Genomic DNA, 56881 nt, shown 5'->3' on the forward strand with positions numbered 1-56881 from the left:
CTGCCGTGGGGTTCGCAGCTGGAGGAGACCCACCGGGCGTGGGAGGTGGGTTACTGGATCAAGTCGTTCGTGTGGGACGGCCTGATCGTGGACGGTATCTGGGGCACGATCCGCGGGCTGGGCACGCTGGTGGGTGTGGACGGTGCGGACGCGGCGGGGCAGGCGTGGCTGGGCTTGGCGAAGCTGGCGACGGGTCTTGCGATCACGGTCACGCCGGGTGTGGGTACGGCGTTCTGGATGGCGGACGAGAAGGATCTGCCGGGCTGGCTGCGGGATTCGCGGACGGCGGTGAAGGAGACCGGCAAGGCGCTGGTGGCGTGGGACGAGTGGGGCAAGAACCCGGCGCGTGCGGCGGGTGCGGTCACCTTCAACGTCCTGACCACGGTGTTCACCGGTGGTGCGGGGACGGCGGCGAAGACCGGTGCGGTCGCGAAGGTGCTGTCGGTGGCGGGCAAGACGGGCCGGCTGATCGACCCGATCACCTACATCGGCAAGGCCGGCTCCCTGGCGAAGCTGAAGATCGGCGACCTGTTCGCCAACCTCGGCAAGGTCGACGGGGCGTTCCCCAAGCTGGACGACGTGGTGTGGAAGGACCTGCCCAAGGCGGACGCGCCGGGGGTGAAGTTCCCGCACCCGGACGACACCGTCCGTCTCCCGGACGACGCGCTCGGACGTCCGCAGTACTACGACAAGACGACCAACCAGCTCCTGGACCACAAGGGCCTGCCCAAGCAGGACCTCACCACCGTCCCCAAGGGCCCCGACCACCCCCTGGCCGAAATCCCCAAGCGCGAGGAAGTCCCCGCAGGCGTAGGCGGCCGCCCCACGGACATCACCACCCACACCCCCGGCGGAGTCACCACCCACACCCCGGGCGGGGTCACCACCCACACCCCGGGCGGCATCGCGGACAACACCCCGCACAACAGCCACACCGAACCCGGCGGCACCGGAGGCACAGGGGGCCACGGCAACACCGACACCACCCCCACCACCGGCGGCCACACGGACACCCCGTCCACGGGCGGCCACGGCGACGGCCCCTCCACGGGCGGCGGCGGCCACGGCGACGGCCCGACCGTCCCGCACCAGGGCGGCGGCTCGGGCGGCGGCTCCCTCCCCGACGGTCCCGCGGGCGCCGGCGATGACGGGGTGCTGCCCGGCGGCTCCGAGCCCAGGCCGGACGGGGCGCGGTACATCGAGGAGCCCACCCCCGAGCACGTCCCGGCGGCCCGGTTCTACGACGGCGTCCGGGCCAACCCGGAGAGCCTGAACATCGGGGCGATTTCAGACAACACAGGCATCAGCCCTCAGGTGCTGGACCGTGTCCGCACCCACTTCTTCCTCACCCAGCACGTGGTGCCCGAGGGTCCCGGTCTTTCGCGCCACGGGTACTTCACACCGCGGAGCGACATCGCGGAGATCTGGGAAGCGGCGAGCCAGCGCACCCTCACGCCCGAGGAAGCGACCAAGTTCGAGCGCTACATCGGACACGAATACGTCGAGAGCCAGCTGATGGAGGCGGGTCTGCCCTATACCGTCGACGCACCGCACCTGTGGGATTCGTTCCAGAACGACGGCGGCCCGGTGGAGTACTACCGTGAATTCCCCCGGGACCCCCGTGACGCAGGCGCGCACGATCTCGCGGTGAACGAAGGAAGGGGCGGATTCGGACACTGGAGGGCGGTAGGGTTCGACGTTCCGAAGATCGAGCTGGCGTCCGATCTGTCCAACATCGACGAAGTGGTGGCGGCTCTGAAGGACGAGCTGCGCTCGAAGGGAATTGAGCTCAAGTGACCGATCGGACGGCGTCCGCCGTGCTCCACCGCCTGAGCGCGGTCGGGTGGATGAGCGACTGGGACTTCGCGTTCGGGCACGCCAAGTCGCGTCGAGTCCTGTTCCGGGAATACCTGCGCCGAGCGGCCCTGTGGTCGCAGGCGTATGCGGCGGAGGAGGCCTGGCCCTTCTTCGACGTGACCCCGTACGTGGACCCCGACTTCCGGCTCTCCGCCGAAATCGCTTCCGAGCTCGCGGAATTCCTGCTGCGGCTACCCAACGGGGAGGTGCGGAACACCTGCTCGGGAGCGGTCCGCCTGGCCGAGCTCCGTGCGCAGAACCCGGACGGGTTCTCGGGCCTGCCCGATCTGTACGAGCCGCTGGTCCTCTTCTACGAGCGGGGCGGGGAATTCGCCCGGGACAACTCCGGGGCCCTCGACCTGACGGGTGTGCGGTTCCGGCTCAGCGCCCTGACGGCCTACCTCGGCAATCCGCCCGTCACCCTGCTCGGTGACACCGTGCTCGACGCGCTCGATGCCGACGGCCAGGTCGCGCACTTCACGGCGGAGGACGGGCAGGGCCCCCTGCTGCGGCGCCGGGTGCTGAGGGACGAGCAGACGGACGAGGTCTTCGGCCGGGACCTGCGGTGGCAGCCGACGGACCTGATTCCCGGCTCCGAGACGGAGCTCAAGGAGGCGGGTCTGATCCAGCTCGAAGAGCTCAAGGCAGCCAAGCTCATCGGGGAGATCGTCGCCGCCGTCTCCCGGTGAAGTGACGACGGTGGGGGAGGTCGCCTGGATGGATGTCGCGGGGCTCGACCTCTCCATGAGCGACCTGTCCGGTGCGGGCTTGGCGAACGGGCTCCTCACGGAGACGGTTCTGCGTGGAGCCCGCATGTCAGGCGCGGATCTGTACCGTGCGCACCTCGAAGGTGCCGTTCTCGACGAAGCCGATCTCGCCGGTGCCTCCTTGGTGAAGGCCGAGCTGGACCGTGCCTCGCTGCGCGGTGCCATGCTCGACGGTGCGGACTTCGGGAGCGTCGAGATGTACGACGTGGACGCACGGGCGGCTTCGTTCCGAGGGGCAGTGTTCCATGGCGCGTCGCTGGACGATGTGGATCTGCGCGGTGCCGATCTCAGCGATGCGTCGGTGTCGCGGACCTTCATGCAGGTTGTCTTCGACGATCGGACGGTGGCGGACGGCCTCACGGGCACGGTTTTCGGGCCGGCCGTCGTCGTGGACGCCGAAGGCCGACGGGAACTTTCCGGTGCCGACTTGGAGTCGTGGCTGAACGGCCGGGGCGCGAAGGTGCGGGTGCTGCCGTGTTGAGCGAGGCGCTGGACGTGCTCCAGGAGTTGTCGGGGAGGGGATGAGGGTGACGGCGTCGCTGGTGCTGGCGCGGCTGCGGGCCGTGGACTGGGACATGCGGTGGGACCTGGCGTTCGAGCGCAGCGGGTCCCGGCGGGTGCTGATGTGGGAGTACCTGCGGCGGGCCGCCGTGTGGGCCAAGGCCTGCGGGGCCGAGGGGGCGTGGCCGTTCTACGACGTCACGGCGTACGTGGACCCCGGGTTCGAGCTCCCCGCCGGGCAGGCGGCCGAGCTGGAGGAACTGCTCGCCCGGGTGCCCGGCGCGGAGCTGCGGCGGACCTGCGCCGGGGCCGTGCGGCTGGCGGCGCTGCGGGAGCGGAACCCGGCCGTGGTGGACGGGCTGCCGGACCCGTACGAGCCGCTCGTGCTGTTCTACGAGCGCGGCGGGTCGTTCACCCGGGACTGCTCGGGCGTCTTCCTCGACCTCGTCGGCGTGATGTACCGCCCCGGCAAGCCGGAGGGCTACCTCGGCAGCTGGCCCGTCGGCGTGCTCGACGACGCCGTGCTCGACGCGCTGGAGGGCGAGGGGCGGCTCACCTACTACGGAGCGGAGGACGGCCGGGGGACGGTCCAGCGGCGGCGAGAGGTCGGGGAGGTACCCACGGACGAGGTGTTCGGGTGGGACCTGCGCTGGCGGCCGACGGACCTCCCGGCCGAGCGGGCGGGGCTGGTCGCGATCGACCGGCTGGAGGCGGCCCGGCGGCTCGGAGGGATCGTGTCCGCCGCCACCGCCGGATGATCCGCGCGGGCGAGCTGGTCGCGCGGGTCACCGCGATCGACTGGCGAGTGAGGGAGGCCGACTTCGGGCAGGGCGCCGCGTGCGCCCGGCTGATGCGGGAGTACCTGCGGCGTGCGGCGCTCTGATCGAGAACGGGTTCGTGGACTTCGCCGAGGGCCGGGTGCGTTGGGCGACGTGGCAGGTGTACGCGCGGGAGGGGGTCGGGCCGTGGGCGGGTTGATGCGGGCGCCGTTGGAGTGCGGGGCCTGGTATTGGGAGCTCGACGGGACCGGTGAGGCCGGTGTCGATGCCGCGCTGCGCACGGCCGCCGCCATGGCCGGCGTACTGGAGCGGCACGGGTTGCTGGAGCCCGTGGCGCTGGAGTGGTTCTGGGTGTTCGGGGACGGTGACGCCCGGCTCGGGCTCGACGGCGTGCGGCTGGACGACGCCCGCCTGCCCGGGCGGGTGGCGGCGCTGCGGCCGGCCGGGCAGGAGCGCGCCGAGCCGTCGTCCTTCCACGTGGTGGGCGACGGGGTCTGGTTCGACGCCGCCGGGCGGGAACGGCGGGAGCACCGCCTGGTCGAGCTGAGCGTGTGTCCCGACACCGTCATGGGGCTGTCGGCCGAGCTGGCCGTGCACCATGACGTGTGGGGGGCATGTGACTTCCGGGGTGTTCCGCACCCCCGGGTGTACGCGTACAACGCACCGCGCCTCGCGGCCGCGTTGCGGGAGCTCGACGGGCTGCTCGGGGTCGCGGCGGAGCCGGGGGAGCCCACGTACTTCGGGACGGCGGTGGGCCACGGGCTCCGGGAGCCGGACATCATCGACGGGCTGGGGCCGGACCTCACCGACCTGTTGGAGCGGTGGAGCCGGTGAACGAGCGGCTGGAGGGGGTTGCGGGGTTCGAGAGGGGCCTGCGAGGCGCCGAAACCGGCGCCGCCGGTTTCGGCGTCGTGAGGGGGCGTACTAGCGTGCGGGGCGACAGGGAGAAGGGAGGCCGGGGTGGCGGCTGAGGATTACGACAGCCAGTTGCTGGAGTCCGTCGCGGTGCGGCGGCGCAGGATGCGCGATGCCGTGCTGTTCGGGGCGCAGCGCGGGCGGCGGATGGCCGACGAGCGGATCGGGAAGGCCGTCGCCGGGCTGGTGATCGCGGCGGTGCTGTGCGCCGGCTGCGTCGGCTGGTCGTTCATCTCCCACCGCCTCATGGGCAAGACGGGGACGCCAGGGCAGGTCAGTACTCGGTGATAGGTTCGAGCGTGTGGTGAGCATGGGGGCAATCAGCGGTACGGCCTTGAGCCGGGTCACCCTGGTCGGCGAGCGGCGGCGGATGGATCTCGTACTGCCCTCCCAGGAGCCGGTCGGGCGGCTTTTGCCCGACGTCATACGGATGCTGGACGACCGGGTGGCCGCGCAGCCGATGCTGCGTCACCTGGTCACGGCCGACGGGTCGGTGATCGAGCACGGGGTCTCCCTGGAGGAGGCCGGCGTGGCCGACGGGGCCGTGCTGCGGCTCGTACGGGTGCAGGACGTGCCGTCCGCGCCCGTGGTGCACGACGTCACCGACGAGGCCGCCGAGGACCTTGACGTACGGGCCTGGCGCTGGCGTCCTGCCGCGCGGCGGGTCACCGCCGGGGCCGGGATGGTGCTGTGGGCGCTGGTGGCGGGATGGTTCGCCCGGCGGGAGTTCGCGCCGGGTGCCGTGGCGGGCGCACTGCTCACGGCGGCCGCCGTCGCCGGGATCGTGGGGGCGCTGGCCGGGCGGCTGAAGCGGTCCGGGCTGGCGGCCGCGCTGCTGGCCGGCGCCGCCGCCGTGGGGGTGCTCGGGGCGTGGACCCTGGGCGACGCGCAGCACTGGGGCGCCATGGGCCGGCTCGCCGCCGTGGCCGGTGCGCTGGCTGTGGGGCTCGCGCTGCTGGGGTGGTTCACGGCGCTCGGGCGGGGCGGGCTGGTGGGCGCCGCCGCCGTGGTCGGTCTGACGGTGGCCTGGGAGGCCGTGGCCCTGTCGCAGGGGCAGGCGGGCGCCCGGACCGGGTCGGTGCTCGCCGTGTTCTCGGTGGTCCTGCTCGGGCTGCTGCCGCGTCTCGCGCTGGCGGCGGCCGGTCTGACCGGTCTGGACGACCAGCGGGCGCGCGGGGTTTCGGTCAGCCGGTACAAGGTCGCCACCGCCCTCGGTGCCACCCACCGGGGCATGGCGCTGGCCACCCTCGCCACCGCCGTCTCGGCGGGCGCGGCCGGGGTGCTCGCGCTGCGGGAGCCCGACGTCTGGACGGTGTCCCTCGCCTCGGCGGTCGCCGTCGTGCTGTGGCTGCGCGCGCGGGCGTTCCCGCTCGTCGCGGAGGTGGTCGCGCTGCTGCTGGCCGGGGCTGCCGTCACCGTGGCGGCCCTGCTGGTGTGGGCCGGCCGGGCCGGCGCGGCCGGGCCGCTGGCGGTGCTGCTGGCGCTGGCCCTGGCGGCACTCGGCGTCCTCGCCGTGCAGCCGCCCGAGCACGTACGGGTCCGGCTGCGGCGGTTCGGGGACACCGCCGAGTCCATCGGCGTCATCGTGCTGTTCCCGCTGCTCATCGGGGTGTTCGGTGTGTACGGGCGGCTGCTCGGCACCTTCGCGTAAGGGTTGCTACTCAGACATGTCAGACATGAGCATGAACGAGCGTGACGGACACCTGCCCGGTCCCGGACACGGCCACGGCCCCGGGCCCGCAGGCGCCACCGGCCACGGCCCCGCCGGTGCGCACGGCGACTGGCAGGCCGGAGCCGGACAAGGCCCCGCCGCCGGCCACGGCCCCGCCACCGGACAAGGCCCCGCCGCCGGCCACGCCCCCGCAGCCTCGCACGGCGACTGGCAGGCCGGAGTACTCGGAGACCTGACGGGCGCCGGCCCCGCCGCGGCCGCGGGAACTCCCGCCGCCGCACCCCAGGGCCCGCTGCCGGTGCAGCCGCACGCCCCCCTCCCGCAGCAGCCGGCCCCGGCGCCGCCGCGGCAGGCGTACGCCCAGCAGCCCTACACCCCGCAGGCGCCGCAGGCCCGGGCCCCCCAGACCGTCCCGGTCCCCGGCTCCGGGGCCGCCGCCGGCCGGCCCCGCCACGGCGACCCCCTGATGCGCCGCACCCTGCGCACCCTGCGCGGAGTGCTCGGCTCCTCCGTCGCCAAGGCCGTCGCCGCCGAGACGGAACTCGCCACGCAGGTGCAGCAGCCCGTCACCACCGGACGCCAGATCGTCGTCACCAGCATCCGCGGCGGATCCGGCAAGACCACCGTCACCGCCCTCCTCAGCCGCACCTACAACCACTTCCGCCACGACCCGGTGCTCACCCTGGAGGCGGACGCCGCCCTCGGCACCCTGCCCGTGCGGCTCGGCGTCCAGTCCCTGCGCTGGACCTGCGCGGACCTCGCGCAGATCGTCCGCCCCTCCATGCAGCTCACCGACATCACCGGCTACCTCGTCCCGCTCGCCGACGGCGGCTGGCTGCTGCCCGGCAGCCAGGGCCGGATCGGCGCCCAGGTCGACGTCGCCACCTACCGGACCGTGATGGTCGCGCTGCGCCGCTACTTCGGGGTCACCGTCGTCGACTGCGAGACCCTCCCGGGCGAGGTGGCCCGTACCGCCCTCGACACCGCGCACGCCCGCGTGCTCACCGCCCCCGCCACCGCCGAGGGCCTGGTCTCCACCCACGCCGTGCTCGACTGGCTGGCCTCCCTGCCGGTGCCCGTGCTGCCCCGCACCGTCGTCGTGCTGACCGTGCAGTCCCCGCACCCCGCCGTCGACCTCGGCAAGGCCGCCGAGAAGCTGCGCGCGACCGGCGCGGGGGTCGTCGTACTGCCCTACGACCGCCACCTCGCCTCCGGCGGCGCCATCACCTCCGAACTCCTCGGCGCAGGCACCCGGGAGGCGGCCGTACGGCTCGCCGCCGAGGTGCTCCAGCGGGCCGTGGCCCTCCCGGCGTCGGGTGCCGCCCGGTGACCCAGCAGCTGATCCACCGGCCGGCCCGCGGCACCCTGCCGCCCGCGCCCGCGCACCCGCACGCCGTCGAGGCCCCACCCAACCTGCCCGAGGGCAAGATCGGCAGCCCGGCGACCGCGCTGCTGCCCATGGCGGGCGTGATGGGCTCGGTCGTGATGATGACCGTCATCCGCAACAGCCAGTTCGCCGCCGTCGGCGCGATCGTGCTGGTCTTCGCCCTCGTTGGCGCCGTCGCCCTGTTCTGGTCCCAGCGCGGCAAGGCCCAGCGCACCCGCCGCGCCCAGCGCGAGCGCTACCTGGAGTACCTGGAGGAACAGCGCGAGGAACTCGGCGCCCGCGAGAAGGCGCTGCGTGACGAGGCGCGCCGCCTCAACCCGCCGCCGGAGGCCCTGTACGACCTGGTGCGCGACCCCGCGCGGCTGTGGGAGCGGCGCCGCACCGACCCCGACTTCCTGCGGCCGCGCCTGGGCACCGGCGCCGTCGCCGTCCAGGAGCTCAGCCTCGCGGCGGGCGCCGGGGGCGTGCTCACCCCGCCCGACCGGTTCATGCTCAACGAAGCGGGCGCCCTCATGGCCCGCTTCGGCCGGGCCAGCGACTTCCCGCTGACCGTCCCCCTCGACCGGGCCGGCAACGTCAGCATCGTCGGCGACCGCGAGGGCGTCCTGCGGGTCGCCCGCGCCCTGCTCACGCACACCGCCGTCCTGCACGCCCCGGACGACGTGGCCGTGGCCCTCGGCGTGCCCGGGGACCGGCTCGCGGACTGGGAGTGGGCCAAGTGGCTGCCCCACGTCCTCGACCAGCAGGAGCACGACGGGCCCGTCGCCGCCCGCCGGATCGCCCCCAGCCTGCCCCAGCTCGCCGCCGGGGTCCTCGCCCCGGACCTGCGCCGCAGGGCGTCGTACGCGGCCGAGGTGCGCCGCGGCCTGTCCGACAAGCGCGCCCTGCGCCTGGCCGGTCGGCTCCTCGTCGTCAGCGACGAGTACGGGGAGAACGCCGTCGAACTGCCCCGCCCCGACACCGCGGTCGGCCTGGCCGACATGAACACCACCGTGCTGCACCTGCTCGCCGAGCAGGTCCACGAGCCCGACGAGGTGTCCGTACGGATCACCGTGGACGGCAGCCACGTCACCGTCCGGGACCTGCGCACCCCGCAGGCCCCCGCCGCCGAGGGCATCAGCGACGCCCTCGGCCCGGCCACCGCCGAGGGCCTGGCCCGCATGCTCGCCCCGCTGCGGCTGTCCGCCGAGTCCGTCGCCGAGGGCACCCCCGTCTCCGGGCCGGTCGACTTCATGGGCCTGCTCGGCATCTCCGACCCGGCCGCCCTCGACGTGGGCCGGATGTGGGCGCCGCGCGGGGAGCGGGACTTCCTGCGCGTGCCGATCGGCATCGACGACCGGCACGGCCCGGTGCTGCTGGACCTCAAGGAGTCCTCGCAGCTCGGCATGGGCCCGCACGGGCTGTGCGTCGGCGCGACCGGCTCAGGCAAGAGCGAGCTGCTCCGTACGCTCGTCCTCGCGCTGGTCGCCACCCACTCGCCCGAGGACCTCGCGATGGTCCTCGTCGACTACAAGGGCGGCGCCACCTTCGCGCCCTTCGAGAAGCTCCCGCACGTCGCCGGCGTCATCACCAACCTGGAGAACCAGGCCGGGCTCGTCGAACGCGTCCACACCAGCCTCGCCGGCGAGGTCAAGCGCCGCCAGCAGGTCCTCAAGGACGCCGGGAACGTCGCCGACATCGGCCACTACGCGGTGCTGCGCGCCGAGAAGCCCGAACTGGAGCCGCTGCCGCACCTGTTCGTCGTCATCGACGAGTTCGGCGAACTCCTCACCGCCAAGCCCGACTTCATCGACCTGTTCCTGTCCATCGGCCGCATCGGCCGATCCATCGGCGTGCACCTGCTGCTGTCCAGCCAGCGCATCGAGGGCGGCAAGCTCAAGGGCCTGGACACCTACCTGTCCTACCGGCTCGGGCTGCGCACCTTCTCCGCCGACGAGTCGCGCACCGTCCTCGACACCACCGACGCCTTCCAGCTGCCCCCGCTGCCCGGGTTCGGCTACCTCAAGGTGGACACCTCCACCTACACCCGTTTCAAGGCCGGGTACGTCTCCGGCCGCTACCGGGGCCCGGCCGCCGAGCGCGAAGGCGGCGAGAGCGGACCGCTCGCCCTGCCCTACCCCACCTTCAACACCCTCCAGGACAGCGCCGGTCCGGCCGAGGACACCGAGGAGAAGCCCACCGCCACCGCCCGCGAGACCGGGCCCAGCGTGCTCTCCGTCATCGTCGACCAGCTCGCCGGCGCCGCCCCGCCCGTACGCCGCATCTGGCTGCCGCCGCTGCCCGACGCGGTGCCCCTCGACGCCGCCGCCGGACCGCTGTCCGTCACCGAGCGCGGCCTCCAGCTGGGCACCGTCCGGCGGGCCCCGCTCAAGGTGCCGCTCGGCGTCCTCGACGACCCGGCGCGTCAGTGGCGCGGCCCCTGGGAGCTCGACCTGACCGTCGCCGGCGGGCACACCGCCGTCACCGGCGGCCCCCAGTCCGGCAAGACCACCCTGCTGCGCACCCTGGCCCTCTCGCTGGCGCTGACCCACACCCCGCAGGAGGTCGCCGTCTACGGCCTCGACCTCGCCGGGGGCGGCCTCGCCGCGCTCGCCGGTCTCCCGCACGTCGGCGGGATCGCCGGACGCGCCGACCGCGAACGGGCCGCCCGTACGGTCGCCGAGGTACGGGCCATGCTCGCCACCCGCGAGGCCCTCTTCCGCGAGCACTCCATCGACTCCGTCGACCAGTTGCGCATGCTGCGCTCCCAGGGCCGGCTCACCGAGCTCGCCTCCACCGACATCGTGCTGCTCGTCGACGGGTACGGGGCCCTGCGCGAGGAATTCTCGGAGCTCGACGACGCCGTTACCGACCTGCTCAAGCGGGGCGGCGGCTACGGCATCCACGTCGTCGCGGGCATGCTCCGCTGGAACGACGTGCGCATCGCCAACCAGTCCCTCTTCGGCGGCCGGGTCGAGCTGCGCCTGGGCGACCCCTCCGACTCGGCCATCGACCGCAAGCTGTCCGAGACGATCTCCCCGGACACCCCGGGCCGGGTCCTCACCGACGGCAAGCTCTTCGCGCAGACGGCCCTGCCGCGCATCGACTCCCAGGCCGGCAACACCGACCTGGCGGCCGCCCTGGAGGAGGCCGCGGGCACCGTCCGCGCCACCTGGCACGGCGAACTGGCCTCGCCGGTACGGGTGCTGCCCGCGCGGCTGCCGGCCGACCGGCTGCCGACCGTCGACGAGGAGCCGTACCGGATCCCCGTCGGCGTGGACCAGGACGTCCTCGCCCCGGTGCTGCTGGACCTCTTCGGCCAGGACCAGCACCTGCTGATCCTCGGCGACAACGAGTGCGGCAAGACCAACCTGCTCGCCCTGGTCGCCCGCCAGCTCATCGCCCGCTACGGCGAGGAGGAACTGGTCTTCGCCGTCTACGACCCCCGGCGCGGGCTGCGCGGCGTCGTCCCCGAGCCCTACCGGGGCGGGTACGCGCACAACGCGAAGATCGCCGCCGCGCTGTCGGCGGGGATCGCCAAGGAGCTCGACAAGCGGCTCCCGGACGACGGCATCGACCCGGACGCCGAGCCGGGCGAGGGCCCGGGCTTCGCCGGACCGCGCATCGTGGTCCTCGTCGACGACTACGACATCCTCACCACCGCCGGGCAGCAGCCGCTCCAGGCGTTCGTCCCCTACCTGCCCTCCGCCCAGGACATCGGCCTGCACTTCGTGATCGCCCGGCGCGTCGCCGGCTCTTCGAGGGCCCTGTACGAGCCGCTGCTCACCACCCTGCGCGAGTCCGGCACGACGGCCCTCGTGATGAACGGCGAACGCTCCGAGGGACAGCTGTTCCCGCAGCTGTACGCGAGCGCCCAGCCGCCCGGCCGCGGCACGCTGGTCCGGCGCGGCCGCCCGCACCAGATCGTGCAGACCGCCCTCGCCGACTCCCCGAAACAGGAAGCACCCTGACACCGTGACCAAGGACGTCATCGCCCTCACCGCCAAGATGCCCGACACCACCGCGCTGATGGTGGCCCTGACGGCGGGCGGCGCGGACCTCGACGCCCAGGCCGTCGGGGACGGTGCCGTGATCCAGCTGCTGGGCGCGGGCGGCCGGCCGCTGGTCTCCGTCGAGGCGCCCGTGCTCGTGCAGGTGCCCGGCGAGGTGGAACGGCTCCTCGGGACGCCCTCGCCCACCCCGGTCTGGTGGACGGAGACCCGCGCCTCCACCGCCGTGCCCGAGGCGGCCCCCCTCGCCGGGGCCGTCGCCGGACGCCTCGCCGAGGTGCTCGGCGGCGCCGTCTGGCCCGAGGGCGCCGGGCACGTGGCCGTGGTGCCGGTGACCTCCGAGGCCTCGGCGGCGCCCGCGCCCGTCGGAGCGCTGCCGACCGTGGACGTGGTCACCGAATCCACCGCGGTGGTGCTCGCGGACCGCCCGGTGATCGGGCTGACGGCCTGGCTGTCGGACGTCCTGCGGACCACCGCCGGCTTCGGCGCGGCCCTGCACATCGTCACCCCGGACCACTGCCGGCTCAGCCTGCCGCTGCGCACCGCGCTGACCGGGGCGCCGAACCGCTGGGTGGTCCAGGACCCCGAGTGCGGGTACTACGACGGCCTGTCCGGCGCGGTGCTGAGCTGGCAGGACGGCACCTTCGCCCCGGTCCGCGACGAGGCGGGCCGGCCGCGGGCCGCCGCCGCGTTCGGGCAGGCCGGGGCGTCGGGCGAGCGCCGGCTGACCGTGCAGTTCCGTACGGAGCACCCCGCCGAGGAGGGGCTGCTGGTGGGCCGCTCGCTGGAGGCCGCCTGGCGCACCCTGACCGGGGAGCCGCCCGCGGGCTGGGGCACCGCCGAGCCGGTGAACCTGCCGTGGTCCCCGCGCCAGTTCACCGACCTGGCCCGCGGCCGGGCGCCCGAGCCGACCCTGGTCACCGCCGTCGGATCGCCGGGGCGGCCCGCGCTGGCCACCGTACGCGTGACCCGTACGGCCGCCGGGGTCGAGGAGGACATCACGCTGTCCCTCGGGTACGGGCCCGCCGAGGAGGTGCCGCTGGCGGCGCTCGAGGCGCTGGCGGAGGAACTGGTGTCCGGGCACGGCCTGATCAGCATGCTGGCCTCCCTCGGCCCCGGGCGGCGGGACCTGAGCCTGACCCCGCGGGCCCTCGCGCCGGCGGTGCCGGTGTCGTTCACCCTCGGCGGGGCCGGGGTGGCCGAGGTGACGCTGACCCGGGCGCGGCGGCCCCCGCTGGAGGTCAGGCCCGTCCAGGTGGGCCCGCAGCGCCGGCCCGGGCTGCACTACCCGCTGGGCGACGGCGGCGACCCGGCGGCGTGGGAGTCCCTCTCCACGTTGCTGGGCCACCTCCGTACGGCGGTACCGCCGCTGCCGTAGGCGGGGGGCGGCGGCCGGACGCGGCGGCGGGGCGGGTCAGCCCGCGCCGCCGCCTGCGCGCACCAGGCCCGTCTCGTAGGCCAGCACCACCACCTGGACCCGGTCGCGCAGGTTCAGCTTCGTCAGGATGCGGCCCACGTGCGTCTTGACCGTCGCCTCCGACAGCACCAGCCGGGCCGCGATCTCCCCGTTCGACAGGCCCTGCGCCACCAGCAGCATGACCTCGCGTTCGCGGTCCGTCAGCCGCTCGATCTCCTTGTTCTCCGGCTCGGCCGTCGTGCTCGGCAGCATCGGCGCGAACCGGTCCAGCAGGCGGCGCGTCGTCGAGGGGGCCACCACCGCGTCCCCGCTGTGCACCGACCGGATCGCGGCCAGCAGCTCGGCCGGGGGCACGTCCTTCAGCATGAAGCCGCTCGCGCCCGCCTTGAGGCCCGAGAAGGCGTACTCGTCCAGGTCGAAGGTGGTCAGGATGATCACCTTGGGGTGTTCCTCCGGCTCGCAGATGCGCCGCGTCGCCTCCACCCCGTCGAGCTTGGGCATGCGCACGTCCATCAGCACCACGTCGACCGCCGTGGCCCGCAGCACCTCCAGCGCCTCCAGGCCGTTGCCCGCCTCCGCGACGACCTCCATGTCGGGCTGGGCGGCCAGCACCATGCGGAAGCCGGTGCGCAGCAGCACCTGGTCGTCGACCAGCATCACTCGGATGGACATGCGTGACTACCTCAACCTCTTCTTGAGCGGGGGCTAACTCTTTTTGAGCGGGAGCAGGGCACTGATCCGGAAACCACCGCCGGGACGCGGGCCCGCGTCCAGGGTTCCCCCGACCATACCGATGCGCTCCCGCATGCCGATCAGACCGTGTCCGGCGCCGTCCGCGCCGCCGTCCTCGTACAGTTCGTGCGCGGCGCCCCGCCCGTCGTCCTCGACGAGCAGGCCCAGCCCGTCGTCGAAGTAGACCAGCCGCACGGTCGCCTTCGCGTCGGGGCCCCCGTGCTTGCGCGTGTTCGTCAGCGCCTCCTGCACGATCCGGTACGCCGTCAGCTCCACGCCGCTCGGCAGCTTGCGGGGTGCGCCCTCCACCTCGAAGCCGACCGTCAGCCCGGCCGCCCGCACCTGCTCGACCAGCACCTCGATCTGCTCCACGTCGGGCTGCGGGACGTAGTCCTCGGACTCCTGCGGCTCGCCCGTGCGCAGGACGCCCAGCAGCCGGCGCATCTCGGCCAGCGCCTGGCGGCCCGTGCCGGAGATGGTCTGGAGGGCCTCCTTGGCCTGGTCGGGGGCGACGTCCAGGACGTACGCGGCCCCGTCGGCCTGCACCACCATCACCGACACGTTGTGCGCGACGACGTCGTGCAGCTCGCGGGCGATCCGGGCGCGCTCGGCGGCCACCGCCACCTTGGCCTGGGCCTCGCGCTCCTTCTCCAGCCGCTGGTTGCGCTCCACGAGCTGGGCGTAATAGGCGCGGCGGGTGCGCAGCGAGTCGCCCGTCACCCAGGCCAGGGCGAAGGGCACCATCATGAACAGGGCGAAGAGGATCTCCTCGACGGTACTGGCGCTCTTGTCGATGCCGAAGCGCAGGAAGTACAGCGGTGAGGCCAGCAGTCCGCAGGCCAGGGCGGTGCGCGACACCCAGCGCGGGACGTCGGCGGCCGCCACCGTGTACAGGACGACGAGCATGGCGACGTCGCAGAACTGCATCTCCTGGCCGATGGCGAGCTGGTAGAGGCCCGCGCCCACCGTCAGCCAGAACATCGCCACGGTCCACTTGCGGCGCAGGGCGAGGGCGGCGGTCAGCGCGGCGACGACGGGGACGGTGGCCAGCCGCAGGGCGGTGCTCTGCCCCTCGGCCCCGGCCACGTTCATCATCGACATCCCGAAGAAGAGGACAGCCCAGAAGCTGTCGACGCCCGTCGGGTGTCTGCGGATGAAGTCGTAGAGGCGCTGCACGTAACCCAGAGTAGGGAAAGGAGATAGGTGCTGGAGTCAACCACAGGTGCGATCCCGGCGACAGGGGCGTACTCCGCAAGGTGGAGGGTCGGCTTAACCTGTGGGGGATGAGCGCTCAAGGTGAGGTCAGGGGGCCGGTCCGGTGGCGGGCCGCGATGGAGGCCGCGCTGTACGGACCGGAGGGTTTCTACGTCCGGCCGGGCGGGCCGGGGCCCGCGGGACACTTCCGGACCTCCGTGCACGCCTCCGCCCTGTACGCGGGGGCCGTGGCCCGGCTGCTGGCGTGGGTGGACGGGGAGCTCGGCCGGCCGGAGCGGCTCGACCTGGTCGACATGGGGGCCGGGCGGGGAGAGCTGCTGGCCGGGGTCCTCGCCGCGCTGCCGCCGGAGACGGCGGCGCGGGTGCGCCCGTACGCGGTGGAGCGCGCGGCGGAGCCCGGGGGGCTGGACCCCCGCATCCGCTGGGTGGCCGAGCCCCCGGAGGGGACCACCGGGCTGCTGTTCGCCAACGAATGGCTGGACAACGTACCGCTGGAGATCGCCGAGGACGGCCGCTACGTCCTGGTCGCCCCCGACGGTACGGAGACCCCCGGCGGTCCCCTCGACGACGCCGACCGGCTCTGGCTGGAGCGCTGGTGGCCCGGGGCGGCCGGACCGGACGGCGGCCGGGCGGAGATCGGCCGTGCCCGCGACGAGGCCTGGGCGGCGGCGGTCGCCACCCTGGACCGGGGCCTGGCGGTGGCCGTGGACTACGCCCACACCCGCGACGCCCGCCCCCCGTACGGGACCCTCACCGGCTTCCGCGCGGGCCGCGAGACCGCCCCCGTCCCGGACGGCGGCTGCGACGTCACCGCGCACGTCGCGCTCGACGCCTGCGCGGGACCGGGCGCGGCCCTGCTCACCCAGCGCGAAGCCCTGACAGCGCTCGGGGTCGGCGGCGGCCGTCCCCCGCTGGCCCTGGCCTCCACCGACCCGGCGGGCTACGTCCGTGCCCTGTCGGCGGCGGGCGAGGCGGCGGAACTCACCGCGCGCGGGGGCCTCGGCGACTTCGGCTGGCTGGTCCAGCCGGTCGGCATCGGCCCCTGGCCGCGGTAGCGGGGCCGGGGCACGCCGGTCGCGGGGCACGGCCGGGGGGCCGGGCGTCGCGGGGCACGGCCGAGGGGCCGGGGTTCCTGGCGGAACCCCGGCCCCTCGTGCGTATGACGGCTATTCCTGGTGTTCCTGCTGTTCCTACTGCTCGACGTCGTGGTCGTGGCCCGGGCGCAGACCGCCGCCGTTGCCGGAGCCGGTGGACGGCTGCGAGACGACCGGCTGCGTCAGCGGGGCCAGGTCCCAGGCGTAGTGGCCCACCGCGTTCGCGATGACGTCGACGTTGATGTCGAGCGCCTTCTGGTCGATGTTGGTGATGTCGTCACCCTTGCCGTGGTAGTTCGGGTCGTAGGCGATACCCGCCGTACCGCCGAACTTCGCGGCCTGCTCAGGGGTCTTGATGCCCTCGGCGCCCGTGTCCGTACCGCCCGACGGGATGCCGGCCTCGATGAACGGGCCGTAGTCCGAGCGGCCGGTGAAGTCACTGCCCTCGTGCGGGATGTTCTGCGCGTCGAGGAAGTCGGTGATCTGCCGCTCCAGCTGCGCCGAACCCTCCGGGCCGGGGCCCGAGCCGACCTTGTCGGAGTCGTCGCCGTCGTAGACGAAGTACGCGGCGTTCGGCGAGGCGATCATGTCGAAGTTGAGGTAGAGCTTGATCTGCTTCTTCTGCTCCGGCGTCAGCGAGGCCACGTAGGCCTCGGAGCCGAGCAGGCCGAACTCCTCCGCCGACCACCAGGCGAACTTGACCTTGTTCTTGATCTTCGACTGGCTGCTCGCGAGGCGCTGCGCGACCTGGAGGATGCCCGCCGAGCCGGAGCCGTTGTCGTTGATGCCGGGACCGGCCGCGACCGAGTCCAGGTGCGCGCCGAGGAAGACGGTGTTGTTCTCGTCCCCGCCCCGGGTCTCCGCGACGACGTTGTACGTCTTGCGGTTCTCGCGCAGCTCGCGGATGTCCAGGGTGACCGAGACCGGCCCGGCGGCCGCCTCGGCGGCGAGCTTCTCGCCCTCCTCCTGGCTGATTCCGCCCGTGGGGACCTTGCCGGCGTTCGCGTCGCCGAGGGTGCCGTTGAGGGCGCCCGCGGTGTTGTTGTAGATGATCGCGCCGACCGCGCCGGCCGCGGCCGCGTTCGCCTGCTTCGCCGCGAAGGTGCAGCCGCCGCGCTTGACCAGGGCGATCTTGCCGGTGAAGGCGCCGGCCGCGAAGTCGGTGGCCTCGCAGCCGTTGGTGCCGTCGGCGTCGACGGGGGCGACGGCGACGGGCGCGGTGATGCCGCCCTCCGGGCCGCTGGCCGTGTACGTCATCAGCTTGAGCGGGACGTCGCGGCCGTTCGCGCCGTTGACCTTCAGCTTCTCGGAGAGCGTCTCGACGTACACGAAGTCGAACTCGTGGCGCGAGACCTCGTACCCGGCGCCCTTCAGCACGGCTTCGACGTACTGGGCGGACTGGACGTGCCCCTTGGAGCCGGCCACGCGGGTGCCGCCGTTGTAGTCGGCGATCGACTGGAAGACCTTCAGGTGGTTGTTGGCCCCCTTGCCCGTCGAGTCCTTGACCAGCTTCCTGGCCAGCGCGTCACCCCGGGCGGCATCGCTCTGCGGGCTCGTCGCACCGGCCGGGCCGGCGAGGAGCAGAGGGGAGACGAGGGCAGCGGCCGCGAGGGCCGCGGTCGCTGTGGCTATACGGCGAGAGGGCATGAAGGTCCTTTCACTGCGGAAGAGCCTGTGGGGGAGTGGTGGACGCACGTTAGACACCAAGAGGCGCCCGTCGCCAGAGTTTTCACTGCTTCCGGTTTGTGAAATCCGGATATCGGCGTCTCTGGAAAGGGCGAAATCCGGCCACTGTCCGATGCCCGGGTGGATCGGCTCAGCGCAGGACGCCCTCGATGAAATCGGAACCTATTCGGGCGACCGCGGACAGATCCAACTGATGCTGGACGTAACGACCCTGGCGTCTGGTCTGCATCAGCCCGGCCTTCTTCAGCACGGCCAGGTGCCGGGACACCTCCGGCGCGGATATCCCGTAGACGCGCGCCAGCTCACTGGTCGTGTACGGGGCCCGCGCCAGACTCCGGCACAGCCGCATCCGCATGGGGTGCGCCAGGGCTTCCATCCGCCGCTGGAGCAGCTCCACCGAGCCCGGCGCGGAGGCCAGTTCCGGCGAGTCCAGCGGATAGTGCACCACCGGCCGCCAGCCCGGCGCGTGCAGCACCAGCAGGTGCGGCCAGCCGAAGTTCGTCGGTACGAAGACCAGTCCCGCCCCGATCCGCGGATCGGTCGCGGTGGCCTGCCCGTTGACCATCTTGTCGGCGGTGATCGTCGTCAGGCCCTCGTCCACGCTCAGCGCCGCCGAGACCTCCCGCAGCGCCGCCGGCAGCCCCTTGCGGCGCAGCACCTCCGCCTTGTGCCGGGCGTCCGCGGTCTGCCGGGGCTCCACCCGCCGCCAGGTCTGCGCGAAGAACGCCTCGTCGCAGTCCTCCAGCAGCCGCCGCATCCACACCCGCACCCCCGCCGGGTCGTCCAGCAGCCGGACCGAGAACTGCAGCTGCCGCGGCCCGCGCGCGGCCGCCGTCTCCAGCGCCTTCGCCCGCGCGGCCCCGTCCTTGAGCGGGTGCGGCCCGCCGCCCTCGTTGTAGAGCGCCAGCCAGCAGTGCTCCAGCGCCGCCATCACGAAGCGCTCGTCATCCATCCGGTCGAGCACGTCCAGCTCCTCGGCCAGTGTCGGCGCGGGCAGACCGGTACCGCCCGGGATCCCGGCGAACGCCATGAAGATGTCGGAGAAGGAGCTGCGCCACAGGAATTCGGCCTCGAGGAGCCGGTCCGCCAGGCAGGGGTCGAGCGAGGCTGTGGTGGACCTGGCCCACGACTGGAGCCCCGGGTGATGGGCCGGCTGCGAGAGCGCGTGCAGGGCCATGCAGAGCTCGGCGAGCGGTGACGGCGCGAAGCCGATCCGCTCCTCGGGGAGCCCGGCGATGTCGATGGTGACGCTCATCGCCCCATTTTCTCCTTCCCCGCGCGCCCCGCACCGCCCGGCCCCGGCGGCCTTCCCGGGCTCGGGGGCGGGGGCCGGGCGGGAGCGCGCGGGGCTGCGGGCGTCCGTGCGTCCGTACGAGGGTTCACGAGGCGCCCGCGGGGGCGTCGCCGCAGGTGGGAGGCGTCGATTGACGGGGAGCGTCAATCGGCGAGCGCTCTGCGCCCAAGGGGGTGAGGGTGGATCCATGACAGCGATCGAGCAGTATCTCGTGGACACCTACCGCGCGACCCAGCACGGCACCCCGATGCCCCCGCCCCCGGGCCGCCACGACCTCGCCGTCCTGCGCGCCATCCGCACCGAAGCCCAGTTCAACGCCGTCCTGGCCGGCCGCCCGGTCACCCACCCCTGGCTCCATGCCCTGACCCGCCTGCTCCGTGGGGGGAGGGTGTGTTGAGGGGGTGGGGGTGGCGGGAACCCCCCAAACCAGTCCTGACGCCGCCCCGCAGCACCCCGCCCCTCCCCCCGCAGTCCCCCTACACCCGCGCCAGGAACTCCGCCGCCGCCTCGCGGACGTCCTCTGGGGTCCACGTCAGGCCCGGCCGCGTGATCTCCAGCTCCGTCACCGACAGCCCCGGCGGGCCCTCCGCCGACCAGCGGCGGAACAGGGCCGTGCCGGTGTCCTCCGCCAGGCGGGCGCCCGCCTCCGTGAGGCGGTCCGCCTCGTACGGGAGCCACACCTGGAACTGGTGCGTGTGCGGTACCTCCGGGTGGATCCGGGACCACGGCACGCCCGCCTCCGCGAAGGCCTCCGCCAGCGCGGCGGCGACGGTCCGGGCCTGCTCCACGTACGCGGGGAGGCGCGGCAGCTCCCGTTCCAGCCCGGCCAGGGCCGCCAGGGCCTGGGGGAACTGACGGAAGACCTGGCCCCCGTACCGGTGGCGCCACACCCGGGTCTCCTCCACGAAGTCCCGGGACCCGGCCAGGCAGGCTCCGCTCAGCCCGCGCAGCGACTTGTAGAAGGAGACGTACACCGAGTCCGCGAGCCCCGCGATCTCCGGCAGGGGCCGGCCGAAGTGGACGGTGGTCTCCCACAGCCGGGCCCCGTCGAAGTGGACGACGGCGTCCCGCTCCCGGGAGGCCTCCACCAGCCCCTCCAGCTCCTCCCACGCGGGCAGCAGGAACCCGGCGTCGCGCAGCGGCAGCTCCAGCATCAGCGTGCCGAAGGGCTCGGGGTGCTCCCGGACCTCCTCCGGCGTCGGCTGGCGCGGCTCCGTCACCGGGTGGGTGGTCCGCAGCCCGGCCAGCGCGGTCAGGGCTCCGCCTTCCCACCGCTCCGGGTGGCTCATGGGGTGCAGGGCCACGACCGGGTTCCCGGTACGTCCCGCCCAGCAGCGCAGCGCGATCTGCTGGGCCATCGTCCCCGAGGGGAAGAACGCGGCGTCCTCGGTGCCGAGCAGACCGGCGACCCGCCGCTCCAGGTCGGCGACGACCCCGTCGCCGTAGACGTCCGCCGGGGCGTCCAGGTCGTACGGGGCGTCGGCGAGCCCGGCCAGCAGCTCCCGGACGGTGTCCCCCCGGCCGCCGTGCGTCAGGGCCCGGCGGGCGCCCTTCCAGGCGGCCGTGAGCCGCTCCGTCCGCTCCGCGTCATCGGTCATGCCCCTGATCATCGCCGAAGGCCCGGCCGCCCCGCCCCGCCCCGGGCGGGCCTGACCGGCACCGGCGTGCCGAAAGGGCCTAGCATGGCGACGTATCGTCCGGTACCCCCCGCGGACTGGAACGGAAGGCCCTCCCCGCGTGAACTCATCCCAGGAACCGCGTCCCGCCCGGCTCACCGTCGGAGTCGTCGGCGCGGGCCGTGTCGGCCCCGCGCTGGCCCGTGCCCTCCAGCAGGCGGGCCACCGTCCCGTCGCCGTCTCCGGGGTCTCCGACGCCTCCCGGCGCAGGGCCGAGCGGATGCTGCCCGACGTGCCGCTGGTGTCCCCGGCGCAGGTGCTGGAGCGGGCCGAGCTGGTGCTGCTCACCGTCCCCGACGACGCCCTGCCGGGCCTGGTCGAGGGCCTCGCCGGGACCGGCGCCGTGCGCCCCGGCCAGCTCCTCGTGCACACCTCGGGGCGTTACGGGACCGCCGTCCTGGACCCGGCGCGCCGTGCGGGCGCGCTGCCGCTGGCCCTGCACCCCGCGATGACCTTCACCGGTACCGAGGTGGACGTGCAGCGCCTGGCCGGGTGCTCCTTCGGCGTGACCGCCCCCGAAGAGCTGCGGCTCGCCGCGGAGGCCCTGGTCATCGAGATGGGCGGGGAGCCCGAGTGGATCGCGGAGGAGAGCCGTCCGCTCTACCACGCGGCCCTCGCCCTGGGTGCGAACCACCTGGTCACCCTGGTCGCCCAGGCGCTGGAGCTGCTGCGCGCGGCCGGTGTCGAGCACCCCGACCGGATGCTCGGCCCGTTGCTCGGAGCGGCCCTGGACAACGCCCTGCGCTCCGGTGACGCCGCGCTGACCGGCCCCGTCGCCCGTGGCGACGCCGGCACCGTCGCCGCGCACGTCTCCGAGCTGCGCAAGCACGCCCCCGCCACCGTCGCCGGGTACCTGGCGATGGCCCGTACGACCGCCGACCGCGCCCTCGCGCACGGCCTGCTCAAGCCCGAACTGGCCGAGGACCTCCTCGGCGTGCTCTCGGACGACGCCGACCCGAAGGATGCCGAGCGATGACCGGCCCGCTCCAGCTGCTGAACACCGCCGAAGAGCTCCACGCGCTGCCGCGCGGCGGCCGCCGCGCCGTCGTGATGACGATGGGCGCCCTGCACGAGGGCCACGCCACGCTCATCCGCACCGCCCGCGAGGAGGTGGGGCCGCAGGGGCAGGTAGTGGTCACCGTCTTCGTCAACCCCCTCCAGTTCGGAGCCGGCGAGGACCTGGACCGCTACCCGCGCACCCTCGACGCCGATCTGCTGGTCTGCGAAGGGGCGGGCGCCGACGCCGTGTTCGCGCCCGCCGTGGACGAGGTGTACCCCGGCGGGGACCCCCAGGTGCGGATCGCCGCCGGCCCGATGGGCGAGCGCCTGGAGGGTGCCACCCGCCCCGGCCACTTCGACGGCATGCTGACCGTCGTCGCCAAGCTGCTCCACCTCACCCGCCCCGGCCTGGCCCTCTTCGGCCAGAAGGACGCCCAGCAACTGGCCCTGATCCGGCGCATGGTGACCGACCTGAACTTCCCCGTGGAGGTGGTCGGCGTACCGACGGTCCGCGAGGACGACGGGCTCGCCCTGTCCTCCCGCAACCGTTACCTCGGCCCGGCCGAGCGCCGTACCGCCCTGGCCCTGTCCCGCGCCCTGTTCGCGGGCCGCGACCGGCTCGCCGCGCAGGCCGCGCTGTGCGCCCGCGCCGAGGCCGCTCCCGCCGGCGGCGGACGCGCCACCGGGCTGGCGCGGCTGGGCGAGATCCGCGCCTCCGCCGACGCCCACGCCGTGTCGGCGGCGGCCACCGGCGGCACCGGCCTGCCCGACGCCGTACGGGCCGCCGCGCGGCACGTGCTGGAGGAGGCGGCCCGGTACGAGCCGCCGCTGGTCCTGGACTACCTGGCCCTGGTGGACCCGCAGGACTTCACCGACGTCGGCCCCGACTTCACCGGACGGGCCGTGCTGGCCGTCGCGGCGAAGGTCGGCACGACCCGGCTGATCGACAACATCCCATTGGAGTTCGGAGCACACGCGTGAGCACCACAGGCAACCCGGGCACCGCCGGTACCGGCATACGGCTGCACGCCCCCGCCCCCGGCTGGGCCCTCGACGCGGACGTCGTGGTCGTCGGTTCCGGCGTCGCGGGGCTGACCGCCGCGCTGCGCTGCGCCGCAGCGGGCCGCCGTACGGTCGTGGTCACCAAGGCGCGGCTCGACGACGGCTCCACCCGCTGGGCGCAGGGCGGCATCGCGGCCGCCCTCGGCGAGGGCGACACCCCGGAGCAGCACCTGGACGACACCCTGGTCGCGGGCGCGGGCCTGTGCGACGAGGCGGCCGTGCGGCTGCTGGTCACCGAGGGTCCCGACGCGGTGCGCCGGCTCATCGCGGCCGGTGCCGTCTTCGACACCTCCGCCGAGACGGGGGAGATCGAGCTGACCCGCGAGGGCGGCCACCACCGCCGGCGCATCGCGCACGCGGGCGGCGACGCCACCGGTGCGGAGATCTCCCGCGCGCTGGTCGAGGCGGTGCACGCGGCGGGCATCCGTACCGTCGAGAACGCGCTCGTACTGGACCTGCTCCAGGACGCCGAGGGCCGTACCGCCGGCGTCACCCTGCACGTCATGGGCGAGGGCCAGCACGACGGCGTCGGAGCCGTCCACGCGCCGGCCGTGGTGCTGGCGACCGGCGGCATGGGCCAGGTCTTCTCCGCCACCACCAACCCGGCCGTCTCCACGGGCGACGGGGTGGCGCTGGCGCTGCGGGCCGGCGCCGAGGTGTCGGACCTGGAGTTCGTCCAGTTCCACCCGACGGTCCTCTTCCTCGGCCCGGACGCCGAGGGCCAGCAGCCGCTGGTGTCGGAGGCGGTCCGCGGCGAGGGCGCGCACCTCGTCGACGCGGACGGGGTCCGCTTCATGGTGGGCCAGCACGAGCTCGCCGAGCTGGCCCCGCGCGACATCGTCGCCAAGGGGATCATGCGCCGCATGCAGGAGCAGGGCGTCCAGCACATGTACCTGGACGCCCGGCACTTCGGCGCCGAGATGTGGGAGAACCGCTTCCCCACGATCCTGGCCGCCTGCCGGGCCCACGGCATCGACCCGGTGACCGAGCCGATCCCGGTCGCCCCCGCCGCGCACTACGCCTCGGGCGGTGTCCGCACCGACCTGCACGGCCGCACCACCGTGCCCGGCCTGTACGCGTGCGGCGAGGTGGCCTGCACGGGCGTGCACGGCGCGAACCGGCTGGCCTCCAACTCCCTGCTGGAGGGCCTGGTCTTCGCCGAGCGGATCGCCGACGACATCTCCGCCCACCCGCCCGTGGGCAGCGGCCCGGGCGTACCCGTGCCCGCCACCGGCCCGCTCCAGCCGGCCGAGGCCCGGTACGAGGTCCAGCGCATCATGACGGACGGCGCGGGCGTGCTCCGCTCCGCCGGTTCCCTCGCGGCGGCCGCCGAGGCGCTGGAGAGCCTGTACACGACGGCCCTGGGCGAGCTGGAGAGCCGGGGCAAGACCGCCGTGCCGGGCGTGGACACCTGGGAGGCGACCAACCTGCTGTGCGTGGCCCGCGTCCTGGTCGCCGCCGCCCAGCGGCGCGCCGAGACCCGCGGCTGCCACTGGCGGGAGGACCACCCCGACCGGGACGACGCCGCCTGGCGCCGCCACCTCGTGGTGCGGCTCTCGCGCACCGAGCGGCGGGCGCTGGTCGTCACCCCCACCGACTCCGCGGACTTCCCGTCCGTAGACCACCCCCTCAGCCTGGAGAAGTGACCGTGAGCACCCCCGAACTCCCCCTGATCGAGCAGAACGAAGGCGGCTGCGGCGACGACTGCGGCTGCGGCGACGGCGAGGAGAGCGGTCTCGACCCGGCGCTCGCCCAGCTGCTGGCGGACGCGGGCCTGGACCCGATCGAGGTCGAGGACATCGCGCACATGGCGCTGTCCGAGGACCTGGACGGCGGGGTCGACGTGACCACCGTCGCGACCGTCCCCGAGGACGCAGAGGCCATCGCCGACTTCGTGGCCCGCGAGGCCGGCGTGGTGGCCGGTCTGCGGATCGCCGAGGCCGTGTTCTCCGTGGTCTGCACGGAGGCCTTCGAGGTCGAGCGGCACGCCGAGGACGGGGACCGGGTCGAGGCCGGCCAGGTGCTGCTGTCCGTCCGCTCCCGTACCCGCGACCTGCTGACCGCCGAGCGCAGCGCCCTGAACATCCTGTGCCGCCTGTCCGGCATCGCGACGGCCACCCGCCGCTGGGCCGACGTGCTGGAGGGCACGGGCGCCAGGGTCCGCGACACCCGCAAGACGACGCCGGGCCTGCGTTCGCTGGAGAAGTACGCGGTCCGCTGCGGCGGCGGCGTCAACCACCGCATGTCGCTGTCGGACGCGGCGCTGGTCAAGGACAACCACGTGATCGCGGCGGGCGGCGTCGCCCAGGCCTTCAAGGCCGTCCGCGAGGCGTTCCCGGACGTGCCGGTGGAGGTCGAGGTCGACACGATGCACCAGGTCCGCGAGGTCGTGGACGCGGGTGCCGACCTGATCCTGCTGGACAACTTCACGGTCCCGGAGACGGAGGAGGCCGTGACCATCGTCGCGGGCCGCGCCGTCCTGGAGTCCTCGGGCCGGCTGACCCTGGAGACGGCCCGCGCCTACGCGGAGACGGGTGTGGACTACCTGGCGGTGGGCGCGCTGACGCACTCCTCGCCGATCCTGGACATCGGCCTCGACCTGCGCGAGGCGGTGTAGGCCGTGCTGCTCACCATCGACGTGGGCAACACCCACACGGTCCTGGGCCTGTTCGACGGTGAAGAGATCGTCGAGCACTGGCGGGTCTCGACCGACCCGCGCCGGACGGCCGACGAGCTGGCCGTCCTGATGCAGGGCCTGATGGGGATGCACCCGATGCTCGGCAGCGAGCTGGGCGACGGGATCCACGGCATCGCGATCTGCGCGACGGTCCCGTCCGTCCTGCACGAGCTGCGCGAGGTCACCCGCCGCTACTACGGCGACGTGCCCTCCGTGCTGGTGGAGCCCGGGATCAAGACGGGCGTGCCGATCCTGATGGACAACCCGAAGGAGGTCGGCGCGGACCGCATCATCAACGCGGTGGCCGCGGTCGAACTGTACGGGGGCCCGGCGATCGTCGTGGACTTCGGTACGGCGACCACCTTCGACGCGGTGTCCGCGCGGGGCGAGTACGTGGGCGGGGTGATTTCCCCGGGCATCGAGATCTCGATGGAGGCGCTCGGTGTGCGCGGGGCGCAGCTCCGCAAGATCGAGCTGGCCCGGCCGCGCAACGTGATCGGGAAGTCCACGGTCGAGGCGATGCAGTCGGGCGTGGTGTACGGGTTCGCGGGCCAGGTCGACGGGATCGTGAACAGGATGGCGCGGGAGCTGGCGGGTCCCGGCGGCGACCCGGACGACGTGCGGGTCATCGCGACCGGCGGGCTGGCCCCGATCGTCCTGGGCGAGGCGTCGGTGATCGACGACCACGAGCCGTGGCTGACCCTGATCGGTCTGCGGCTGGTCTACGAGCGCAACGCGCCCAACTTCGAGTGAGGGCGCGGCCGGTGGGGCCCCGCGACGGCGGGGCACCACCGGCCGGTAGCGGACCGTCAGGCGGAATCCTCAGCTTGAACCTGATCGGTTAGCTTGTCGGCGTCGGACGCACACCCTCCCGACGCGGCACAGCCGAGACGGCACAGGACGGCCCAAATGCCCCGTAAATCGCCTTACTTGCAGGTGGTCGAATCGCTCCGGAACCGCATCGAGGCGGGCGAGTGGGCGATCGGCGACAGACTGCCCTCGCGCGCCCGCTTCGCGGAGGAGTACTCCGTCGGGCAGGGCGTGACTCAGCGGGCCATGGAGCAGCTGATCATCGAGGGCTTCCTCGAGGGCCGGGCCGGCTCGGGCACCTACGTGCGCACCCCGCGGCGGCGCATGCGGATGCTCCGCACCCGCCGCCGCGTCCCCGGATCCGGCAACACCTTCCGCTCCGAGGCCGCCGCGCACGGCATCGCCGCGTCCTGGGACTCCAGGACCCTGCCGCAGGTCCCGGCGCCCGAGCGGATCGCCGCCCGGCTGGCAATCGAGCCGGGCTCCCCCTGCGTGATGACCCGCTACGAGTTCATGGCCGACGGCAGCCCCGCCGAGCTCTCCGAGTCCTGGGAGCCCCTCGCGATCACCTCGGGCACCCCGATCGTGCTGCCGGAGGTCGGCGAGCTGCGCGGGGCGGGGGTGGTGGCGCGGATGCGCTCGATCGGCATCACCGTCACCTCCGTGGTCGAGGTGCCGCGCCCCTCGCGGGCCAACCAGAACCAGGCCAACCTGCTGGGGATCAGCCTCGGCGCGCTGATCACCGAGATCGAGCGCACGTACCTCGATTCCGACGGCCGCCCCGTGGAGACCGCCGACCTGGTGATCCCCGACTCGCGCTACGAGATCGCGTACGCCTTCCCGGTGGAGTGACCGGTGGCGCGTAGGGTGGGCGGCCGTACTTTCCGACGGCCGGGTTTTTTTGCCGGAACCGGCCGGAGCGTGCCTCTCGTGGAGATAGCGTCTCGCTCGAGAAGCACCGCGACCTCGTCCACTGTGGAGGAGACACCATGAACGCGACCGCTCGCCCCGACTGGCGCAAGTCGTCCTACTGCGGCGCCGGCGACGCCTGCGTCTACGTCGCCGCGGCGCCCGGCACCCTGGTGCGCGTCGCCGACCGGGCCGACCCGGCGCACCTGGTGATGGCCACCACCCACGCCGCCTGGGCGCGATTCGTCGAGGCCGTCAAAGAGACCGGCTGATCCATCCGGAGGGGGCGGCGCGTGCCTCCGCCGCGCCGCAATCCCGCACCCTCAGGGGATTTTGTCCGATTAGCGCGTATCTTCGCCCCATGCCCACGCCCTACGGATCCCGCGGCGGCATGGCGTTCAGCGCCGCTGAGCTGCACGTGCTCAGGCGCTCCCTCGCCCACGCCCTCCAGTCCTCCACGGCCCCCCTGACGGCCTCCGAGGTGCAGGACTGCCTGCGCCTCGCGGCGTCGGTGGACGAAGCGGTCCTGGAAGCGGGCCGGCTCAGAGCCTTCCTGCTCGACGACCTGGCCCGCTACCGCGACGCCCTGCCCGGGAGCCTGTCGGGCTACCTGGAGCTGCTCCAGGACGCCCTGGCCGCCGGGTACGAGCCCGGGCCCGACGACCTCGCCGCCCTGCGCGCCCTGCGGGCCAATCCGGTCGCGGCGGCCGTGCTGGAGCGGGCCCGGGCCGTCGCGGCGCGCTCCGTGCGGCGCAGGCTCGCGGCGGCGACCGCCCCGGCGCCCCGCACCCGTCTGCTGGCCCTGGCCGGCGGCAAGGAGCGGCCGTCCCCGCCGGAGCCCGCGCCGGCCCCGCCGAAGGAGCCGCCGGCCCGCCCGGTGCCCACCCCGGGCGAGGTCTTCCCGCCGCGCCGCAAGCCCAGCCCGCCCCCGGCGGCCGGACGCACGGCGGTATAGCTACGCTGGGGGCATGGACTACGTCTCCGCGCTCGTGCCCCCCTTCGTGATGGCCGCGTTCTTCATCGCCCTCGTCGTGACGATCGTGAAGAGCCAGGGCGGTTCCAACAAGGCCAAGGAGGACGCGGCCGTCGACGCCGCGATCGCCCGCGCCGAGGCCGGCCCGCAGCAGCAGAAGTGAAGTAACCCCCACCGGGGGTTTTCCACCGCGCGTTGCGGCGAATAGTCGGGCAATTCGCCGCAATCGGCACTATTGTGCTGCTGTGCCTCGCCCCTTGGGAGAACTCGAAGACGCAGTGATGACGCGGGTGTGGCAGTGGAACCGCCCGGTCACCGTTCGGGAAGTCCTGGAAGACCTCCAGCAGGAACGGTCCATCGCGTACACCACGGTCATGACCGTTATGGACAATCTCCATCAGAAGGGCTGGGTCCGCCGGGAAGCCGAAGGCCGCGCCTATCGGTATACGGCGGTCTCCACCCGCGCCGCCTACTCGGCCGCACTGATGAACGAAGCCTGGTCGACCAGCGACAACCCGGCGGCCGCGCTCGTCGCCTTCTTCGGCATGATGTCCCCCGAACAGCGCGAGGCACTCCGCGCCGCCGTGCACATCGTCCAGCACGACGAACCCGCCCCCGAGAGCGGCTCCACCGGCGAGCGCCCCGAGGAGGCCGCGGCGGAAGAGGACTCCGGCGCGCAGGGGAGCGACCCGGGGCGATAGCGTCCGGGTATGGGAGAGCTTTCCACCACAGACGACGCGAAAACAGTGACGATCCGCCGCGCGCGCACCAGTGATGTTCCCGCGCTGCGCCGCCTGCTCGACCAGTACGTGCAGCAGCGGATCCTCCTCGACAAAGCCCCCGTGGTCCTTTACGAGGACATCCAGGAGTTCTGGGTCGCGGAACGCGACTCCGACGGGCAGGTGGTCGGCTGCGGGGCCCTCCACGTCATGTGGGAAGACCTCGCGGAAGTGCGCACGCTCGCGGTCGACCGCGACTTGAAGGGCGCCGGTGTGGGGCACCGGGTGCTCGACAAGTTGTTGGAGACCGCCCGCCGGATCGGGGTCAGCCGGGTATTCTGCCTGACCTTCGAAGTGGACTTCTTCGCGAAGCACGGCTTCGTCGAGATCGGCGAGACCCCGGTGGAGACCGATGTCTACATGGAGCTCCTGCGTTCCTATGACGAGGGAGTCGCCGAGTTCCTCGGTCTCGAACGAGTGAAGCCGAACACCTTGGGCAACAGCCGGATGCTGCTGCACCTCTGATCGATCGCGGCGGCTATTACGGGCCCGGCCCGGTGGTGGCCTATGTCCGAATCGCGCACGTTTCCCGCCTTGTTGAGGTCCTGAACCTCTCGACGGGGGTTTGTGTTTTCCAGGCAAAAGCGGTTTCCTTTCCGCGTACTGCATTTTCGATGAAAGGAAATCCGGTGGCACAGAAGGTTCAGGTCCTTCTTGTCGACGACCTCGACGGTGGCACGGCGGACGAGACCGTGACGTTCGCTCTGGATGGCAAGACCTACGAGATCGACCTCACCACCGCAAACGCTGAAAAGCTCCGCGGTGCGCTGGAGGACTTCGTGAAGGCCGGCCGCCGCACCGGCGGGCGCGCCTCCGCGGGCCGCGCCAAGGGCCGCGCCGCCGCTTCGTCGGGCAGCCCGGACACCGCCGAGATCCGCGCGTGGGCCAAGGCTCAGGGCCTCAGCGTCAACGACCGCGGCCGCGTCCCGGCCGAGATCCGTGAGGCCTACGAGAACGCCAAGGGCTGAGGCGTACGCCGCCCCAGGCGGGCGCGGTGGCATTCCGTCGCCGCCGCGGCCACCAGGCGTACGAGATCGGGCCCGGCCGGCTCCGCACAGAGTCCGGGCCCGGCCCCGGTGCCCCGCCCCGGAACGGGCAGGGCGGGCAGCGATGCCTCACACCCCAGCTCGGGGGGCCGCAGCCACACGGCGGCCCCCTGAGGGCTTTCCCCCGCCCGCCCGGGAGGCACGGGGGCGGTGATCCTGCCGCCCTCGCCCAGGGCGGTCAGGTCCAGCGCCACCCCGCCCCACTCCAGCCAGTGGAGCAGCCCCTCCAGCTCCTCGGCCGCGCCCGGGGCGACCAGGAACCGCATCCGGCGCCCCATCACGGCCACCGGACCGGTGGCGACCCGGCGCCGCAGCACCGCGGCCCCGGCGTCCGAGGGCAGCTCCAGCACGTCGAACCGGATCCCGGTGACCAGCTGCGGGGGCGGCCCGCCCGCGCAGCTCCAGCCGAGCACGCGCTCGTACCAGGCGCGGGTGCCGTCCTCGGACGGGACGCGGGGCGAGGGGACGCTCACGGCGCTCAGGGACATGACCGGAGCAACTCCGGCCGGCACCCGGGGGTTACGGGGCGCGCCCGTACCGATGCGGAGCGTAAACGGGGCGGCGGGTGGAGTCCCACATTCGGGACGCGGGCTTGTTCGCCCGTAGCGGAGGCGACCCCGTCCAGGGGCATGGAGTGTCAGTCCTTACGGGTAAGACATTCCTAGTGGATCGGGGCGACACGCTGATTTGAGCGGGTTCCGTTCGCCATCGGCGTACACCTGTGACGGGTATCTGCCTGGCCTGCGGGAACATCGTCTCGCACCATCGAGTTGGAGCAGTAGTCGGCTCTTACAGCCGGTTTTCCTCACCGACGTGGGGGTGAGCCGTGGACGGATGTCGGCAGTTGGAATGAGCTGTCCCGTCCCGCGGGACTAGCATGCGGAAGGACAGGGCGGGGACCGACCCCGAACTGCCCGACCGCTCTGAGGAGCGATAAACGATGTTCGAGAGGTTCACCGACCGCGCGCGGCGGGTTGTCGTCCTGGCTCAGGAAGAAGCCCGGATGCTCAACCACAACTACATCGGCACCGAGCACATCCTCCTGGGCTTGATCCACGAGGGTGAGGGTGTCGCCGCTAAGGCCCTGGAGAGCCTCGGGATTTCGCTCGAGGCTGTTCGCCAGCAGGTTGAGGAGATCATCGGTCAGGGGCAGCAGGCCCCGTCCGGCCACATCCCCTTCACCCCGCGGGCGAAGAAGGTCCTGGAGCTTTCGCTCCGAGAGGCCCTCCAGCTCGGCCACAACTACATCGGCACCGAGCACATCCTGCTCGGCCTGATCCGCGAGGGCGAGGGCGTCGCCGCCCAGGTCCTCGTGAAGCTGGGCGCCGATCTGAACAGGGTCCGGCAGCAGGTCATCCAGCTGCTCTCCGGCTACACCGGGGGCGGCAAGGAGTCGGCCACCGCAGGCGGCCCGGCCGAGGGCACCCCCTCGACCTCGCTGGTCCTCGACCAGTTCGGCCGCAACCTCACCCAGGCCGCCCGTGAATCCAAGCTCGACCCGGTCATCGGGCGCGAGAAGGAGATCGAGCGGGTCATGCAGGTGCTGTCCCGCCGGACCAAGAACAACCCGGTCCTCATCGGCGAGCCCGGCGTCGGCAAGACCGCCGTCGTCGAGGGCCTGGCACAGGCGATCGTCAAGGGCGAGGTCCCCGAGACCCTCAAGGACAAGCACCTCTACACGCTCGACCTTGGTGCCCTGGTCGCGGGCTCCCGCTACCGCGGTGACTTCGAGGAGCGCCTGAAGAAGGTCCTCAAGGAGATCCGCACCCGCGGCGACATCATCCTGTTCATCGACGAGCTCCACACCCTCGTGGGTGCGGGTGCCGCCGAGGGCGCGATCGACGCCGCCAGCATCCTCAAGCCCATGCTGGCCCGTGGCGAGCTCCAGACCATCGGTGCCACGACGCTCGACGAGTACCGCAAGCACCTCGAGAAGGACGCGGCCCTCGAGCGCCGCTTCCAGCCGATCCAGGTGGCGGAGCCTTCCCTCCCCCACACGATCGAGATCCTCAAGGGCCTGCGCGACCGCTATGAGGCCCACCACCGCGTCTCCATCACGGACGAGGCCCTCGTCCAGGCGGCGACGCTGGCGGACCGGTACATCTCGGACCGCTTCCTGCCGGACAAGGCGATCGACCTGATCGACGAGGCCGGCTCCCGGATGCGCATCCGCCGGATGACCGCGCCGCCGGACCTCCGCGAGTTCGACGAGAAGATCGCGGCCGTCCGCCGCGACAAGGAGTCGGCCATCGACTCCCAGGACTTCGAGAAGGCGGCTTCGCTCCGTGATTCGGAGAAGCAGCTGCTCACCGCGAAGGCCAAGCGCGAGAAGGAATGGAAGGCCGGCGACATGGACGTCGTCGCCGAGGTCGACGGCGAGCTCATCGCCGAGGTCCTCGCGACCGCGACCGGCATTCCCGTCTTCAAGCTCACGGAGGAGGAGTCCTCCCGCCTCCTGCGCATGGAGGACGAGCTCCACAAGCGCGTCATCGGCCAGAAGGACGCCATCAAGGCGCTCTCCCAGGCCATCCGCCGTACCCGTGCGGGTCTGAAGGACCCGAAGCGTCCCGGTGGCTCGTTCATCTTCGCCGGCCCGTCCGGTGTCGGTAAGACCGAGCTCTCCAAGACGCTGGCCGAATTCCTCTTCGGCGACGAGGACGCGCTGATCTCCCTCGACATGTCGGAGTTCAGCGAGAAGCACACGGTTTCCCGCCTCTTCGGTTCGCCCCCCGGCTACGTGGGCTACGAGGAGGGCGGCCAGCTGACCGAGAAGGTCCGCCGGAAGCCGTTCTCCGTCGTCCTCTTCGACGAGGTCGAGAAGGCGCACCCGGATATCTTCAATTCCCTTCTCCAGATCCTGGAGGACGGTCGCCTGACCGACTCCCAGGGCCGCGTCGTGGACTTCAAGAACACGGTCATCATCATGACGACCAACCTGGGTACGCGGGACATCTCCAAGGGCTTCAACCTGGGCTTCGCGGCCCAGGGCGACGTCAAGACCGGTTACGACCGGATGAAGGCGAAGGTCAACGAAGAGCTCAAGCAGCACTTCCGGCCCGAGTTCCTGAACCGTGTCGACGACACGGTCGTCTTCCACCAGCTCAGCCAGGAAGACATCATCCAGATCGTCGACCTGATGATCGCCAAGGTGGACGAGCGCCTCAAGGACCGCGACATGGGCATCGAGCTCAGCGGTGACGCGAAGCAGCTCCTGGCCAAGCGCGGCTACGACCCGATCATGGGTGCGCGCCCGCTGCGCCGGACCATCCAGCGCGAGATCGAGGACCTGCTGTCGGAGAAGATCCTCTTCGGCGAGCTGCGTCCCGGTCACATCGTGGTCGTCGGCGTGGAGGGTGAGGGCGAGAACGCCAAGTTCACCTTCCGCGGCGAGGAGAAGTCGGCCCTGCCGGACATCCCCCCGATCGAGGCCACGGGCTCCGGCCCGGACCTTTCCAAGGGCGCGTAAGCGCCGGCGGCGCTTGCCGCGGGCGTAGGGGCGGCCCCGGGACCCACGAGGTCCCGGGGCCGCCCCTTTGCGTGCCCGGCCGCCGGCGGGCGCCTGGACGGGCCGGATGGGGGGCGGGGTGGACGAGCGCGGCGGGCGAGCGGCCGCCGCACGGGCCCGGGGGTGCCGCGTAGGAGCCCGGTGGCCGGTGACAAGCCGCACAGGGCAAATCGGACCTACTAGGAACTCTCGTAGATCCGGCTGCCCCGATTTGTCCCCGCGCTTGCCCAGTACGGACGCCGTCAAGGGCCCGGAGATCCACCGGGTGGCTACGAGCCGGGGTAGTAAAAGGGACGTTTGGGGAAGCCCGGGGGCACGGGTTACCAAGGTGGGGCAAGCCCGGCAGCAGCGGTTCGGTCCGCAGGCGCCGGGATCTTTCTTGCCACCGCTCCTGTCCCCGGCCCCGGAGGTCTCCCATGTCCGCGAAGCGCGTCAGCACCCGCCGCACCCGTACCGCCCTCGCCGCCACCGGTCTCGGTGTGCTGCTGGCACTCGGGGCCGGGACGACCGCCGCCTTCGCCGACGAGGCCCCCGCCGCCGTGTCCGCCGAGGCCGCCGCCCTCCAGGCGCAGGCCGACGCGCAGGCCAAGGCCGCCGCGCAGGCCAAGGCGGCTGCCGCGAAGGCCAAGGCCGCCGCGAAGCCCGTCCTGTGGGCCAAGCCCGTCGTGAGCTACACGCTGTCCGCGACCTTCGGCAGGGGCGGCAGCATGTGGGCGCACAAGCACTCCGGCCAGGACTTCGCCGTTCCCACCGGCACCCCGGTCCGCGCCGCGGGCGCCGGCACCGTCGTGAAGGCCGGCCCGAACGGCGGCGGCGACGGCCCCGCGTACGGCAACGCCGTCGTGATCAAGCACGCGAACAACACGTACTCCCAGTACGCGCACCTCTCGAAGATCCAGGTCCGGATCGGCCAGAAGGTCTCCGCCGCCCAGCGCATCGCGCTGTCCGGCAACACCGGCAACAGCAGCGGCCCCCACCTGCACTTCGAGATCCGCACCACCCCGAACTACGGCTCGGCCGTCAACCCGGTGGCCTTCCTGCGCAACGCCGGCGTCACCATCTGACCCCGGTCAGATCAGCCAGGAGTGGGTCGGCTTGGTCTTCCCGGTCTTGTTGTTCTTCAGACCGGTGATCTGCTCCTGGCCCAGCGCCTGGTCGAAGATCCGGATGTGGTCCAGCGGCCCGTCCCACGCGGCGCTCCAGATCTCGTGGTGGCGGGCACGGCCCAGCTGGAGCGGCCCGGGGCCGGGCCAGATGCCGGAGACCTGCGCCTGGCCGCCCTGCTTGTCGTCCACCCACAGGGCGATGGTCTTCTTCTCCGCGTCGTAGGTCCCCGTCAGCAGCACCCACTGCCGCGTGGTGTCCACGTTGTCCACGACCACCTGCTGGGCGGTCGCCGCCTGGCCCTTGTCACCGGTCTGCACCCGGAACACCCAGGCCTTCTTGCCGTTCACGACCTCGAAGCCCAGCTCGAAGGAGTACGAGACCCCGTCGCCCTGGCTCACCGCCATGCGCGAGCCGGTCTCGGCCACGTTGTAGGCGCGGGTGGAGACGGTGAAGCTCTTGGTGACGTCCACGGCCGGCTCGGCGCCCTGGGCGTAGGAGTCCGGCGTGCCCTTGAAACGGACCTCGGTCCGCTTGGCCAGCTCGCCCAGTGAGGCGCCGGGGCCCAGGGCTATGCCCATCTTGCCGCTGCGGTCGCGCAGCAGGTTCGGCTCGCCCGGCACGGTCGGGGAGTCGTCCTCGGGGGTCTTGCCGTCCGGGGACGGGGAGGAGTCGCCCGACGCGCTCGGCGAGCCCGAGGAGGCGACCGCCGGCGGGTTCTTCGGGTCGTCGCCGGAGCCGTTCAGTACGAAGAACCCCGCGCCGCCCGCGATCAGGACGACCGCGAGCGCCCCGATGCCGATGGTCAGCCGCCTGCGCTTGCGCCGCTGGGCCTCGGTGGCGTCGGCCATGGCCTGCCAGTCGGGCGTGGAGGGCATCGAGGGCAGGAAGAACGGTTCAGCGCCACCGCCGCCGAGCGGGGCCTCCGTCTGCGGCTGCGCCGGGGGCGGCCCGAAGCCCCCGCCGGACGGCTGTCCCTGGGCGGGCCCCGGCTGGTAGGGGTTCGGCGTCTGCGGCGGGAAACCGTAGCCGCCGCTCCCGGGGGCGGGGCCGGGCTGGGGGCTGTTCGGGAGGTCCGTACCGTCAGTCATGGCACGGATGCTAGAACATCGCCCCGAACGGGGGAGCGCCCGGCACCGATCCCGCTCCCCGGCCCGATCCGGATCCGCGCACCGATCCCGGTTCCGGGTCCGGTCACGGGCCCGCGTCACCGGCCCGGCCCCGGCGGGGTGCGGAGCGCGGGTCAGCCCGGCAGCTGGATGACCGGGAAGCTGCCCGTCGCCGTCGGCGCGTGCTCCGGCAGCCACAGCACCGCCACCGCCCCGGCGGCGGCGCCCTCGTTCTCCGCGCCGCCCCGCGCCGCGACGTTGCGGAACGTCAGCCGCGCCCCCAGCACCCGGGCCTGCCCCTCCGCGATGGTCAGCCCGAGCCCGTGACCCACCCCGGCGCGGTCCGTGGACCCGGTCCGGAAGCGGCTCGGGCCCTCGCGCAGCAGCGCCTCGGGGAAGCCCGGTCCGTGGTCCCGGACGCGCACGACCCGGCCCTCGACGTCGACCTGGATCGGGGCCCGCCCGTACCGCGAGGCGTTCGCCAGCAGGTTCCCGAGGATCCGCTCCAGCCGGCGCGGGTCCGTGCTGACGATCTCGTCCGCGACGACCCGTACCGAGGCCTCCGGCATCAGCGAAGCCACCCGGCGGCTCACGAACTCGCCGAGCGCCACGTCCTGGAGTTCCGCCCGCTCGGAGGCGCTGTCCAGCCGGGCCACCTCCAGCACGTCCTCGACCAGCGCCCGCATCGCCTGCGCGCGGTCGCGGACCAGCTCCGTCGGCCGGCCCGGAGGCAGCAGCTCCGCCGCCGTGAGCAGGCCCGTCACCGGGGTCCGCAGCTCGTGCGCGATGTCCGCCGTCACCCGCCGTTCGGCCTCCAGCCGCTGCTGGAGGGCGTCGGCCATGGCGTCCACGGCGTGCGCGAGGTCGTCCGTCTCGTCCCGTACGACACCGCCCACGGCGTCCCGTACGCGTACCTCGGGGTCCCCGTGCGCCACGCGCTGCGCGGCGGCGGCGGCCTGGCGCAGCCGGCGGGAGATCTGGCCGCCGATGAGCACGCCCATGGCCGAGCCGCCGATCACCACGGCCAGCGAGCCGACGACGAGGGCCCGGTCCAGGTCGCGCACCATGTTGGCGCTCTCGCGGAACGGGTGGTGCATGGAGAGCACCTGCCCGTTGCCGAGCGGTACGGCCGCCCACACCTCGGGGACCCGCTTGGGGGACTCGTGGATGTAGGTGCCGCGCCGCCCCGAGCGGGCCTTCTCGCGCAGCTCCGCGGGGAGCTCGGGGTCGTTGACCTTGGCGCCCCAGATCGGCTTGCGTCCGGCGTCGGGAGTGCGGGAGACGTACTGGACCCGTTCCAGCTCCTGCTCGCGGGCGCTCTCCAGCATCGACACGCGGGCAGCGCTGTGCACCACCAGGCTCAGCGCGAGCGCGGTGAGCGCGCCGACGGCGGCGATGGCGAGGGTGATCTTCCAGCGGATCCCCGTGCGGAGGGTGACACGCCTCATGCGGTTCTACTCATGCCTTGAGCTTGTATCCGAAGCCGCGGACCGTCTCGATCCGGTCCTGCCCGATCTTGGTGCGCAGCCGCTGGACGTGGACGTCAACGACGCGGGTGTCGCCGCCCCAGTCGTAGTCCCAGACCCGTTCCAGGAGCCGGTCGCGGGAGAGGACGGTGCCCGGCGCGGAGGAGAACTCCAGCAGCAGCCGCATCTCGGTGGGGGTCAGGCCCACGGGGGCGCCGGCCCTGCGGACCTCCATGCCCTCCGTGTCGACCTCCAGGTCACCGAAGGACAGCACCCCGCGCTCGTCCGGGACGTCCGCGCCGGAGGAGCCGTTCGCACCGCTGCGCGTGCCGCCGGCGTGGCCGAAGCGGCGCAGCACGGCGCGGATGCGGGCGACGAGGACGGAGCCGTCGAAGGGCTTGGTGACGTAGTCGTCCGCGCCCGCCTCCAGGCCCAGGACCACGTCGATGCTGTCGGCGCGCGCCGACAGCATGATCACGGGAACGGTGGACTCGTCGCGGATGCGGCGGCACAGGCTCACGCCGTCCATGCCGGGCACCATCACGTCGAGCAGGGCGATGTCGGGCCGGTGCGCCCGGAAGGACTCCAGGCCGGACAGGCCGTCGGGCATGGCGGTGACCACGAAGCCGTCGCGCTCCAGCGCCAGGGTCGTGGCCTCGCGGATGACGTCGTCGTCCTCCACGAACAGCACGTGGGTCTCGGCCATGCCCAGCCTCACTCCGGTTCTTCCGCTCGGTCGTTCTGTGCGTTGCGCGCGTCCGGTACCACCGCGCGTCGGGTTCTTCGGGCGTTCAGTTCTTCGGGGAGACGGCCGGGGCCGGCTGCATCCCGGGGTTGTACACGTTGCTGTACTCCGAGTGGACCCGGTCCTGCTCGGTGAACCTCTCGCCGTTCCAGTGGTACGTGATCACGTCCTCGCCGGACGGTTCGGAGGGCGCGGCGTCCTGCCCGTACACGGGCTTGCTGACCACCAGGTCGCCCCGGTCGATCTCCGCGTAGACCGGCTTCTGCTCGTCCGCGAACACATTCTCGTACTTCCCGCCGTCCGAGCGGTACACGTACGAACCGCGCCCCAGCGCATCGGCGCAGGACAGGACGTTGACCACGACGTCGACGACGGTGCCGCCGGTGATCTTCCCGTAGCTCACGTCGATGGGGTACTCCTTGCCCGTGCAGGGCTTGAGGTCCCGCTTGATCTCGGCGCTGACCCTGGGGTCTGCCTTCAGCAGGGCCACCGGGTCGACCCGCTTGACCTGGCTGCCGGTGGACGCGGCGGGGGAGTGCCCCGGGGCCGGCGGCTTCGAGGCGCCGCCCGTGGGCTGGTTGCTGCGCGCCACCGACTCGGTGCGCGCGGGCCCGCCGTCGCGCAGGCCGGTGCCGCCGGTGGAGCATCCGGCCGCGAACAGCACTGTGCCGACGAGGACGAACGTCCCCGTCGACATGAGTACCAGCGAGCTCCTGCCGCTCAGAAGTTGGCCGTTCAGGCCGCGCACCGCTCCCGCCCCTCGTAGCGCGTGGTGTGGTCACCGCGTTCCAGGGCACGCATGTCCAGGTCCCGGCTCTCCAGCTCCTGTCGGAGCCTGGCCAGGGCGCGGTGCAGTGTGCTCTTCACGGTTCCCGCCGACATACCGAGCGCCGCGGCCGTCTCCTCGGTGCTCATCTGCTCCCAGTGTCGCAGCACCACGACACTGCGCTGCTTGGGCGCGAGCACCTTGAGGATGTCCATCAGCAGGGCGCGGTCGGCGCGCTGGTCCGAGCCGTCCTCGACGGACGCGTCCGGGAGCTGTTCGGTGGGGACCTCGTCGAGCTTGCGGGCCCGCCACCACTCGGTCCGCGTGTTGATCATGACCCGGCGCAGGTAGGCGTCGGCCAGGGACTTGTCGGCGATGCCGTCCCAGCGGCCGTAGGTGCGCACGAGGGCGGTCTGGAGCAGGTCCTGGGCGTCCGTGGGGTCCGGGACCAGGCGTCGCGCGCTGCGCAGCAGGGCGTCCTGCCGGGTACGTACGTACTCCTCGAACTCGAGTACCTCTCCGTGCGCCATTCAGACCGCCTCCACTGCGTCCCCGTCTCCGCTGTCTTACGGGTCCGAAGTTACGGAGGGGTTGTCACGGCACTGTGCGGGTCAGCCTGCGGTGGGCGCACGGACACCCGTAGGTTGTGTAACAGCGCCGCTGAGCTGCGGTTTCCCGGCCCGAAACGGAATCTGCGACTCTGCTTCGAGTGGATCCCGGGCCGTGTCCGGGACACGGGCCCGGTCCGCCGGCCGGGCCCGGTCCGCAGGCCGTCAGCTCTGCGGCAGGCGGTACATCCCCTGCGCGAGGGGCTCCACCAGCCCGTCCGACACGAGCCCGTCCAGCGCCCGGGCCCGCTGCACCGGCTCGTCCCAGACGGTGTCCAGCACCGCCTGCGGAACCGGGCCCACCGCCTCCCGGAGCACCGCCAGCAGCTTGCCGCGCACCTGCCGGTCCGTCCCGGCGTACGTCTGACCGCGCCGCGGCGGCCCGTCGTGCGCCGGCTTCCCCGCCAGCCGCCACGCGCACTGCGCCGCGACCGGGCAGCGCACGCAGTCGGGGCTTTTGGCGGTGCACACCAGCGCGCCGAGCTCCATGGAGGCCGCCGCCCAGCGCGCCGCCGTCGCCTCGTCCTCGGGCAGCAGCTCCCGTGCCAGCCGCCGCTCGGCGGCGGTGGTGGCGTTCGGGGGGTACTCGACCCCGGTCGCGGCGCGCGCGAAGACGCGGCGCACGTTGGTGTCCAGCACCGGGTGCCGCTGCCCGTACGCGAAGGAGGCCACCGCGGCGGCCGTGTACTCGCCGATCCCGGGCAGCGCGAGCAGCTGCGCGTGGTCGCGGGGCACGTCGCCCCCGTGCCGTTCCGTTATCGCCGAGGCCGCGCCGTGCAGGCGCAGGGCCCGGCGGGGGTAGCCCAGCCGCCCCCAGGCCCGTACGGCCTCGCCCGGCGCCTCGGCGGCCAGGTCCGCGGGCCGGGGCCACCGGGCGAGCCACTGCTCGTACACCGGCAGCACCCGGCTGACGGGGGTCTGCTGCAGCATGAACTCGCTGACCATCACCCCCCAGGGGCCGGCCTCGGGGCGGCGCCAGGGAAGGTCGCGGGCGTGCTCGTCGAACCACGCGATGACGGGGGTGTGCAGCGCGGAGGTGTGTGTGGGAGATGCAGTCATGACAGACGGCATCCTGGCACGTTTCAGGGCCGGCGCGCGGGGCCCGGACCGGTGAACCAGACGGCCGCGCGGTTGCCGCTGCCCTGGACGGCGGTGGTGATGGCGGTCATCGGACCGGTCAGCGCCGCCACGGCGATCACGGCCAGCGAGGCGCCCAGGAGCAGGCCCATGCCGACGTCGTGCGGATAGTGCACCCCGACGAAGACCCGGGAGAAGGCCATCAGCAGACCCATCGGCACCGTCAGCCACGCGAGCCGGGGAACGGCCAGCGCCAGTGCGACGGCGGCGGCGCCGGCTATGGCGGAGTGGTTGCTGGGGAAGGACCAGTCGCCGTACGGCGGGCAGGGGATCAGGGAGGCGGCCGCACCGGCCACCGCCCGGCAGGGCCGTTCCTCGTCGATGGTGGACTTCACCAGCTCCGAGGCCACGTACACGAGCGCGGTGACCAGCGGCGCGAGCACCGCCAGTGCGAGGGCCCGAGGCTCGCCGCCGCGCTGTCCGCGCGCGCGCCACCAGACGGATATGAAGAGCAGACCGAAGAGGAGGAGGCCATATTCGGTCCAGACCTCGACCGTCAACTGCACCCAGAAGGGCGTGTCGTGGGCGAAGTCGGTGATGTCGCGGTAGAGGTCGGAGCTGTCCATGGTCACTGACCGTACTGGTCGCCCCGACGGGACCGCGCCGGGCCCCTGGCCGGTTATGGCCGTTCCCGGGTGACCCCGCAGGATGATCATCGGCAAAACCTGCCGGATACGCGGCATGTGGGGCGCGGAACGCGGCACGAGTTCTCGTAAGGTTCGGTGCGTGGGATCTCTGCGCAATCCGGTCGGGCCGCTCCCCTCCTCCATTTACTGGCGGCGGAGGGCCGTGCTGGCGTCCGTCGCCGCGCTCGTCGCGCTGCTCGCCGTATGGTTCGTCAGTTCCGGTGGCGGGGGCACGAGTACGAACGGCAAGGGCGGCGGCGACGGCTCCGGACCCGTGCGCACGATCACCCCAGGCCCCTCCGGTTCCGGCCCGGCGATCAGTCAGGCCCCGGGCGGACGCGCCGAGTCGGGCTCCGGCACCGGCACCGGCGGCGGCTCCCAGGGCCCGGGCGGGAATGACGCCCCGGGCGGCACCGGCGCGGCCTCCGGCTCGGGTGCGGGCTCCTCCGGCTCCTCCCCCGCGCAGGTCCCGGCGGACTCCCCGCTGCCGACGTGTCCGGCGAGCGCGCTGCAGTGGGAGGTCAAGAGCGTGAAGAACGAGTACGAGACGAACGAGAAGCCTCGTCTCGAACTGCTCGTCCGCAACACCTCAGGCAGCACCTGCAAGTTCGGGCTCGGCCCGAAGCAGGCGGTCGTGACCATCTTCCAGACGACCGGAGCCAAGGCCGTCTGGTCCTCCGCCGACTGCCCGACGGGCGCGGCCAACGCCTTCTACCGGCTCCCGGCACAGGGCGAGACCAAGCAGACGGTGGAATGGGACCGCAAGCCGAGCGCGGCGGACCAGTGCCAGAACCCCCCGCAGGGCAACCCGGCCCCCGACACCTACGTGGTCGAGGTCAAGTCCCCCGGCCTCCCGGTGGCCCGCACGTCCTTCGTCCTGAAGCAGGACTGATTTTTCTGACGCGCCGCTCGGCGCCTCCCCGGCTTCGCGCCGCTGCGCGGCCGCCGGCCCGCCCGGCGGGGCCACGGGCGGTGCCGGTGCCGGTGGGTCTTCCCGCGGATGCCGTGCCGCTGCGCGGGGCTTGCCGTTGTCCTTCCGGCCCCGCCGGCGTTTGAGGCGCGGGGTCCGGGACAGCGCCCCCGGGGAACGGGCGAAGGGCGCTAGACGTACCGTTCCAGGATCGAGGACTCCGCCAGGCGGGACAGGCCCTCGCGGACGCTGCGGGCACGGGCCTCGCCGACGCCGTCCACCGTCTGGAGGTCGTCCACGCTGGCCGCCAGCAGCTTCTGCAGCCCGCCGAAGTGCTCCACGAGCCGCTCGATGATCGCCCCCGGCAGCCTGGGCACCTTCGCCAGCAGCCGGTACCCGCGGGGCGACACCGCCGAATCCAGCGTCTCCGGCGAGCCCGTGTAGCCCAGGGCCCGTGCCACGATCGCCAGCTCCAGCAGTTCCGGATGGGTCAGCGCGTCCAGCGCCGGCAGCGCTTCCTCCACCGTGCGGGAACGCTTCGCCGTCGGTTCCGGAACGTAGTCCCGGATCACCAGCTCCCGTTCCTGCTCGATGCCGACCGTCAGCTCGTCCAGCTGGAGCGACAGCAGTCGCCCGTCCGTGCCCAGTTCGACCACGTACTCGGCGATTTCCGTCGCGATCCGGCGGACCATTTCCAGCCGCTGCGCGACGGCGGTGACATCGCGGACCGTGACCAGGTCCTCGATCTCCAGCGCCGACAGCGTGCCCGCGACCTCGTCCAGACGCAGCTTGTACCGCTCCAGCGTGGCCAGCGCCTGGTTCGCCCGGGACAGGATGGCCCCGGACTCCTCCAGGACCCGCCGCTCCCCGTCCACGTACAGCGCGATCAGCCGCATCGACTGGGACACCGACACCACCGGGAAACCGCACTGCTTGGAGACGCGGTCCGCCGTGCGGTGGCGGGTGCCCGTCTCCTCCGTGGGGATCGAGGCGTCCGGCACCAGCTGTACGCCGGCCCGCAGGATCTTGGTGATGTCCTTGTCGAGGATGAGGGCCCCGTCGAGCTTGCACAGTTCGCGCAGCCGGGTCGCGGTGAACTCCACGTCCAGTACGAAGCCGCCGGTGCACATCGACTCGACGGCCTTGTCCATGCCCAGGACGATCAGGCCGCCCGTATTGCCCCGGACGATCCGCTCCAGCCCGTCGCGCAGGGGCTGACCAGGCGCGACCGCGCTCAGCGACGCGCGCATCAACGCCTCGTGCTTGGAGCTCGCGCCGGACTTCCCGGGTGCTGCTGCCCCGTCCTTGGCTGCCACTGCACTCCTCCGGTCGCGGGTTGCGCCGCCGCGTACGGCCGGGCGGACCAGCCCAAAGTCTACCGGCGCACGCTGTGCGCCCGCCGGGGCTTGGCCCGTACCGCCGCCGGGAGGCCCCGTACGCGCCGTGCGCGCCGGCCCCCGGGGTCGCCCCCGGCCGGGCCTGCCGTCCGGTTGCTGTCCGGCTCGCGTCCGCCCGCTGACCTGCTGCGGACCCGCCTGCGGAGGCGCGGATTCCGCTGCTGTCCGCGCCGCCGTGGGCGCGGCGGGCCGCTCCGCCGCCCGCTCCCGGGCCCGCTATTCCGCCGCCGCCCGCTCCCGGGCCGGCGTACGCGAACGCCCGCGCGGCAGGACCCGCAGCGCGTCCCCCATGTCCGCCACCTCGGTCACCTTCATCCCCGCCGGCACCTTCCCCGGGTCCGCCGGGACCAGCGCGTGCGTGAAGCCGAGCCGGTGCGCCTCGGCCAGGCGGCGCTGGACACCGGTCACCCGCCGCACCTCGCCGGCCAGACCGACCTCCCCGATGGCCACCAGGTTCTTCGGCAGGGGCACATCACTGGCCGCCGAGGCCAGCGCCAGCGCGATCGCGAGGTCCGCCGCCGGCTCCGTCAGCTTCACCCCGCCCACGGTCGCGCTGTAGATGTCCCGCTTGCCCAGCGCGGTGATCCGGCCGCGCTGCTCCAGCACCGCCAGCATCATCGAGACGCGCGAGGTCTCCAGACCCGAGGTGGTGCGGCGCGGGGAGGGGATCTGAGAGTCGACGGTGAGCGCCTGCACCTCGGCGACCAGCGGGCGCTTGCCCTCCAGGGTCACGGTCAGGCAGGTGCCCGGCACCGCCTCGGCCCGCCGGGTCAGGAACAGCCCGCTGGGGTCGGCGAGCCCGGTGATGCCCTCGTCGTGCAGCTCGAAGCAGCCGACCTCGTCGGTGGCCCCGTAACGGTTCTTCACGCCGCGCACCAGGCGCAGCCGGGCGTGCCGGTCGCCCTCGAAGCTGAGCACCACGTCCACCAGGTGCTCCAGCAGACGGGGGCCGGCGATGGCGCCGTCCTTGGTGACGTGGCCGACGAGGAGGGTGGCCATGCCCCGCTCCTTCGAGGCGCGGATCAGCGCGCCGGCGACCTCGCGCACCTGGGCCATGCCGCCGGGCGCGCCGTCGATCTCGGGGGAGGCGATGGTCTGCACGGAGTCCAGGACCAGGAGCGACGGCCGCACCGCGTCGAGGTGGCCCAGCACCGCGGACAGGTCGGTCTCGGCGGCGAGGTAGAGGTGGTCGTTGAGGGCGTTGATCCGGTCGGCCCGCAGCCGCACCTGGCTGGCCGACTCCTCGCCGGTCACGTACAGGGTGCGGTGGTCGCCGGTGGCCGCCTTCGAGGCGACGTCCAGCAGCAGCGTCGACTTGCCGACGCCCGGCTCGCCCGCCAGCAGCACCACGGCGCCGGGGACGAGGCCGCCGCCCAGGACCCGGTCCAGCTCGTCCACGCCGGTGCTGCGGGCGGCCGCGGTCCTGCCGTCGACCTGGCCGATGGGCAGCGCGGCCGCGGAGACGCGACCGGCCGCGGTGGTCCGTACGGCGGGCGCGCCCATCTCCTCGACGGTCCCCCACGCCTGGCACTCGGGGCACCGGCCGAGCCACTTCGCGGTGGTCCAGCCGCACTCGGAGCAGCGGTAGGACGGCCGGTCCTTGGCGGATGAACGAGATGTACGGGCAGCCATGGCGCCCACCGTAGCCGCCGCCGCCGACAACGCCCGACGCGCTGGGCGCGCGGGCGGCCGCCGGACCACCGGATCCGCGCGCGGCGGGGCCGGGCGTCAGGGCCGCTGTCAGCCGAGTGCCGATCTGTTCACCCTTAAGGGCTAAAACCCCGGAAGGCTTCCGGAGCGTTACGGGCGCGCCGCCTACGGTTCGCCGAGTGAACAGCAGCGACCAGGGAGAGTCCGTATCGCGCACCGGCGCACACCCCGCGCACGGGCGCACGCGCCGAGTGGACCGGGCGGGCCCGGCGGGCGATACGGGTGGTGCGGAGGTTACGCCAGTTGCCGGTGATCCTTCCTATGAGGTAGGAGCGACGGCAGAAGCGGATGGTGCAGGTGGTGCGGCCGGTGCAGGTGGTGCGGCCGGTGCCGGTGCGGCTGATACCGCGGGCACCGTCCGGCCCGAGGACCCCGTCCCCGGCGGGGAGCCCCCGCACCTGCGGCACGAGCCCCATCTGGACGGGCTCTTCACGTACTGCCTGTCGGTCCTGTGCGACCACGACGCCGCCACCGAGGTGCTCGGCGACGTCCTCGCCGTCGCCGAGCGGTACCCCGGCCGATGTCCCGACGAGGGCGACCGGCGGGCCTGGCTCTACGCGCTCGCCCGCTGGGCCTGCCTGCGCCGGCTGGCCGCGCGACGGCGCGTACGCCAGGGAGCGCATTCCGCCCCGCGCACGCTGGAGCACACGGACCCCGAGCGCGCGCCCCGGGCGCACCGCCCACTCGACGTGAGCGCCTACCGCCGTACCGAACTCGCCCGGCTCGCCTGGCCCGAGGCCGCCGGGACCACCCCCCAACAGCGCGAGGCCCTCGAGCTCTCCGTCCGCCACCGCCTCGGCGTCACCGAACTCGCCGCCGTCCTCGGCACCGCCCCCACCGCCGCCCGGGACCTGCTCTCCGGCGCGGCCTGCGAGGTCGAACGCACCCGCGCCGCCCTCGCCGTCGTCGAGACCGCCAACTGCCCGGCCGTCTCCCGCATCACCGGCGACGACGGCGACGGCCAGGTACTGCTGTCCACCACCCTGCGCGCCGAGCTCGTCCGCCACGTCGACGACTGCCCGCGCTGCCGCCGCGCCGCCGAACGCGTCGGCGCCGCGGCGCCCTGGCCGGGCTCCGGCATCAGCGCCGTCCTGCCCCTGGTCCCCGCGCCCCGCACCGCCGTCCACGCCGCCATGCTGCGCTCCGGCCGGCGCCGCGGCGGCCGCCCCGGCCCGCGTTTCGACCGGACCGGCTTCCCCATGGACCCCAAGGACCGCGCCGCCCGCCGTGAGCGGCTCCGCGCCCGGGCCGTGACCACCACCGTCGTGGCCACCGTCGTAGCCGCGCCCGTACTCGCGCTGTGGGCCGCGTACCGGGGCGCCCCCTCCACCGGCGAGCCCGTCGGCGGCGACGGCACCCGCGTCTCGGCCAGCGAATCGAAGATCCCGCCCCCCTACGTCGGGGGCCGCCCCTTCACCGGGTACGAGAACACCGGCAACACCACCCACACCACCGGGGAGCCCGGCTTCGCCGCCGGCAGCGCGGCTCCCGACGTCTCCGTCAAGGTCATCAGCGCCGGAGGCCCGGCCGGCCCCGAGGCCGGCGGCCCCGGCGCCGCCGGCCGCCTCACCGTGGCCGCCACCACCCGGGGCGCCACCACCCTGCTCACCCTCACCGCCTCCGGCGGGAACCCCGTCGACTGGCGGCTCTGGTCGGACGCGCCCTGGCTGCGCGCGAGCGAGACGGCGGGCACCCTCGCGCCCGGAGAATCGGTCACCCTCCGGATCACCGTCGACACCGGCGCCCAGCCCGTCGGCGCCTGGACGGCCCGGGTCGGCGTCGACCCCGGCGGGGCGGTGGTCTCCCTCCAGGGCCGCGGCCGCCCCGCGCCCGCCCCCGAGCCGACCCCGCCGGCCCCGGACCCCACCCCGACGCCCAGGCCCACCCCGGACCCCACGCCCACACCGACCGCGCCCGCCCCCGACCCCACGCCGACCCCGGACCCGACGCCGACCCCGGACCCCACGCCGGCCCCGACGGACACGGCGACCCCGGAACCCCCCTCAGGAGGAACGGTTTCCCCCGACCCGGGGACGCCCGGGGGCTGAGGCCCGGGTCCGGGGCACGGCCGCGGTGCCGCGTACCGGTTCGCGGCGGCCCGGGTCTACGCCGGGTCGGCGGGGTGCGGGGCCATCGGCAGCAGCGAGGCCAGCCGCGCCTCGCACAGCTTCACCAGCTCCTCGTAGGCCGCCTTGCCCATCAGCTCCGTCAGCTCCGCCCGGTACGACTCGTACACCGGCCGGCCGGCACCGTGCGCGGAGGTCGCCGACGTGCACCACCAGTGCAGGTCGTGGCCGCCCGGGCCCCAGCCGCGCCGGTCGTACTCGCCGATCGACACCTGGAGGACCCGGGTGTCGTCCGGCCGGTCGATCCAGTCGTAGGTCCGCCGGATGGGCAGCTGCCAGCACACGTCCGGCTTGGTCTCCAGCGGCTCCTGGCCGCTCCTGAGCGCCAGGATGTGCAGGGAGCAGCCCGCGCCGGCCGGGAAACCGGGCCGGTTCAGGAAGATGCAGGCGCCGTTCCAGCGGCGGGTCTGCTTCTCCCCGTCGTCGTCGAGCTGGGTCCAGCCGGACTCGCTCCCGACGTCGTGGAACTGCCACAGCTCCGGCGTCAGGCGGGCGACGTGCCCGGCGACCCGCTTCTCGTCGTCCTCGTCGGAAAAGTGCGCGCCGAGGGTGCAGCAGCCGTCGGACGCGCGGCCCGCCTGGATGCCCTGGCAGCCGCTGCCGAAGATGCACGTCCAGCGGGAGGTCAGCCAGGTCAGGTCGCAGCGGAAGACCTGCTCCTCGTCGGCCGGATCGGGGAACTCCACCCAGGCGCGGGGGAAATCGAGGCCCTTCTCGTCCGACACCCGGGTCTTCTTCTTGGTCTCGCTCTTGCTGGCCTTCTTCGTATTTGGCACAAGCCCAGCCTAAGCGCCCCTTCCTCCACCGCTCCGCGTCCGGCCCAGTAGCGTTTCCCGTATGAGACTCGGTGTCCTCGATGTGGGTTCGAACACGATCCATCTGCTGGTGGTGGACGCGCACCCCGGCGCGCGCCCGCAGCCCGCGCACTCGCACAAGGTGCAGCTGCGCCTCGCGGAGCTGCTCGACGCGCACGGCGCGGTCAGCCCGGAGGGTGTCGAACGGCTCGTCGCGGCGATCGCCGGCGCGGTGCAGGCCGCCGAAGACAAGGGCTGCGAGGACGTCCTGCCCTTCGCGACCAGCGCGGTGCGCGAGGCCCCGAACGCCGACGCCGTCCTCGCCAGGGTCAAGGCGGAGACCGGCATCGAGCTGACGGTGCTCAGCGGTGAGGACGAGGCCCGGCTGACCTTCCTGGCGGTCCGCCGGTGGTTCGGCTGGTCCGCGGGGAAGCTGCTGGTCCTCGACATCGGCGGGGGCTCGCTGGAGATCGCGTACGGGATAGACGAGGACCCCGACACGGCCGTGTCCCTCCCGCTGGGCGCGGGCCGCCTCACCTCGGCATGGCTCCCGGGGGACCCGGCGGACCCGGCGGACGTGAAGGCGCTGCGGCGGCACGTGCGGGCGCGGATCGCGCGGACGGTCGGCGAGTTCAGGCGCTTCGGCTCGCCGGACCACGTGGTGGCGACGTCGAAGACCTTCAAACAGCTGGCCCGCCTCGGGGGCGCGGCCCGCGAGGCCGACGGGCTGTACGTGCAGCGCGAACTGAGCCGCAAGTCCCTCGAGGAGTGGGTGCCCCGCCTGACGGTGATGACCACGACGGAGCGCGCCGGCCTCCCGGGCGTCTCGGAGGGCCGCGCCGCCCAGCTCCTGGCGGGGGCACTGGTGGCGGAGGCGGCGATGGACCTCTTCGGCGTGGACGAACTGGAAATCTGCCCCTGGGCGCTGCGCGAAGGTGTCATCCTCCGCCGCCTGGACCACCTGCCGTAACCGCCCCGGGGACGGGTCCCCCGGCGGCGCCGTCAGACCGTCGCCGCGGCCCACGCCTCCGGGGCGTGGCGGTGGTTGCGGTGGCCCGCCGCGAGGACCGCGCGGAGCGGGGCGAGGTGTTCCGTGGCCGGGGGGAGGGCGAGGCGGTCGAGGAGGGTGAGGGCCGCGGCGGGGTCCAGGTCGCCGTAGAGGTCGTGGTAGCCGGCGCGCAGCGCCCTGGAGAGGGGGCCGGGCCGTCGTGCGCGAAGCCGATCTCGCAGGCGGCCCAGTACTCGTCGAGGAGGTCCAGCAGGCCGGAGGCCGTCCGTACCGCCGCCGCCCCGTCGAGGTCCTCGTCCACGAACACCTCGTACGCCCAGGAGTGCGCGATCTCGTTGGCGGTGCGGGGAGCGCCGGGCCTGTCCGGGTCCGTCCAGCCCCCCGGCGCCTGGACGACGCCGCGGTCGGCCGGCCACTGCGGGGCCCGCGCGGTCCCTTCGGGCTCCATCCGAAAAGTATGACGAGAGTGCCGCCGTGCGCGTCCCGCCGGTGAGGCGCCCCGTAATCTGTCACCGTGGCAGATCCACTCCGTATCCCGAGCAGCCGGACCCCGAAGGTCGCCTTGTCCACCGCCTCCGTCTACCCGGAGTCCACGGCGACCGCCTTCGAGATCGCCGCGCGCCTCGGCTACGACGGGGTGGAGGTCATGGTCTGGACGGACCCGGTGAGCCAGGACATCGACGCGCTGCGCCGCCTGTCGGACCACCACCAGGTGCCGGTCCTGGCCGTGCACGCGCCCTGTCTGCTCATCACCCAGCGCGTGTGGTCGACGGATCCGTGGACCAAGCTCCACCGGGCCCGGGCGGCGGCCGAGCGGCTGGGGGCGTCCACCGTCGTGGTGCATCCGCCGTTCCGCTGGCAGCGCCAGTACGCGCGGGACTTCGTGTCCGGGATCTGGCGGATGGCCGACGAGACCGACGTCCGCTTCGCCGTCGAGAACATGTACCCGTGGCGCTACCGGGACCGCGAGATGCTCGCGTACGCGCCCGAGTGGGACGTGACGAAGGACGACTACCGGCACTTCACCGTCGACCTGTCGCACACCGCCACCGCCCGCACCGACGCCTCCGCGATGATCGACCGGATGGGGGACCGGCTGGCCCACGTCCACCTCGCCGACGGCAACGGATCGGCGAAGGACGAGCACCTGGTCCCCGGGCGCGGTACGCAGCCCTGCGCCGAGCTGCTCGAGGGGCTGGCCCGGAGTTCCTTCGACGGGCACGTGGTGATCGAGGTGAACACGCGGCGCGCCATGTCCTCCGCGGAGCGGGAGGCGGACCTCGCGGAGGCGCTGGCCTTCACGCGCGCCCACCTCGCGAAGCCGGCCGGCCGCCGGTGACGGAGCCCGCGAAGCGGCGGCGCGGCCCCGGCCGGCCGCGCCAGGACGAGGCGGACGAGGGCCCCGGCACGCAGGAGCGCATCCGCCTCGCCGCCCGCGAGGTGTTCGCGGAGCGCGGGTACGACAAGACGTCCGTGCGCGGCGTCGCGAAGGTCGCGGGGGTGGACCCGGCGCTGGTGCACCACTACTTCGGCAGCAAGGACGACCTCTTCGCCGCTGCCATCGAGGTGAGCTTGGAGCCGGCCCTGGTGGTTCCGGCCATTCTCGGGGAAGGTCCCGACGGCATCGGGGAGCGGCTGGTCCGCTATTTCCTCGGGGTGTGGGAGAACCCGGTCACCCGGGTGCCGCTGCTGGCCGTGATCCGGTCGGCGCTCACGCACGACGCCGCCGCGAAGGTGCTGCGCACGCTGGTGCTGCGCCGCGTGCTGGAGCGGATCGCCGCCGACCTCGACGTCCCGGATCCGACGTTCCGCGCCGAGCTGGCCGCCTCGCACATGGTCGGGATCGCGATCCTGCGGTACGTGGTCCAGGTGGAGCCGCTCGCGTCGGCGGACGCGGAGGACATCGTGGCCCTCGTCGCTCCCACCCTCCAGCGCTACCTGACCGAGGAGTGACCCCCGCGTCCCGGCATCCGGACGAGGTGTCCGGATCGCGGGCGGTGGGCGTAGCCTCGTAACCGAGCCATATCCGCAGTCGCGGCTGACCGTACAGCCGCACTCATGGGGAGTGAAACCGTATGCCCGAGCTGAGGTCCCGCACCGTCACCCACGGCCGCAACATGGCAGGCGCTCGTGCGCTGATGCGCGCGTCGGGCGTAGCGAGCGAGGACATCGGCAAGCCGATCATCGCGGTCGCCAACTCCTTCACCGAGTTCGTCCCCGGTCACACCCACCTGGCGCCGGTCGGCCGCATCGTCTCGGACGCCGTCCGCGCCGCCGGGGCGATCCCGCGCGAGTTCAACACGATCGCGGTCGACGACGGCATCGCCATGGGCCACGCGGGCATGCTGTACTCCCTGCCCTCGCGCGACCTGATCGCGGACAGCGTGGAGTACATGGTCGAGGCGCACTGCGCCGACGCCCTGATCTGCATCTCCAACTGCGACAAGATCACCCCCGGCATGCTGATGGCCGCCATGCGCCTCAACATCCCGGTGGTCTTCGTCTCCGGCGGTCCGATGGAAGCCGGGCAGGCCACCCTGGTGGACGGCACCGTCCGCAAGCTGGACCTGATCGACGCCATGGTCGACGCCTCCAACGAGAACGTGTCGGACGAGGACGTCCTGCGCATCGAGGAGAACGCCTGTCCGACGTGCGGTTCGTGTTCGGGCATGTTCACCGCCAACTCGATGAACTGCCTGGCCGAGGCCATCGGCCTGGCCCTGCCCGGCAACGGCTCCGTCCTCGCCACGCACACCGCCCGCCGCGCCCTGTACGAGGACGCCGGCCGCACGGTCGTGGAGATCACCAAGCGCTACTACGAGGACGGCGACGAGTCGGTCCTGCCGCGCAGCATCGCCTCCCGCGAGGCCTTCGAGAACGCCATGGCCCTGGACATCGCCATGGGCGGCTCGACCAACACGATCCTGCACCTGCTGGCCGCCGCGCAGGAGGCGGGCCTGGAGTACGACCTGACGGACATCGACGCCGTCTCGCGCCGCGTCCCGTGCCTGGCCAAGGTCGCCCCGAACGTGGCGCCCGGCGGCACGTACTACATGGAGGACATCCACCGCGCCGGCGGCATCCCCGCCATCCTCGGCGAGCTGCACCGCGGCGGGCTCCTCAACAAGGACGTCACCACCGTCCACTCCAAGGGCCTGGAGGACTGGCTCGCGAAGTGGGACGCCCGCTCCGGCACGGCGTCCGAGGAGGCGATGGAGCTGTGGCACGCGGCCCCCGGCTGCAAGCGCTCCGCCACCGCCTTCTCCCAGTCCGAGCGCTGGGAGACCCTCGACCTCGACGCCGAGGGCGGCTGCATCCGCTCCGTGCAGCACGCGTACTCCAAGGACGGCGGCCTCGCCGTCCTGCGCGGCAACATCGCGGTCGACGGCTGCGTCGTGAAGACGGCCGGTGTCGACGAGTCGATCTGGACCTTCGAGGGCCCGGCGGTCGTCTGCGAGTCGCAGGACGAGGCCGTCGAGAAGATCCTGACGAAGCAGGTCCAGCCGGGAGACGTCGTCGTCATCCGTTACGAGGGCCCGCGCGGCGGCCCCGGCATGCAGGAGATGCTCTACCCGACCTCCTTCCTCAAGGGCCGTGGCCTCGGCAAGGTCTGCGCCCTGGTGACGGACGGCCGCTTCTCCGGCGGCACCTCGGGCCTGTCCATCGGCCACGCCTCCCCGGAGGCGGCCTCCGGCGGTGACATCGCGGTCGTCGAGGACGGCGACCGGATCCGCATCGACATCCCGAACCGGTCGATCGAGCTGCTGGTCTCCGCCGAGGAGCTGGCCGCCCGGCACGCGGCCCTCGGCGGCGTGTACGCCCCGAAGACCCGCGAGCGCACCGTCTCGGCCGCCCTGCGCGCCTACGCGGCGATGGCCACCAGCGCCGACAAGGGCGCGGTCCGCGACGTGTCGAAGCTGGGCTGAGTACTCCGGACCCCGCCGGTGTGGTTCACCACCCGGCGGGGTTCCGCGCGTCCACGGCGAAGACGGTGCCGTCGGGGGCGGACGCGTAGACGCGGCCGCCGGTGACGACGGGGGCGGGGAGGGTGGCGCTGAAGGTGCCCTGGGCCGCCATGCGCGGCCTGGTCTGCCCCACGAGCCGCCCGGCCGCCGCGTCCACGGCCAGCAGCCGGCCGTCCCCGGTCATCAGGAAGACCCGCCCGTCCGAGACGACGGGCCCGGAGCCGCTGGCCGCCCCGGTTTCCAGCCGCCAGAGCTCCCTTTCCGCGCCGACCGCCACGAGCGCCCCGCCGCTGCCGAAGGCGTAGACGGTCCCCTCCGGTCCCACGGTCGCCTCCGCGTCGAACAGCGGTGCGGGCAGCTGGGTCCGGCGGACGGTCCGGGCCGCCACGTCCACCCTGACGATGCCGGCGGTCCTGGCCCCCGCGTCGCTGTCCAGCAGCTGTACCGCACCCTGCGCCACGCCGACGGGCCGCAGCTTCCCCGAGGCCCGCGTCTGCCAGCGCACCGCTCCCGTCACCGGATCGACCTCCGCGAGCTGCGTCGACCCGCCGTCGAGGGCCGCGGTCGCCACGTACAGCACGGGCGCCCCCGCCGCCCCCGGGCCGCCCCACCACACGGACCCGGCGTCACCGATCCTCCGCGTCCAGCGCGGCGCGCCGCTCGCGGCGTCGAGGGCGGTGACGTCGCCGTTCGCGGTCACGGTGAGCGCGTACGGGCCCGCGGTCACCACGCGCGTGCCGCCGGACAGCTTCCGCTGCCAGCGTTCCGCGCCCGTGCCGGGGTCCAGTGCCTGGAGCCGCTCGCTGCCGGGTGCCGTCACGAGGACCAGCCCGCCCGCGTGGAGCGGAGCACTGGCGGACGTCAGGCCCTGGCCGGGGGCGTTCGCGCGGACCGTCCACGCCGTCGAGCCGTCCGCGGGGTCGAGGCGGGTGGCGGCCACGCCGCGCCCGGAGCAGTACAGTCCGCCGGTCGCCGCCGAGCAGGACACCGCCGGGGTGCCCGGTGCGGTCGACCAGGGGGAGAAGCCCTTGCCCGGCTTCCCCGAGGCATGGGCGACCGGCTGCTCCGGCGCCCCGGTGCCGGGCGCCCACCACAGGTAGCCGCCGACCGCCCCCGCGGCGAGCAGCACCCCGAGCCCGGCCGCCGTCAGCGCCCGCCCGCGGCGGCGGCGGGGAGGCGTCCGGTCCGTCGGGATCCGCTGCCGCAGGTGGGTGGCCTCCTCCTCCGCCTGCGGCCGGCGCGGCTGCGGGATGAAGGCCTGGGTGTCCTCGGACGTCGGGTACGCGACGGCGCGCATCTCGGCGATCAGCGCCTCGGCGGTCGGCCGCTCCGCCGGATCCTTCGCCAGGCACCGCGCCACGATCGGCACGAGCCGGGCGGGCAGCCCGGTCAGATCGGGCTCGCTGTGCACGACCTGGTACGCCACGAGGTAGTGGCTGTCGGAGTCGAAGGGCCCGCGCCCGGTCGCCGCGTGCACCAGCACCGCGCCCAGCGCGAACACGTCCGCGGCCGTCCCCACCTCCCTCGGCCGCTGGAACTGCTCCGGCGCCATGAAGGGCGGGGTCCCGATCAGCTTGCCGGTCTCGGTGCGCAGGTCGCTGTCGGCCGGGCGCGAGATGCCGAAGTCGATGACCCGGACCCCGTCCGGGGCCATCAGCACGTTGCTCGGTTTCAGGTCCCGGTGCACCACACCGGCCCGGTGGATGTCCCGCAGGGCCTCCGCCAGCCCGGCGGCGAGCCGGGTCAGCTCGACGGGGTCGAGCACGCGTTCCCGTACCCGCTCGGACAGGGTCGGGGCGTCGATGAACAGGGTGGCCATCCAGGGCCGCTCGGCATCGGGGTCGGCGTCCACGACGGGCGCGGTGAAGGCGCCGCTCACCCTCCGCGCGGCCGCGACCTCCTGTCGGAACCGCGCCCGGAACTCCGCGTCCACGGCGTGCTGGGCGTGGACGACCTTGACGGCGAGTTTCAGCCCGGAGCTGGAGGTGGCCAGATGGACGACGCCCATGCCGCCGGAGCCGAGCACGGATTCGAGCCGGTACTGCCCGGCGTACTCCGGAAACCCGGCGTAGTCCGCGTGCAGTGACTGCACCGCTCACCACCCCCGCCGGAGCCTAGTCGATGCCCCGTGCGACCATCCAAGGGCTTGCCACCCTGCGCGCGTCGCGCAGAGCAACACCCACGGGGGGAGTTCTCACATGTCCACTGACAACGTTTCCAGCGAGGCGCAGGGCCTCGCGGCCGCCGACTCGGGTTTCCAGTCCTACCCGACCGCGCCCGGCTACCGGGTCAACATCCGCAGCGGCCCCGGCACCAACTACCCGATCATCGACGCGGTACCCGTCGGCGGTTACGTCACGATCCGCTGCCAGTGCCCCGGCACCACCGTCTCGGGCCCGTACGGCACCACGGACCTGTGGGACTGCGTCGGAAACGGCCGCTTCGTCTCCGACGCCTACGTGCGGACCGGCGCCGACGGCTACGTCGCCGGCCGCTGCGGCTGACCGCGTCACCGCTTCGCCGGCGGGGACACCCCCGGCGGGTCCGCCCGCCGGCGGGGGTCCCCCCGAGCGGTGGCCGGGGGAGATAATCGCTGCTGTGAGCGACGCAGAGCAGCGAGACGAGACCACCCCCGCCGCGCCGGCCCCCGGGCCGCGGCCCGAGCCGATCCGGTTCTTCGGCACCTCCTGGGTGGACCACGACAACGGCTACGCCCTGCGCCGCGCCGGCGTGGCCGCCGGCTCGCTCGCCGCCGCCGTCATCGGCGCCTTCCTGCTGCGCTTCGCCTACGAGGGCCTGGAGATCGGCGACGTCGGCCCCTTCCTCAGCATCTCCGTCGTCGTGCTCTTCGCCATCGCCAGCGCCATCTCCTTCGCCAAGACCTGGGAGTCCTTCGGCCGCCGCCCCCGGCCGTCGTCCGACGAGGCCGCCCTCAAGGGCCTCAAGACGATCGGCTTCATCGGCTCGCTCGCCGCCTACTTCCTGCGCAGCCTGACCGAGGCCCCCGGCGAGAAGCTCCGCCGTGCCGAGTACGAGCGTGCCGTGGCCGAATTCGCCCGCCGCCGCGGCGCCCGTACGGGCAACCCGGCCGCCCGCCGCCCCAAGCGCAAGAAGTAGCGCCCCTTCCGCCGGTTCCCGAACCCGGGGTCCATTGACGCCCGGCACAGCCGGGAGCATTATTCATCACATGATGAATAACCAGCCGGAGGAACCCCCTCCCGCCGTCCACGCCCACGGCCTCACCGTCCGGCGCGGCACCGGACGCCATCCCCGCACCGTCCTCGACGGCATCGCCTTCACCGTCCCCCGCGGCCGCATCACCGGCCTGCTCGGCCCCTCCGGCTGTGGCAAGTCCACCCTCATGCGCGCCGTCGTCGGCACCCAGGCCCACGTCACCGGCACCCTCGACGTCCTCGGCCACCCCGCCGGCCACCCCGGCCTCCGCTCCCGCATCGGCTACGTCACCCAGGCGCCCTCCGTCTACGACGACCTCACCGTCCGCCAGAACCTCGACTACTTCGCCGCCGTCCTCGACCCCGGCCGCACCGCCGCCGACCGCCGCCGCGCCGCCGTCGAACAGGCCATCACCGACGTCGACCTCACCAGCCGCGCCACCGCCCTCGCCGGCGACCTCTCCGGCGGCCAGCGCAGCCGCGTCTCCCTCGCCG

General features: G+C 73.5%; 52 protein-coding genes and 1 pseudogene (1 of these 53 cut by a window edge). 36 read left to right on the top strand and 17 right to left on the bottom strand.

The annotated features are described in order from the left end of the window. The 11 genes and pseudogenes from ACFY7H_RS30590 to ACFY7H_RS30640 all read left to right on the top strand — a co-directional run. Nucleotides 1–1797 (top strand): annotated as a pseudogene (locus ACFY7H_RS30590) (hypothetical protein); the annotation flags it as partial. Next, complete coding sequence (locus ACFY7H_RS30595; RefSeq protein ID WP_388944756.1) at nt 1794–2546, top strand: hypothetical protein; 753 nt, start codon at nt 1794–1796, stop codon at nt 2544–2546. The pseudogene ACFY7H_RS30590 and the gene ACFY7H_RS30595, both read left to right, overlap by 4 nt. A gap of 28 nt (nt 2547–2574) precedes the next feature. Continuing rightward, a complete protein-coding gene (locus ACFY7H_RS30600) occupies nt 2575–3105 on the top strand; it encodes a pentapeptide repeat-containing protein (RefSeq protein WP_388944759.1) in 531 nt (176 codons plus the stop codon). 46 nt (nt 3106–3151) lie between these two features. Next, entirely contained in the window at nt 3152–3883 is a 732-nt protein-coding gene (locus tag ACFY7H_RS30605; RefSeq protein WP_388944762.1) for a hypothetical protein, read from the top strand. Further along, complete coding sequence (locus ACFY7H_RS30610; RefSeq protein ID WP_388944764.1) at nt 3880–4008, top strand: hypothetical protein; 129 nt, start codon at nt 3880–3882, stop codon at nt 4006–4008. Before ACFY7H_RS30605 ends, ACFY7H_RS30610 begins: the two co-directional genes overlap by 4 nt. 82 nt (nt 4009–4090) lie before the next feature. After that, nucleotides 4091–4738, top strand: coding sequence for a hypothetical protein (locus ACFY7H_RS30615; protein WP_388944766.1), 648 nt, complete (start codon nt 4091–4093; stop codon nt 4736–4738). Between the two features lie 186 nt (nt 4739–4924). Further along, nucleotides 4925–5107, top strand: a complete 183-nt coding sequence (locus tag ACFY7H_RS30620) for a hypothetical protein (protein WP_388944900.1) — start codon at nt 4925–4927, stop codon at nt 5105–5107. Between the two features lie 22 nt (nt 5108–5129). Then, nucleotides 5130–6470, top strand: coding sequence for a type VII secretion integral membrane protein EccD (gene eccD, locus ACFY7H_RS30625; protein ID WP_388944903.1), 1341 nt, complete (start codon nt 5130–5132; stop codon nt 6468–6470). A gap of 25 nt (nt 6471–6495) precedes the next feature. Continuing rightward, complete coding sequence (locus ACFY7H_RS30630) at nt 6496–7821, top strand: hypothetical protein (protein ID WP_388944769.1); 1326 nt, start codon at nt 6496–6498, stop codon at nt 7819–7821. Then, entirely contained in the window at nt 7818–11828 is a 4011-nt protein-coding gene (gene eccCa, locus ACFY7H_RS30635) for a type VII secretion protein EccCa (protein WP_388944772.1), read from the top strand. Before ACFY7H_RS30630 ends, eccCa begins: the two co-directional genes overlap by 4 nt. 4 nt (nt 11829–11832) lie before the next feature. Next, on the top strand, nt 11833–13245 hold the full coding sequence (locus ACFY7H_RS30640) for a DUF6177 family protein (RefSeq protein WP_388944775.1): 1413 nt from the start codon (nt 11833–11835) through the stop codon (nt 13243–13245). 36 nt (nt 13246–13281) lie between these two features. Here ACFY7H_RS30640 and ACFY7H_RS30645 read toward each other — a convergent pair whose 3' ends face one another. Next, the gene (locus tag ACFY7H_RS30645) at nt 13282–13956 is read right to left on the bottom strand and encodes a response regulator (RefSeq protein WP_388944778.1); all 675 of its coding nucleotides are present in this window, start codon (nt 13954–13956) and stop codon (nt 13282–13284) included. A gap of 33 nt (nt 13957–13989) precedes the next feature. Beyond that, nucleotides 13990–15192, bottom strand: coding sequence for a sensor histidine kinase (locus tag ACFY7H_RS30650; RefSeq protein ID WP_388944781.1), 1203 nt, complete (start codon nt 15190–15192; stop codon nt 13990–13992). 107 nt (nt 15193–15299) lie between these two features. Between ACFY7H_RS30650 and ACFY7H_RS30655 the strand changes: the two genes are divergently transcribed. After that, the gene (locus ACFY7H_RS30655; RefSeq protein WP_388944784.1) at nt 15300–16286 is read left to right on the top strand and encodes an SAM-dependent methyltransferase; all 987 of its coding nucleotides are present in this window, start codon (nt 15300–15302) and stop codon (nt 16284–16286) included. 135 nt (nt 16287–16421) lie between these two features. Here ACFY7H_RS30655 and ACFY7H_RS30660 read toward each other — a convergent pair whose 3' ends face one another. Beyond that, entirely contained in the window at nt 16422–17972 is a 1551-nt protein-coding gene (locus ACFY7H_RS30660) for a M28 family metallopeptidase (RefSeq protein WP_388944786.1), read from the bottom strand. A gap of 169 nt (nt 17973–18141) precedes the next feature. Then, the gene (locus ACFY7H_RS30665) at nt 18142–19266 is read right to left on the bottom strand and encodes a DUF5937 family protein (RefSeq protein WP_388944789.1); all 1125 of its coding nucleotides are present in this window, start codon (nt 19264–19266) and stop codon (nt 18142–18144) included. 226 nt (nt 19267–19492) lie between these two features. Here ACFY7H_RS30665 and ACFY7H_RS30670 point away from each other — a divergent pair, with 226 nt between their 5' ends. After that, nucleotides 19493–19702, top strand: a complete 210-nt coding sequence (locus tag ACFY7H_RS30670; RefSeq protein ID WP_388944792.1) for a hypothetical protein — start codon at nt 19493–19495, stop codon at nt 19700–19702. 79 nt (nt 19703–19781) lie between these two features. Here the strand turns inward: ACFY7H_RS30670 and ACFY7H_RS30675 are convergent, their stop codons facing one another. Next, nucleotides 19782–20903 carry a threonine aldolase family protein gene (locus ACFY7H_RS30675; protein ID WP_388944795.1) on the bottom strand — a complete coding sequence of 374 codons (1122 nt, stop codon included), beginning with the start codon at nt 20901–20903 and terminating at the stop codon, nt 19782–19784. A gap of 139 nt (nt 20904–21042) precedes the next feature. Here ACFY7H_RS30675 and ACFY7H_RS30680 point away from each other — a divergent pair, with 139 nt between their 5' ends. The 12 genes from ACFY7H_RS30680 to ACFY7H_RS30735 all read left to right on the top strand — a co-directional run bounded on the left by ACFY7H_RS30680 (nt 21043) and on the right by ACFY7H_RS30735 (nt 30158). Next, complete coding sequence (locus ACFY7H_RS30680) at nt 21043–21957, top strand: Rossmann-like and DUF2520 domain-containing protein (RefSeq protein ID WP_388944798.1); 915 nt, start codon at nt 21043–21045, stop codon at nt 21955–21957. Next, nucleotides 21954–22961, top strand: a complete 1008-nt coding sequence (gene panC / locus ACFY7H_RS30685; RefSeq protein WP_388944800.1) for a pantoate--beta-alanine ligase — start codon at nt 21954–21956, stop codon at nt 22959–22961. The genes ACFY7H_RS30680 and panC overlap by 4 nt, the downstream gene beginning before the upstream one ends. Further along, nucleotides 22958–24688, top strand: a complete 1731-nt coding sequence (locus tag ACFY7H_RS30690) for an L-aspartate oxidase (protein ID WP_388944803.1) — start codon at nt 22958–22960, stop codon at nt 24686–24688. Before panC ends, ACFY7H_RS30690 begins: the two co-directional genes overlap by 4 nt. Before the next feature lie 2 nt (nt 24689–24690). Next, nucleotides 24691–25659 carry a carboxylating nicotinate-nucleotide diphosphorylase gene (gene nadC / locus ACFY7H_RS30695; protein WP_388944906.1) on the top strand — a complete coding sequence of 323 codons (969 nt, stop codon included), beginning with the start codon at nt 24691–24693 and terminating at the stop codon, nt 25657–25659. Between the two features lie 3 nt (nt 25660–25662). Next, nucleotides 25663–26472, top strand: a complete 810-nt coding sequence (locus ACFY7H_RS30700) for a type III pantothenate kinase (protein WP_388944806.1) — start codon at nt 25663–25665, stop codon at nt 26470–26472. A 156-nt stretch (nt 26473–26628) separates the two neighbouring features. Then, entirely contained in the window at nt 26629–27381 is a 753-nt protein-coding gene (locus tag ACFY7H_RS30705; protein ID WP_388944808.1) for a GntR family transcriptional regulator, read from the top strand. 137 nt (nt 27382–27518) lie between these two features. Continuing rightward, nucleotides 27519–27710, top strand: a complete 192-nt coding sequence (locus ACFY7H_RS30710; RefSeq protein ID WP_388944811.1) for a DUF397 domain-containing protein — start codon at nt 27519–27521, stop codon at nt 27708–27710. 89 nt (nt 27711–27799) lie between these two features. After that, entirely contained in the window at nt 27800–28393 is a 594-nt protein-coding gene (locus ACFY7H_RS30715) for a hypothetical protein (RefSeq protein ID WP_388944815.1), read from the top strand. A 13-nt stretch (nt 28394–28406) separates the two neighbouring features. Next, complete coding sequence (locus ACFY7H_RS30720; protein ID WP_388944818.1) at nt 28407–28574, top strand: hypothetical protein; 168 nt, start codon at nt 28407–28409, stop codon at nt 28572–28574. An 82-nt stretch (nt 28575–28656) separates the two neighbouring features. Beyond that, on the top strand, nt 28657–29112 hold the full coding sequence (locus ACFY7H_RS30725) for a BlaI/MecI/CopY family transcriptional regulator (RefSeq protein ID WP_388944821.1): 456 nt from the start codon (nt 28657–28659) through the stop codon (nt 29110–29112). 9 nt (nt 29113–29121) lie between these two features. After that, nucleotides 29122–29655, top strand: coding sequence for an amino-acid N-acetyltransferase (locus ACFY7H_RS30730; RefSeq protein ID WP_388944823.1), 534 nt, complete (start codon nt 29122–29124; stop codon nt 29653–29655). Nucleotides 29656–29819: 164 nt separating this feature from the next. After that, nucleotides 29820–30158, top strand: coding sequence for an Lsr2 family protein (locus ACFY7H_RS30735; RefSeq protein ID WP_388944908.1), 339 nt, complete (start codon nt 29820–29822; stop codon nt 30156–30158). Here the strand turns inward: ACFY7H_RS30735 and ACFY7H_RS30740 are convergent. After that, entirely contained in the window at nt 30137–30724 is a 588-nt protein-coding gene (locus ACFY7H_RS30740) for an SCO3374 family protein (protein WP_388944826.1), read from the bottom strand. The genes ACFY7H_RS30735 and ACFY7H_RS30740 overlap by 22 nt on opposite strands. 452 nt (nt 30725–31176) lie before the next feature. Here ACFY7H_RS30740 and ACFY7H_RS30745 point away from each other — a divergent pair, with 452 nt between their 5' ends. Together ACFY7H_RS30745 and ACFY7H_RS30750 are read left to right on the top strand one after the other, a co-directional pair. Then, on the top strand, nt 31177–33702 hold the full coding sequence (locus ACFY7H_RS30745; RefSeq protein WP_388944829.1) for an ATP-dependent Clp protease ATP-binding subunit: 2526 nt from the start codon (nt 31177–31179) through the stop codon (nt 33700–33702). A gap of 455 nt (nt 33703–34157) precedes the next feature. Further along, entirely contained in the window at nt 34158–34805 is a 648-nt protein-coding gene (locus tag ACFY7H_RS30750; RefSeq protein WP_388944832.1) for a M23 family metallopeptidase, read from the top strand. A 6-nt stretch (nt 34806–34811) separates the two neighbouring features. Here the strand turns inward: ACFY7H_RS30750 and ACFY7H_RS30755 are convergent, their stop codons facing one another. From ACFY7H_RS30755 to ACFY7H_RS30785, 7 genes are all read right to left on the bottom strand, one after another. Next, nucleotides 34812–35936, bottom strand: coding sequence for a LamG-like jellyroll fold domain-containing protein (locus ACFY7H_RS30755; RefSeq protein WP_388944836.1), 1125 nt, complete (start codon nt 35934–35936; stop codon nt 34812–34814). A 152-nt stretch (nt 35937–36088) separates the two neighbouring features. Continuing rightward, nucleotides 36089–37402: a two-component system sensor histidine kinase CseC gene (gene cseC / locus ACFY7H_RS30760; protein WP_388944839.1), complete on the bottom strand. Its 1314-nt coding sequence runs from the start codon at nt 37400–37402 to the stop codon at nt 36089–36091. Nucleotides 37403–37412: 10 nt separating this feature from the next. Then, entirely contained in the window at nt 37413–38126 is a 714-nt protein-coding gene (gene cseB / locus ACFY7H_RS30765) for a two-component system response regulator CseB (protein ID WP_388944843.1), read from the bottom strand. Nucleotides 38127–38211: 85 nt separating this feature from the next. Then, nucleotides 38212–38862: a hypothetical protein gene (locus ACFY7H_RS30770; protein WP_388944846.1), complete on the bottom strand. Its 651-nt coding sequence runs from the start codon at nt 38860–38862 to the stop codon at nt 38212–38214. 38 nt (nt 38863–38900) lie between these two features. Beyond that, nucleotides 38901–39461: a SigE family RNA polymerase sigma factor gene (locus ACFY7H_RS30775; protein WP_007264805.1), complete on the bottom strand. Its 561-nt coding sequence runs from the start codon at nt 39459–39461 to the stop codon at nt 38901–38903. A 243-nt stretch (nt 39462–39704) separates the two neighbouring features. Next, complete coding sequence (locus ACFY7H_RS30780; protein WP_388944850.1) at nt 39705–40598, bottom strand: A/G-specific adenine glycosylase; 894 nt, start codon at nt 40596–40598, stop codon at nt 39705–39707. 23 nt (nt 40599–40621) lie between these two features. Continuing rightward, the gene (locus ACFY7H_RS30785; protein ID WP_388944853.1) at nt 40622–41242 is read right to left on the bottom strand and encodes a phosphatase PAP2 family protein; all 621 of its coding nucleotides are present in this window, start codon (nt 41240–41242) and stop codon (nt 40622–40624) included. A gap of 160 nt (nt 41243–41402) precedes the next feature. Here ACFY7H_RS30785 and ACFY7H_RS30790 point away from each other — a divergent pair, with 160 nt between their 5' ends. After that, complete coding sequence (locus ACFY7H_RS30790; protein WP_388944856.1) at nt 41403–42194, top strand: hypothetical protein; 792 nt, start codon at nt 41403–41405, stop codon at nt 42192–42194. A gap of 209 nt (nt 42195–42403) precedes the next feature. On the opposite strand, the gene disA is transcribed toward ACFY7H_RS30790, so the two are convergent. After that, nucleotides 42404–43528: a DNA integrity scanning diadenylate cyclase DisA gene (gene disA, locus ACFY7H_RS30795; protein ID WP_388944859.1), complete on the bottom strand. Its 1125-nt coding sequence runs from the start codon at nt 43526–43528 to the stop codon at nt 42404–42406. A gap of 297 nt (nt 43529–43825) precedes the next feature. Next, nucleotides 43826–45241 (bottom strand): DNA repair protein RadA, encoded by a 1416-nt coding sequence (gene radA, locus ACFY7H_RS30800; RefSeq protein WP_388944863.1) that lies wholly within the window; start codon nt 45239–45241, stop codon nt 43826–43828. Nucleotides 45242–45795: 554 nt separating this feature from the next. On the opposite strand from radA, the gene ACFY7H_RS30805 reads away from it, so the two are divergent. Beyond that, nucleotides 45796–47367, top strand: coding sequence for a hypothetical protein (locus ACFY7H_RS30805; protein WP_388944866.1), 1572 nt, complete (start codon nt 45796–45798; stop codon nt 47365–47367). Nucleotides 47368–47423: 56 nt separating this feature from the next. Here the strand turns inward: ACFY7H_RS30805 and ACFY7H_RS30810 are convergent, their stop codons facing one another. Next, the gene (locus ACFY7H_RS30810) at nt 47424–48221 is read right to left on the bottom strand and encodes a hypothetical protein (RefSeq protein ID WP_388944868.1); all 798 of its coding nucleotides are present in this window, start codon (nt 48219–48221) and stop codon (nt 47424–47426) included. Between the two features lie 61 nt (nt 48222–48282). Between ACFY7H_RS30810 and ACFY7H_RS30815 the strand changes: the two genes are divergently transcribed. From ACFY7H_RS30815 to ilvD, 4 genes are all read left to right on the top strand, one after another. After that, entirely contained in the window at nt 48283–49209 is a 927-nt protein-coding gene (locus tag ACFY7H_RS30815; protein WP_388944871.1) for a Ppx/GppA family phosphatase, read from the top strand. Nucleotides 49210–49762: 553 nt separating this feature from the next. Continuing rightward, entirely contained in the window at nt 49763–50587 is an 825-nt protein-coding gene (locus tag ACFY7H_RS30820) for a sugar phosphate isomerase/epimerase family protein (RefSeq protein WP_388944874.1), read from the top strand. Beyond that, nucleotides 50584–51201, top strand: coding sequence for a TetR family transcriptional regulator (locus tag ACFY7H_RS30825; RefSeq protein WP_388944876.1), 618 nt, complete (start codon nt 50584–50586; stop codon nt 51199–51201). The genes ACFY7H_RS30820 and ACFY7H_RS30825 overlap by 4 nt, the downstream gene beginning before the upstream one ends. A gap of 122 nt (nt 51202–51323) precedes the next feature. Continuing rightward, nucleotides 51324–53174 carry a dihydroxy-acid dehydratase gene (ilvD, locus tag ACFY7H_RS30830; RefSeq protein WP_388944879.1) on the top strand — a complete coding sequence of 617 codons (1851 nt, stop codon included), beginning with the start codon at nt 51324–51326 and terminating at the stop codon, nt 53172–53174. A gap of 25 nt (nt 53175–53199) precedes the next feature. Here the strand turns inward: ilvD and ACFY7H_RS30835 are convergent, their stop codons facing one another. Continuing rightward, nucleotides 53200–55305, bottom strand: a complete 2106-nt coding sequence (locus ACFY7H_RS30835) for a PQQ-binding-like beta-propeller repeat protein (RefSeq protein ID WP_388944882.1) — start codon at nt 55303–55305, stop codon at nt 53200–53202. A gap of 106 nt (nt 55306–55411) precedes the next feature. On the opposite strand from ACFY7H_RS30835, the gene ACFY7H_RS30840 reads away from it, so the two are divergent. The 3 genes from ACFY7H_RS30840 to ACFY7H_RS30850 all read left to right on the top strand — a co-directional run. After that, the gene (locus tag ACFY7H_RS30840; protein ID WP_388944885.1) at nt 55412–55717 is read left to right on the top strand and encodes a peptidase; all 306 of its coding nucleotides are present in this window, start codon (nt 55412–55414) and stop codon (nt 55715–55717) included. Between the two features lie 94 nt (nt 55718–55811). Continuing rightward, nucleotides 55812–56330, top strand: a complete 519-nt coding sequence (locus tag ACFY7H_RS30845; RefSeq protein ID WP_388944887.1) for a hypothetical protein — start codon at nt 55812–55814, stop codon at nt 56328–56330. A 70-nt stretch (nt 56331–56400) separates the two neighbouring features. Further along, nucleotides 56401–56881: the 5' portion of an ABC transporter ATP-binding protein gene (locus ACFY7H_RS30850; RefSeq protein WP_388944890.1), read on the top strand. 314 nt of this gene lie beyond the right edge of the window; 481 of the gene's 795 nt are visible here — the first part of the coding sequence; its start codon is at nt 56401–56403; its stop codon lies beyond the right edge, outside the window.

The organism is Streptomyces sp. NPDC012794, assembly GCF_042901085.1.
Classification (GTDB): Bacteria; Actinomycetota; Actinomycetes; order Streptomycetales; family Streptomycetaceae; genus Streptomyces.

Excerpts from the sequence above, each read along its gene's own strand:
- ACFY7H_RS30600 (WP_388944759.1), top strand. The coding sequence starts at position 2,575 with ATGGATGTCGCGGGGCTCGACCTCTCCATGAGCGACCTGTCCGGTGCG.
- ACFY7H_RS30610 (WP_388944764.1), top strand. The coding sequence starts at position 3,880 with ATGATCCGCGCGGGCGAGCTGGTCGCGCGGGTCACCGCGATCGACTGG.
- ACFY7H_RS30620 (WP_388944900.1), top strand. The coding sequence starts at position 4,925 with ATGCGCGATGCCGTGCTGTTCGGGGCGCAGCGCGGGCGGCGGATGGCC.
- eccD (WP_388944903.1), top strand. The coding sequence starts at position 5,130 with ATGGGGGCAATCAGCGGTACGGCCTTGAGCCGGGTCACCCTGGTCGGC.
- ACFY7H_RS30630 (WP_388944769.1), top strand. The coding sequence starts at position 6,496 with ATGAGCATGAACGAGCGTGACGGACACCTGCCCGGTCCCGGACACGGC.
- ACFY7H_RS30645 (WP_388944778.1), bottom strand. The coding sequence starts at position 13,956 with ATGTCCATCCGAGTGATGCTGGTCGACGACCAGGTGCTGCTGCGCACC.
- ACFY7H_RS30655 (WP_388944784.1), top strand. The coding sequence starts at position 15,300 with ATGAGCGCTCAAGGTGAGGTCAGGGGGCCGGTCCGGTGGCGGGCCGCG.
- ACFY7H_RS30660 (WP_388944786.1), bottom strand. The coding sequence starts at position 17,972 with ATGCCCTCTCGCCGTATAGCCACAGCGACCGCGGCCCTCGCGGCCGCT.
- ACFY7H_RS30665 (WP_388944789.1), bottom strand. The coding sequence starts at position 19,266 with ATGAGCGTCACCATCGACATCGCCGGGCTCCCCGAGGAGCGGATCGGC.
- ACFY7H_RS30670 (WP_388944792.1), top strand. The coding sequence starts at position 19,493 with ATGACAGCGATCGAGCAGTATCTCGTGGACACCTACCGCGCGACCCAG.
- ACFY7H_RS30675 (WP_388944795.1), bottom strand. The coding sequence starts at position 20,903 with ATGACCGATGACGCGGAGCGGACGGAGCGGCTCACGGCCGCCTGGAAG.
- panC (WP_388944800.1), top strand. The coding sequence starts at position 21,954 with ATGACCGGCCCGCTCCAGCTGCTGAACACCGCCGAAGAGCTCCACGCG.
- ACFY7H_RS30705 (WP_388944808.1), top strand. The coding sequence starts at position 26,629 with ATGCCCCGTAAATCGCCTTACTTGCAGGTGGTCGAATCGCTCCGGAAC.
- ACFY7H_RS30710 (WP_388944811.1), top strand. The coding sequence starts at position 27,519 with ATGAACGCGACCGCTCGCCCCGACTGGCGCAAGTCGTCCTACTGCGGC.
- ACFY7H_RS30715 (WP_388944815.1), top strand. The coding sequence starts at position 27,800 with ATGCCCACGCCCTACGGATCCCGCGGCGGCATGGCGTTCAGCGCCGCT.
- ACFY7H_RS30720 (WP_388944818.1), top strand. The coding sequence starts at position 28,407 with ATGGACTACGTCTCCGCGCTCGTGCCCCCCTTCGTGATGGCCGCGTTC.
- ACFY7H_RS30730 (WP_388944823.1), top strand. The coding sequence starts at position 29,122 with ATGGGAGAGCTTTCCACCACAGACGACGCGAAAACAGTGACGATCCGC.
- ACFY7H_RS30740 (WP_388944826.1), bottom strand. The coding sequence starts at position 30,724 with ATGTCCCTGAGCGCCGTGAGCGTCCCCTCGCCCCGCGTCCCGTCCGAG.
- ACFY7H_RS30745 (WP_388944829.1), top strand. The coding sequence starts at position 31,177 with ATGTTCGAGAGGTTCACCGACCGCGCGCGGCGGGTTGTCGTCCTGGCT.
- ACFY7H_RS30750 (WP_388944832.1), top strand. The coding sequence starts at position 34,158 with ATGTCCGCGAAGCGCGTCAGCACCCGCCGCACCCGTACCGCCCTCGCC.
- ACFY7H_RS30755 (WP_388944836.1), bottom strand. The coding sequence starts at position 35,936 with ATGACTGACGGTACGGACCTCCCGAACAGCCCCCAGCCCGGCCCCGCC.
- cseC (WP_388944839.1), bottom strand. The coding sequence starts at position 37,402 with ATGAGGCGTGTCACCCTCCGCACGGGGATCCGCTGGAAGATCACCCTC.
- cseB (WP_388944843.1), bottom strand. The coding sequence starts at position 38,126 with ATGGCCGAGACCCACGTGCTGTTCGTGGAGGACGACGACGTCATCCGC.
- ACFY7H_RS30770 (WP_388944846.1), bottom strand. The coding sequence starts at position 38,862 with ATGTCGACGGGGACGTTCGTCCTCGTCGGCACAGTGCTGTTCGCGGCC.
- ACFY7H_RS30775 (WP_007264805.1), bottom strand. The coding sequence starts at position 39,461 with ATGGCGCACGGAGAGGTACTCGAGTTCGAGGAGTACGTACGTACCCGG.
- ACFY7H_RS30780 (WP_388944850.1), bottom strand. The coding sequence starts at position 40,598 with ATGACTGCATCTCCCACACACACCTCCGCGCTGCACACCCCCGTCATC.
- ACFY7H_RS30785 (WP_388944853.1), bottom strand. The coding sequence starts at position 41,242 with ATGGACAGCTCCGACCTCTACCGCGACATCACCGACTTCGCCCACGAC.
- radA (WP_388944863.1), bottom strand. The coding sequence starts at position 45,241 with ATGGCTGCCCGTACATCTCGTTCATCCGCCAAGGACCGGCCGTCCTAC.
- ACFY7H_RS30815 (WP_388944871.1), top strand. The coding sequence starts at position 48,283 with ATGAGACTCGGTGTCCTCGATGTGGGTTCGAACACGATCCATCTGCTG.
- ilvD (WP_388944879.1), top strand. The coding sequence starts at position 51,324 with ATGCCCGAGCTGAGGTCCCGCACCGTCACCCACGGCCGCAACATGGCA.
- ACFY7H_RS30840 (WP_388944885.1), top strand. The coding sequence starts at position 55,412 with ATGTCCACTGACAACGTTTCCAGCGAGGCGCAGGGCCTCGCGGCCGCC.